Origin of the sequence: Rhizobium sp. FY34, assembly GCF_005222845.1 — a bacterium.
In the GTDB taxonomy this organism is placed as follows: Bacteria; Pseudomonadota; Alphaproteobacteria; order Rhizobiales; family Rhizobiaceae; genus Neorhizobium.
Genome location: NZ_STFZ01000031.1, coordinates 1 through 57,117, shown reverse-complemented (window position 1 = coordinate 57,117; position 57,117 = coordinate 1). Strand labels below are relative to the sequence as shown.

Below are 57,117 nucleotides of genomic sequence, written 5' to 3'. Positions count from 1 at the left end.
CAGCCAGCCAGCCTCGACATATTTCACAAGAAGCGGGCAGGGGCGATATTTGCTGTCAGCCAATCCGTCATGCAGCACCTGCATGATCGACAGACAGGTGTCGAGACCGATGAAATCGGCCAGTTGCAGCGGTCCCATTGGATGGTTGGCACCAAGCTTCATGGCCGTATCGATGGCTTCCACGGATCCAACGCCTTCATAAAGCGTATAGATCGCCTCGTTGATCATCGGCAGGAGAATGCGGTTGACGATGAAGGCGGGGAAATCCTCGGCAACCGTGACGGTCTTGTCGAGCGAGGCGACGAATTCTCTCGCGGTCTTGAAGGTCTGTTCGCCGGTCGCGATGCCGCGCACCAGTTCCACAAGCTTCATCACCGGCACCGGGTTCATGAAATGAATGCCCATGAACTGTTCCGGCCGGTCGGTGGAGGCGGCCAGCCGCGTGATGGAGAGCGAGGATGTGTTTGTCGCCAGCAGCGCCTCGGGCTTCAGGACCGGGCAGATCTGCCCAAAGATCTTGCGCTTGACGCTTTCATCCTCTGTGGCGGCCTCGATCACCAGATCCATTGGTGCCAGATCGTGAATATCGACAGTGCCGGAAATTCGCGACAGGGTGACCCGGCGTTCCTCGTCGGTCATCTTGCCATTGCTGACCTGGCGGGCGAGATTGCCATTGATCGTGGCAAGGCCAGCTTCGATCCGTTCGCTTGAAAGGTCGTAGATCGTGACCTTGTAGCCCGAGAGCGCCGAGACATGCGCGATACCGCAGCCCATCTGTCCGGCTCCGACAATTCCAACATTCGTGATCATAGCGCCCCATTTCCCATCAAGAGGTGGTCCAGCCGCGGCATCTGTGCCTGCAAGGCTGGCCGGAGAACCGCAGGCGGTGAGCCCGGCGCTTCCTCCAAAGTGATAATGCCCATCACCGTAATTTTCCAGTCCTTAATAGCCCGTGAGCGCCCTGTATGGCTTTTGGGGAGGAACCGGTTTTTGCGGCTTTAGATATATATTAAACGATTTCGGTAACCATCGGCGCGGAGTGAGGAGAGACAGGTCTTGGAGTTTGCCGAGAAGTTGTCACTTTCTGATCGAAGTGGAGTGATTGCTGTATGCGCATTGCAAGGAAACTGCCCGTCTTCGTCACCATCGTCGCCATTCTTTCCATTGGCGCTGCAAGTTTTGCCGGCCTTTATGAAAGTGCTTCGGTGGTGCGCAGCCAGGTCATGGAGAAACTTGAGGCGACTGCCGATGGGCGCCGCAACGAAGCGCAGCTCTACTTCGAAAACATGGTCACCAATCTTCGCGCCCTGGCCGGCGTGGCCTCTACGGGTGAGGCGCTGCACAAGTTTCGCCGTGACTGGCGCTATCTCGGCGACAATCCCAAGCAGACCCTGACCGACCGCTATATCACCAACAATCCGAACCCGGTGGGCAAGCGGCTCGATCTTGATACGGCGCGCGTCGATACCTATGACAGTAACCACAATCTCTACCATCCGGCTCTGCGAGCATCGCTGCAGCGCTACGGCTATTCCGATATCTTCCTGGTCGATGCCAAGGGTACGGTCATGTACTCGGTGCAGAAGAACGAAGAATATGGCGGCAACCTTCTGTCGGATGCGGGGCTGAAGGACAGCCCGCTTGCGGGCGCTTTCCGCCAGGTGGCCGAAAGCGAGAACCGCGAACTCTATGCCTTTTCTGATTTCGCGCTCTATGGCCCGGCCAAACAGGCGACGGCCTTCCTGGCATCGCCTTTGTTCATGGGGGATATCAAGGTTGGCGCCATTGTTGTCGCCGTTCCATCGGCGCGGCTTGATGCCATGTTCGGCAACCGCACTGGCCTTGGCCAGACGGGCGAGACGCTGCTCGTCAATGCATCCGGCTCGGTGGTGACCGATTCCGCGCTGACCGGTTCCAACGACGCCCTGACGGTGAAAATCGATGCACCGGTGGTCAAGGATGCGCTGGCCGGTGGTCAGACGGCGGGCATGCTGGAAGCCTATCACGACGCCGCGCACTATGCCGCCGCATCGCCGCTGAGCTTTGGAGGTCATCGCTGGGCCGTGGTTGCAGCTATGGCCGAGGATGAGGCGCTGGCAAGCCTTGTCGATTTGCGCAACACCATTCTTTTCATGGCGATCGCGATTGTCGTGGCCGCCATTGTCGCCGCCGTGTTGTTTTCGCGCAGCATTACCGGCCCGATCCGCGAACTTGTGGTGGCGATGAGCCGGCTTGCCGGCGGCGATACCACGATCGAGTTGAAGGGCGAGACGCGCAAGGACGAGATCGGCGACATGGTGCGCTCCGTTGCCGTGTTCCGGGATGCCGCGATTGAAAAGACCCGGCTGCAGACACAGGCGGAACGCGATCGTTCGCTGTCCGAATCCGAGCGCCAGGCCCGCGAATCTGCCCGTCTGGAAGAAACCCAGCGCCTGCAGCAGACAGTCGAAATTCTAGGCGCCGGCCTGCAACGGCTGGCCTCTGGCGATCTGACGGCCACGATCCATACGCCCTTCATGGAAGGGCTTGACCGGCTACGCACAGATTTCAACCAGTCCCTTCACAATCTGGCCAGCACCATGCAGCAGGTGTCCGGCAGCACGGCCTCGATCACCGATACGGCCACCGGCATGGTATCGGCGACCGATGACCTGTCGCGCCGTTCCGAACAGCAGGCGGCGGCCATCGAGCAGACGTCGGCCGTCATCACGCAGATCATGGATGCGATACGGCTGTCCACCGAACGGGCGGCCAATGCCCGCAAGATGGTGGCCGAGACGAAGACTTCCACGGATCGTTCCGGCAATATCGTCAGCTCGGCGGTCGATGCCATGAGCCGTATCGAGGCGGCATCCAAGGAAATCTCGCAGATCATCAACGTGATTGACGAGATCGCCTTCCAGACAAACCTTCTGGCGCTGAATGCCGGTGTCGAGGCAGCGCGTGCCGGCGAGGCGGGCAAGGGCTTTGCGGTCGTGGCTCAAGAAGTGCGTGAACTTGCACAACGTTCGGCACAGGCTGCGCGCGAAATCAAGGCACTGATTGCCAAATCCACCGAAGCGGTGAAGACCGGCGTCGATCTGGTGCAGAATACCGGTTCGGCTCTCGGTGAAATCGCTGGCCAAGTGTCACAGATCAACGACCAGATTTCCTCCATCGCGGACGCGGCCGGCGAGCAATCGGAAAGCGTCCGGGAAATTTCCACGGCCATCCGCCAGATGGAAAATACCACGCAGCAGAATTCGCAGATGGCGGAGCGCACCAATTCCGATATGTCGAAGCTGACACGCGATGCGCAGAGCTTGTCCGGTCTTGTCGGCCAGTTCCGGCTGGGCGAGGGTGCCCCGGTCGGTCAGCCTATGTCCAGCGACCGGCCTTTGCCGGTATCGGTTGCGCCACGCCCGGCTGCGCCGGTGGCCCGTAACGCGGCCCCGATCAAACCCGCAGACAAAAGCAGCCGTCAGGTTGCCTCACCTGCCCATGCTTTGTTGGGTAAGGTTGCCGCCGGTCTGCAGAAGGCGACAGGGACGGGCGGGGGCAAGCCCGGAGAGCAGAACTGGGAAGAGTTCTGAGCAGAGATTGTCTTTGGTAGATAAGCGAAAGGCCGCGTCAGATGCGACGCGGCCTTTGCTGTTGAAAGCGGTTTTTCGGCTCAGAGAGCCTTTTCAAGCTCCGGCAGGATCTGGAAGAGATCGCCCACCAGGCCATAATCGGCCACCTGGAAGATCGGCGCTTCCTCATCCTTGTTGATCGCCACGATGACTTTGGAATCCTTCATACCGGCAAGATGCTGGATGGCGCCGGAAATGCCGACGGCCACATAAAGATCCGGTGCGACGACCTTGCCGGTCTGGCCGACCTGCCAGTCGTTCGGCGCATAGCCGGCATCGACGGCGGCGCGCGATGCACCGACGGCAGCGCCGAGCTTGTCGGCGAGCGGCAGGATGACCTCCTGGAACTTTTCCGAGGAACCAAGTGCACGACCGCCCGATACGATGATCTTGGCAGAGGTGAGTTCCGGGCGGTCCGAAGACGACAGTGCATCGCCGACGAAGGCCGAAAGACCCGGATTCGCGACAGCGGAAATGCTCTCAACAGCGGCCGAGCCATTCGCTTCGGCAGCGGCAAAGGATGCCGTGCGCACGGTAATCACCTTTTTGGCGTCGGTAGACTGCACCGTCTGAAGGGCATTGCCGGCATAGATCGGGCGCTTGAACGTATCGGCGGAAATCACCTCGATGATTTCCGAGACCTGCATCACGTCGAGAAGTGCTGCGACGCGCGGCATGACATTCTTGGCCGAGGCGGTTGCCGGCGCGATCACCACATCATAGGCGCCTGACAGCGACACAATGAGATCGGCGAGCGGTTCGGCCAGATTATTGGCAAGCGAGGCATCCTCGGCCAATAGAACCTTGGCAACGCCCGAAAGCTTTGCGGCGGCCTCTGCTGCGGCCTGCGCGCTGGCGCCCGCCACCAGAACATGCACATCGCCGCCGATCTTTACAGCAGCTGTCAGCGCCTTGGCGGTCTGATCCGAGACGGTCGTGCCGTCATGTTCAGCAAGAAGAAGAATTGCCATTGTCATTATCTCCCTGTTCGTCCGCTCAAAGAACGCCAGCTTCGTTTTTCAGCTTGTCGACCAGTTCGGCCACGGATGCCACCTTGATGCCAGCCTTGCGGCCACCCGGCTCCTCGGTCTTCAGCACCTTGAGGCGCGGCGCGATATCGACGCCGAAATCGGCCGGGCTCTTCTTATCGAGCGGCTTCTTCTTGGCCTTCATGATATTGGGCAGCGAGGCATAGCGCGGCTCGTTCAAGCGCAGGTCCGTCGTCACGATCGCCGGCAGTTTCACGTCGATGGTCTGAAGACCGCCATCGACTTCGCGGGTGACCTTGGCTGTGGCATCGCCGAGCTCGATCTTCGATGCGAAAGTGGCCTGGCCCCATTTGAGAAGGGCGGCAAGCATCTGGCCGGTCTGGTTGCTGTCGTCGTCGATCGCCTGCTTGCCCAGAATGACAAGACCCGGATTTTCCGCATCGACCACGCCCTTCAACAGCTTGGCAACGGCCAGCGGTTCGACCTGCTCCTCGGTTTCGATGAGGATGCCGCGATCCGCGCCCATGGCAAGCGCCGTGCGGATCGTCTCTTCGGCCTTGGCTGGACCGATCGAAACGATGACGATCTCGTCTGCCTGGCCAGCTTCCTTGAGACGTAGCGCCTCCTCCACGGAAATCTCGTCGAACGGGTTCATCGACATTTTCACATTGGCGAGTTCCACGCCCGTGCCGTCCGCCTTGACGCGGATTTTCACGTTGTAATCAACTACCCGCTTAACAGGCACCAGAATTTTCATGACTTCCTTCCTCAGATGAAACCAATTGGGAAAATGCGGCGTCTCCCAATCCGCCGATTGTCAATGGGCGACATGGATACGCATTTTTAGACCGAACACAAAGAGTTTTCAGGTTTTTGCCGGTGCCATTTCGTCATGCCCCCATTCCTGAAAGGAGACAGGCGGGTGTCAGTCGGAAAGCTCGACGGCGCGTGGGGCAACCACTTTCCGGTCAAATAGCGGCACATCCTTGCGGCGCATGAAGACGACGAGGACAGCGCCAGCGAGAATTCCACCGACATGCGCGCCCCAGGAAATCATGCCCTGCATATCGAGAGCGAGCATGACGAACTGCTGACCGACCCACAGGATCAGCGGCACGAAGGCCGGCAGCGGCAGGGGAATGCGGAAGAACACCAGCGTCCACAGGCGCACGCGTGGATGCAGCAGAAGATAGGCGGCGACAATGCCGGATACGGCGCCGGATGCGCCGATCAGCGGGCCTTCCGAGACGGGGTCAATCAGGCCGTGAAACAGCGCTCCGGCTGCTGCACAGAGAAGATAGAAGACCAGAAACCGAAAATGACCCAGGGCATCTTCGACATTATCGCCGAACACCCAGAGGAATACCATGTTGGAGGCAAGGTGCCAGACATCGATATGCAGGAAGGCATAGGTGACGAAGGTTGCCTCCTGCGGCACGAAATCCAAGGCTGGCGGCAGTATGGCATGCTCGAAGGCCACTGCCGGAATGAAGCCCAGCATGATCGTGGCCAGGTCATCGGCCTGCGATGGCACAAGCCAAGTCAGCAGTCAGATGACAACATTGACCAGGATCAGCCCGATCGTCACATATTGCAGCTTGATATGCTTCAGATGGTTGACGTCGTAGAGCGGAATGAACATCGGGCTCTCGGATCGCTCCGCTCTCTCTGTTGTGTGGACTGGCTGCTATTACCTGTTCTTGCCCGGCACCCAGAGGATATCGGCCTTGCCACCGCCATTGGCATAGCGGGCCGCGACGAACAGGAAGTCCGACAGGCGGTTGATGTATTTCAGTGCCGGTGCGGCAACCACTTCGCCATCGACCTTGGAAAGTTCCACCATCAGGCGCTCAGCCCGGCGCGACACGGTGCGTGCCACATGCAGATGCGCGGCAGCCGGCGAGCCGCCCGGCAGGACAAATGAGGTCAGCGGATCAAGATGGGCGTTCAGTGTGTCTATCTCGCTTTCGAGCCGGTCGACCTGCGACTGGACGATGCGCAGTGGCTCCCATTCCACCTTTTCGCCTGTGTCCGGCGTTGCGAGATCCGCGCCGAGATCAAAGAGATCGTTCTGGATGCGAAACAGCATGCCATCGAGTTCGGCCATCGAACCGGTTGTCAGACGCGCCACGCCAATCACGGAATTGGTTTCGTCCACCGTGCCATAGCTATCGACGCGCAGATCGTGCTTCACGCGGCGCGGGCCTGTGACCAGCGCGGTCGTGCCATCATCGCCGGTGCGGGTGTAGATCTTGTTGAGTTTTACCATGGTCAGCGTCCTCCGCCGGTCAGCCAAAGGGTGAGCATGATCAGGCCGATCGCCACCGCCTGCAGCAGCAGGCGCAATTGCATGAGTTTGTTGGATTTGTTGCCGTCCGTGCCCTTCAGCATGTTGAAGAGGCCGCGGATCAGCACAAGAACCACGAGCCCCATCACGATGAGGGCCAAAAGGGTGGTGAAGCTGGACATGAAAGTACCTTTTTGGATGTGTCAGTCGATCTTACGCAGTAGGCGGTAGAACAGATCTGAGGGTAGCAGACGCTTCAGCAGCACGCCCTGTTTTGCCGGTTTCGTCACCAGGTAATGGGGTTTCGGCCGCTTGGCGTTCAGCGCATGGACCAGAACCTGATGCACGGCCTCTGGTCCCAGCTTGTGCTTGTTGATCGGCCCGGAACCATCAAGCCTTGCCAATTGGCGCTGGTATTGATGCGCATGCGCGGAATTATCGATATCAACATGCTCATGGAAGCTTTTGAGCGCATTGGCGGTAAAGCGGGTCTCGATGGGTCCGGGCTCGATAAGGCTGACAAAGATACCTGATCCGTCGAGTTCCATGCGAAGCGTGACGCTCAAACCCTCGATGGCGTGCTTGGAAGCATTGTAGGCGCCGCGATAGCGATAGGGTACGAGACCGAGGATCGACGAGCATTGCACGATGCGGCCATGGCCTTGAGCGCGCATCAGGGGGATGATCTGCCGCGTCAATTCATGCCAGCCGAAGAAATTCGTCTCGAATTGCAGGCGCAGCACGTCGGTCTTTAAGTCTTCCACCGCCCCCGGCTGTCCATAGGCGCCATTGTTAAACAGGGCGTGGATCCGTCCACCAGTGCGGCGTGTCACCTCGGCCACCAGCGCATCGATTGTGTCCTGCCTCGTATAGTCCAGGATGAGGGCCTCCAGCCCGTCGGCCTCGAGCGCTGCCAGATCTTCGGGCTTGCGCACTGTTGCAAACACCCGCCAGCCTTCCTTCTTCAGGGCGCGGGCGCTATAAGCGCCGATGCCGGAAGAGCAACCCGTGATGACAATGCTACGCTGTTCCGTCATGTCGCCTCCCTGTAAAACCCATTCGCGTGTCCCATATTTCAGGCGGAGTGACAACGGAGTTCCCATTGGCCGAAGCAAGACTGAAAATACGCTGGCACCGGCTCGCCTTCAAAGTCTTCTATGATGCTTACTGTCATTTCAACGATGACGATGGCTGGGCCTTGGCGAGCCATGTGGCGCTTTCGGGGCTCCTGGCGCTGTTTCCATTCCTCATCTTCGGCACGGCCCTTGCAAGCTTTCTTGGTGCCAGCAGCTTTTCCGCAACCACCGTGCATTTGCTGTTTGACACCTGGCCGTCGGAAATTGCCGAGCCGCTGGCCAATGAAGTGCGTCGGGTGCTGGAAATTCCGCGTGGCGGTCTGTTGACCGTCTCGGTGCTGGCGGCTGCCTATTTTGCCTCAAACGGTGTGGAGGCGCTGCGCATTTCGCTCAACCGGGCCTATCGGGTGCCTGAAACGCGCGCCTGGTATGTGACGCGTCTTGCCAGCCTTGGCTATGTCATTGCCGCCGTCGTCATCTTTGCGGCCATCAGCATCGTGCTGGTGGCGGTGCCGATTGCCGTGCGCTTTGCCGGTTCGCATCTGCCCTGGCTGCAGGATGAGCTGTCGAGCATTTCAAGCTTTGGTCTGCTCGGCACCGGTGTCGTTCTTTTCGTCGGTCTGATTGTGTGCCACAAATGGCTGCCGGCCGGAAACCGGCGCATCATCGATATCCTGCCCGGCATCTTCCTGACGCTGATCTGCTGGAGCGGATTTGCGCTGATCTTTGCCTTCTATCTGAGCACCTTTGCCACCTATGCGGCCACCTATGCGGGGCTGGCCTCGGTGATGATCGTGCTGGTGTTTCTGTATATGGTCGGGGTGATCTTCATGCTGGGTGCCGAAATCAATGCGGCATTGATGAAATATCGCGTGTTTTCCGTGGCTTCGCGATCCTATCGCGGTCGCCGCCGCGCTGATCGCGGCGAGCCCCCTATTGATCCAGCGCCATCAGAGCCCCAGCAGGCGGCCAATATCCGCCGGTGAGCGGCCCGCTGCCCGCAGGGCGGCAAGCCCGGTCGCGCCCTCGCTTTTGGACAGTTTGCGACCGTCGCTGCCGAGGATCAGGCGGTGGTGATGGTAGAGCGGCGCGGAAAGGCCCAAAAGCTCTTGCAGCAGACGGTGAACGGCGGTTGCATGATAGAGGTCGAGACCCCGCACCACATGCGTGACGCCCTGAGCCGCGTCATCCACGACGACGGACAGATGATAGCTGGAGGGCGCATCCGAGCGCGACAGGATGACATCGCCCCAGCTTGCGGCATCGGCGGCAATGGTTCCCGTCTCGCCATCGCCGGTCTCTTGCCAGGTAAGAGACTGGCCAACGAGCGTCAGCGCCTTTGCCATGTCGAGTCGCAGCGCATGGCGAAGGCCGCTGGAAAGAAGCTGCCGGCGCTCCTTCTCGCCGCGTTCGCGGTCATCGGCCGGATAAAGGGGTGCTCCATCCGGATCACGCGGCCAGGCTTGCCCATCACCTTCAGCTTCTGTGACACGCGCCTTCACTTCGCTGCGTGTCAGGAAGGCCGGGTAGATCAGACCCCTATCCTCTAACTGCCGAAGTGCCGCCGCATAATCTGCCAGATGCTCCGACTGGCGGCGCACCGGCTCTTCCCAGGCAAGGCCGATCCAGGCAAGGTCGCGGTAGAATTCCGCCTCGAAATCCGGCCGGCAGCGCGTCTGGTCAATATCCTCGATCCGCAGCAGCAACCGACCATCTGCCTGCTGCGCCATTTTCTGGTTGATCAGCGCCGATAGAGCATGGCCCAGATGCAGGAAACCATTCGGGCTGGGTGCAAAGCGAAAGACGGGTTTTTGACGCGGGCGTGAGGGCATGGTTTCTTTTGCCACGAAATGGGGATTTTTGCGATGCTGCTGATACGTGCGCAGGCCGATATTGTCGAAGGGCTTGGCGCACTCATCCGCCTCGATCCCAGCCTTGAGCCGATTGTCAAGGCGGCTGGTCCGGTGCCGCTGCGGCTTTCTCCACCCGGTTTTGCCGGCCTGTCGCAGATCATCGTGTCGCAGATGATCTCAAAGGCGAGTGCCAGCGCCATCTGGCAGCGCATCACCCAAGCTGGTCCGATGACGCCTGCCGACTATCTCGCCCACGGGCCGGAGGTCGTGGCGGGTTTTGGCCTGTCGCGCGCCAAGGCGGCAACGCTGGAAGGCCTGGCACGGGCAATCGTGGATGGAGAGCTTGATCTTGATGCCCTGGCCAGTCTCAGCCAGGAAGAGGCGCTCTCTCGGTTAAGGGCACTGAAAGGCATCGGTGCCTGGACGGCCGAAGTCTATCTGATGTTCTGTCTTGGTGCCCCGGATATCTTTCCCTCGGGCGACGTGGCGCTGAGGGCAGCCGTGGGTCATGCGCTGTGCCTCAACGAGCGACCGCCACCGGCACGGGTGGATGAGATTGCCCGGCGCTGGAGCCCCCGGCGTGCGGTCGCGGCGCGGCTGTTCTGGGCCTATTATGCCAATGTCATGCGACGCGATGCCCTGCCGGTCGATTGATTCGCTGCGTCATAATTTCGGCTTCACATTCCTGTAACAACAGACCTAATATAGAAGGGACATAAGCCGAATCGGTGAGGAGCGTCATTTGACGATTGCAGTCTCCCCGCAGGCCCTGCCGGCGCTCGTGTTGAACGCTGACTACCGGCCGCTGAGTTATTACCCCTTGTCGCTCTGGTCCTGGCAGGACGCGATCAAGGCCGTCTTCCTTGACCGTGTCAATATCATTGCCGAATACGATCACTCGGTCTCCTCGCCCACGTTTTCGATGCGATTACCGAGCGTTGTCAGCCTTAAGACCTACGTTCAGCCCACGCGAAATCCCGCCTTCACCCGCTTCAACGTTTTTCTCCGCGATAAATTCGAGTGCCAGTATTGCGGATCTCACGAGGATCTGACCTTCGATCACGTGATACCGCGCGCGCATGGCGGGGAAACGACCTGGCAAAACGTGGTGGCGGCCTGTTCGCCCTGCAATCTGCGCAAGGGCAGCAAACTGCCTAAGCAGGCGGGCATGCATCCGGCACAAAAGCCCTTCCAGCCGACGGTGCAGGACCTGCACAACAATGGCCGGCTGTTCCCGCCCAATTATTTGCATGAAAGCTGGATGGACTATCTCTACTGGGATACGGAACTGCAGCCTTGAACCTCTGGCGTGCCGCTTAGGCGCGCTTTGTAAACGCGGCCTTGAAAGCAATGGCGGCCAGTGCAAGGCTTGCCAGCACATTCCAGCCGGCAAAGGAAAGGCCAAGCACCCGAAGCGCTGCCTCGGTGCAGGAGGGCCCCTTGATCGTGTTGATGTCGCTCAACAGATTGCCGGCATTGGTGGTGAGCCCATTGGCGGAGGTCGAGCAGGTGGTCGGCCCTTCCCAGAAACCCCATTCGACGCCCGAATGATAGACGCCCATGCCAAGCCCGATCAGCATCATGATACCAACCAGTGCCAGCAGCCCGCGCGTGACGGCCGCCGGCAGGCGAAACACGGCGGTGACCACGGCGCCAAGCGCCACCGGCACGGCCCAGTAATAGGGTTCGCGCTGCAAGAGGCAGAGTGCGCAGGGGATATAGCCGCCGATATGCTGGAAGCCGAGCGCGGTGCCGACGGTTGCCGCCATGCCGAATGCCAGTCCGGCGGAATAGATCATCAGGGTTTCGCGTTGATCGGCAGCCATGGGTTCTTCCTTGCGCGAAGGGGTTCGCACGCAAGCTCTAGCCAGAGGGGGGTGGGTTTGTAAATCGCTTCCTGGCGCGCTGAGCCCATATGACCCGCCAAATTTTCGTGAGACGCAACAAGATCTTGCTGATCGCGATGGGTGCTTGCACGGGCCCTTTTGACTGTGCTAGAGGCTTCTTCGCCTGTTTCGTGCCCCGTTGGCGGAATTGGTAGACGCGCCTGACTCAAAATCAGGTTCCGAGAGGAGTGCTGGTTCGATTCCGGCACGGGGCACCATTACTTCAGGCCTGTTGCCTGTCGCGGCGCATTTAATTTCCAAAATGACTTTTGTGTCCGTGATGTCTGGCGTGAACGCTTGGCGATGCTACTGATCGCCAAATGTGGCAAAGGCGCAGAGATTCGCGGCTTGTAGACGTTGCTGTCAATAAATGGGCGGATGACAGACGCTGACCAGTTCGGTGCGGGGCTGGTACGGAGAACGATAGGTCACAAGCAACTGGTCGCAGTTTTCGTAATGGCTGATGGTGCTCACCGCGCGGCGCGCATGATGGGGCGTCGTCTTCTGCGCGCGATCCATCTGGTAATGCTGTCCACCCACAAGGTCCGCTGCGCCTGTGGAAAGCGGTAGAGCGAAGGAACAGGCCATGACGGATATCGTCAAGAGCGACCGGAAGGATGTCATTATAGTGTTCTCCACTTAAAGACAGCCAAACGTATTGATCGTGAAATGGTTGCATGCGGCGGAAATTATGCCAGGGCGAGGCTGGTTTCTACTGTCTCGCGCCCTCTGCCTTGCAATCCATCAGCTGGCAATGTTGTTCCAGAAGAGCGGATTGTCGCCCGACTGGATCATCACCCAGCTCAGATCCGTCTCGCGCCAGTTCAGAATGCTGTTGGTCCGGTTGTCGAGCACCAGATCACCGCTATCGGTGCGAACGATCAGGACGGCATGTCCGACATTGTCCGGCGTCATGGCAACGGCGATCCGCATTGCACTGGCCGGCCAGCCACGCTTAAGAAGTTCGCGGCGCTTGGTCAGGACATAGTCCTCGCAATCACCATTCGAGACCGAGGCTTGCCACTGGTCGGTGCCGGCTGCATCGTTGACCGGGCGGATCGAACGATTGACCTGATAGTTGACGCTGCGCAGTTCGCGCAGTTTGCCGTAGTTCCAGCCAATGGTGGTCGGACCGGTTGCCGGCTGGCAGTCTTCCTGATTCTTGACGCAGTAGGACACAAATCCAAAAGGCGCCAGCACTGGCTGAGCAACCTGAATATGGGTGTACTGACCTCTCAAGGGTGCGGCAAGTCCTGCAGGCCCCATGGCCATGGACGGCATTACACTTGAGACCAGCATGGCCATAGTCGTACCAGCAATGAGCAGCTTCTTAATCATGACTTACCCCGTTTCAGAGACGCTCGTCGGTGTTTCCTTCGATGAGCTTTGATACACGGGGGGCTGCCACCAGCCTTTTAAGTGGAAAGTTCGAATTTTATCGATGTGTCGTTTTTTTAGCCTGTCGCGCCAAAATCGGACAGATCGGGTCTGGGCCTGCACGCTTGTCCGTCGAGTCGATGCGCATGAAGGGCCGCAACAGGCCAAGCCGCCGGCATCAAAGCCATGATTTTCGTCCGAATTTTTTACAATGGGCTCTAAACTGCCGAGTGCTTCAAAAGAGTGCGATGGCGAACTTCTTTTACATCAAGACAAATATCCGTTTGACCTTGTGGCGTGTAATACGGGGATTGATTGCGCCTGTCGATTAGACGTATGGAAGATGCCGGTATTCGGGGGGAGCATTTCTTATGTTTTGGAGCCAGGTCTTCAGTGCTGTTGCTGTGGGTGAACGACCGTCGGCGATTGCGCGCATAGCAAGATTGGTCGCACTCTCTCTATTTGTGCTTTCAATCGCCGTTGCGCTTCTGACCCATGGCGCGGTTTATCCCGCAGCCATCTCGGTTTCCGTCCTGTTGATGGTCATCAGCCTCCTGACCGCGTTTTTTGGGCTTGGCATGTCGCGCAGCATTGAGATGGCGTTCTATACGGTATTGGGTCTCTGGTTCACGGTCCTCTTTTCCTGTCTTGTCCAGGCAATGCCGCTTCCCCCCATCATTCCAGCCCATCCTGCCTGGGCTGTGCTGACTGAAATCGGACTTGAGGGACCGCGTACTCTTTCTCCTGACCCCTCCAGCGTTCTGTCGGCCATCCTGCCGATTAGTCTTCCGTTTGCCACCTTGCTTGCTGCGCTTCTCTTGTTTCGCTCGGATGAGGAAGTCAGTCTAGCACTCTCCATCTTCGGCTTTGCCGGGGCGACGTTTGCGGCTATTGCAATCCTGCAGTTTGTGTTTTTTCCGGATGCTCTTTTGCTCGGAGACAAGCGTTTTTATCTGGGAAGCCTGACGGGGCCATTTGTGAACCGCAACACAGCGGCAACCTTTTATGGCGTTACTCTGCTCGCCATTCTGTGTCAGATCGGCAGGATCGATCTGCTGAAGCTTTTGCGCTCTGGCGTGCTTTCAGCCTCAAGCAATGCATCTCCGGCGCGCATCGGACTGCTTGTCGGTGCTGCTCTGGTCAGTTTCGTCGCGCTGATGCTGACAAATTCGAGAGCGGGTATCGCCTCAACTGTCATTGGTGTCGTAGTCTATGGGATTGGCATGGTGCTCTTTCCGCCAGCCACCGGCAGCAGTGCCCAGTTTCGAACCGTGGGATCAAGGCACAGCTCAAATATCTATCTGCAGGTTTTGATCGGCCTTGGCCTCTTGCTATGCTTGTTTTGGCTGTTTTCCGGCCGTGCAATGCTGCGTGCGGAAATACAGGGTCTTGACGATGGCCGTTTTTGTATCTTGCCCGGCATATTGTCAGCGATCAAAGACAATATCTGGACCGGAATCGGACCTGGAGCCTTTCCATCTTACTTTCCAGCCTATCGAGATCCATCCTGCGGTTTATCTGGATTTTGGGAGCTTGCACATAACTTCTATCTCGATGGACTTCTCGCTTTCGGATTGTTGTTTTTCGTTGCTTTGCTTTTGGTTGTGTCTTTTCTTTTCCGCATGTTTGGCGAAGGAATAAGACAGAGAAGGAAGCTGCGCGCCGTGGTCTGGGCTGGTATTGCCTCTTCTTTCATCGTTGCATTGCATGCAGGGCTGGATTTTTCGATCCAAATACCCGGATTCTCTGCCTGGTGGGCTCTTTTCGTTGCTTTTGTGCTCAGAATCTGCACGAATCGCCGCAAATATAAACCCGCTTCTGCCTAGGAACGCCGTGTTACCGTACTGCAACATGGCCTATGCAAACGTATTAGCAGAATCCGCTTTATCTGCGCGACACGGGTAGCAAGGTTATCGAAACTGTGTTTTAAGTCTTGTGAAAGCATGTTTCACATCATCAGAATCATGTTTATGGGGTAGGGGTTCATGAAGGTTTCATCACGTGGTGTATTGGGGATGCTTAGCGTCCTTTTGTTGTCCAGCTGTACCTCTTTGCCAAGGTCCGGGCCTGATCAGCAGGCTGTCGATTCCGGTGCGACGGTCAAGGTAGAGAGTGCTGATCGCAAGGTCGGCATTGATTATGCGCTGGTGGATATCAACAGTGCTGTGCTTGCTTACGCATCGGATACGACAACGTCTACTCTCAGTGGCAGCTTTGGTGGTGGCCGTGGCGGTCCTCCGCAGATCGTTCTGGGTGTGGGTGACATTGTCCAGGTTTCTATATTTGAATCGCAATCGGGCGGATTGTTCATTCCGGCGGATGCAGGGTCGCGTCCTGGCAATTATATCAGCCTGCCGAAGCAGACGATTGATCGCGCCGGCAACATTACTGTGCCTTACGCCGGTAAGATTGCTGCGGCCAATCGCCCGGTCGATGAAGTCCAGTTGGAAATCGCATCGCGCCTCGCCAATCGGGCGATCGAGCCTCAGGTTGTGGTGTCGATCGAAGAAAGCCGGTCCATGGAGGCCTCCGTTCTGGGTGATGTGAAGGATCCCAAGAAGATTGAGGTCAGCCCTGCTGGTGAGCGGATTCTTGACCTGATTTCCGAGGCTGGTGGTTTGAGCTCTCCGGGCGCTGAATCGACTGTGACGGTGCAGCGTCGTGGTCGCTCAGTTACGGTTCCTTATGATGTGATTTCCAAGAAATCCTCTGAAAACATCTATGTTCAGCCCGGCGATACTCTGATCGTCAATCGTGATCGGCGTACTTTCCTGGCATTCGGTGTAACGGGTGAAAGTGGTCGTTTTGACTTCGAAGATTCGGATTTGACCTTGGGTGAAGCGCTGGCGAAGGCGGGTGGCCTGCTGGACGACAAGGCAGAGCCGAGGGCTGTGCTGGTCTATCGTACGGTCAGCAAGGATTTTCTGCAGAAAATCGGTGTAGACACGCATGGTTTTGCGTCAAAGGAAGTGCCTGTGATCTTCAGGGCAAACCTCCGCGATCCGGCGGGCTTCTTCATGGCGCAGAAGTTCCCGATGCAGAACAAGGACACGATCTATGTATCGACGTCTGACTCGGTCGAACTGCTGAAGTTCCTGACCATCTTGAACTCGGCAACGTCCTCTGTGGCAAATGTTGCGGATACTCGAGACTCGATCAGAAACTAGTGGTGAATGTCTAGATGGCGGCTTCGGGCCGCCATTTAACCAAACATAAAGAAAATACTCCGGCCAGACGATGTCGTTGCGCTTTCGACTTGCTTAACGAGTGCTAATGCGACATGGTTATCCAAAGTTTACAATTGGAGCAGATGTTCATGAAAACTCAGTCTAAACTCTCAGTAATGCTTTTGACGAGCGTGACACTGTTCGTTGGAAGTCAGGCAATGGCGCAGCAGGCTGTTGCACCCGCAGCGCCTGGCGTTCAGGCCGTTGCGCCTTTGACGCTCGCTGCATTTCTTGCAAACCCGCAGTCTCTGCTGCAGTCGCCTGCGGCAGACGTTAGGGGCGTTGTCGAGAGGCTGTTGGCCGAAGCTGCTGCGGCAGGGCAGATGACCGAAGCAATGACGGCAATGCAGGTTGCGGCATCTGCCGCGAGTGAAGCTCAGGTTGCTGCGATGACGCAGGGTGCTTTGGCCGCCGCTGGGCAGTTGGCTGCCACCAATCCTGCTGCTGCGGCAAGCATTCAGGTCGGTATCGCTTCAAGCACGCAAATGGCGGCTGCAGCAAGTCAGCCAGGTACTGTGCAGACTGCTGCCATTGGTGCCGGTGCGCCTGCTGGTGCCGGTGCTGGTGCTGGTGCTGGTGCGCCGGCTGCTCCAGGTGCGGCCATTGCTGGGCCCGGTGTTGGGGCTGGTGCTGTTGGTACAACCTCTGGTGCCGCTGGTGCGGGTGCTGGTGGCGCGTCGAATGGCGGCACGTTGACGGCTGCCGGTGGTGCGACTGCGAGTGGTGGCGGCACTGGTGGTGGTACAACGGGCACATCGACAACGACAACGATCAACAACACAACGGTAACCGGTGGTACAACGACGCCGACGACGCCAACCAGCCCTGTCACCAACGGCTGATTTGCTTGACTAGACCTTTGATAATGGAATCCAATCGTGAATCAGATATCTTCGTTTACTCGTTCCCATGAACCGGACGAAGAGGATTTTCAGGCGGGTCAGATTGACATCGATAAGCTTATAGCAGCAGCACGCCGTCAATGGCGTGTTGTTGCTATTTGTATCTGCGTCGCAGTTGTTTTGGGTGTTGTTTATCTTTTGACGGCGGTGCCGCGTTACACGGCGTCTACCAGCATTCTGATTGACCGCAGCAATAGCGAAATTGCCCAACAGCTTTCATCATTCGGCGGTGTTCTCGATGATGAAGCCTCTGTACTGAGTCAAGTTGAGCTTCTGAAATCCGAGGCCATCGGGCTTGCGGCGGTGGACAAGCTGAAGCTGTATGACAACGCCGAATTCATGGCGTCTGGTCAATCCGTCCTGAACCCGGTGAAGGATGGTATTCAGGCGGTTCTCCAGACCATAGGCATGTCTGGCGGCGGTGCGGACCAGATTTTAGATCCCCAGGAACGGCTGCGACAATCTGCGCTGGGCATCGTTCAGGATAGTCTGACGGTCAGTAGAACTGGCCGCTCCTATGTGCTGGAAGTATCTGTTACGTCGACATCGCCGCGTCTGTCTGCATCGATCGTGTCTGCTTTGGCGGAAGCCTATTTGAACGACAAGCTCGATGCAAAGTATGATGCCACCCGCCGTGCCGGTACCTGGCTGCAGGAGCGTATTGAAGAACTGCGCCGGCAGTCGCTTGCCTCGGACATGGCGGTGCAGCGCTTCAGGGCCGAGAACGGACTTGTTCAAGCGGATGGAAAGCTCGTTTCAGACCAGCAACTTGCGGAATTGAACAGTGCGCTGATCGTGGCACGCGCCGATACGGCACGCGCCCAGGCCCGTTATGATCGCATTCAGCAGATCATCGCTTCGGGACAGAGCGATGCGATGGTCACCGATGCCCTCGACAGTTCGGTTATCAACACGCTGCGTGAGAAGTATCTGGACGCGTCAAAGCGCGAGTCGGAAATCGCCAAGCGTCTTGGCAGCGATCATATCCAGGCTATCCGCTTGCGCCAGGAAATGGCGGAATACCAGCGCTTGATGTTTGGCGAACTGCGCCGCATTGCAGAAAGCTACCAGAGCGAGCTCCAGGTTTCCTTGTCTCGTGAGCGCAACATTACCGAGGGTGTGGCGCGCGCAACCGACGTGAGCGTCGTTGCCAATGAGACGCAGGTGCAGCTGCGCGAGTTGGAAAGAACGTCCGAGACTTACAAGAATCTATACCAGACGTTTCTAACACGTTACCAGGAAGCAACGCAGGGCCAGTCCTTTCCAATTACGGAAGCGCGCGTGATCTCCAAGGCGGTGCCGCCCAGCGTGCCCAGCAGCCCACGCAAGGCTCTTGTGCTGGCGCTGTCCATTGTGCTTGGAGCAGCCGTTGGCGGTGGCATTGGTGCGTTCCGGGAGTTCCGCGATCGCTACTTCCGCACCGGAGAGCAGATTCGTGATGTGCTCGGCCTGGAATTTCTTGGTAGCCTACCGCTGATTACCGCGCTTGCAACGACGCGGAATGATGCGGTTTCAGCCAGTCAGATCGATTTCCGACGCAGCATTACCCGGCAAGCCGTCGATCATCCCTTGTCCTCCTTCGCGGAAAGCCTGCGGGCTGCGCGTCTGGCGATCGATGTGCGGGTGCCGAAGAAGGCCAAGATTATTGGCGTCATCTCGACCCTGCCGAGCGAAGGGAAATCGACGGTCTCGGTCAATATGGCACAAATGCTGGCGCAGAGCGGAAAGACCATTCTGATCGATGCCGATTTGCGCAATCCCGGTGCTACACGCTCTATCGCTCAACATGCTGAAGCGGGTTTCCTAGAAGTTCTGCTGGAAGGGCGTTCCTATAGCGAACTGGTGTTGAAGGATGATGTCACCGGCTTGCACTTCCTGCCGGCAGTTGTTCGTCGTCGTGTCACGCATTCTGCCGATCTTCTATCATCTGCGAAGATGGCTGAGCTTCTGCAGGCCTTGAGTGCCGAGTATGAATATGTCGTTCTCGATCTGCCGCCGATTGGGCCGGTGGTGGACGGGCGCGTGGTGGCTCGTCGGGTGGATGGTTTCTTGGTTGTCGTCGAATGGGGCAGGACAGCTCGAAAGGTCGTGCGTGATACGATCCTCAGCGACCCGCTTGTCGCCGACAAATGCCTGGGTGCCTTCCTCAACAAGGTGGATACCGAGCGCATGAAGTTCTACCGCGAATACGGTTCCTCGGAATATTATCAGGGTCGCTACAGCAGTTATTATGTCGATGACAAAGCGTAATATCGTCGGCTGTGCCGTTCTGGTTTCCCTGTGCGCGGTCTGTTCGGTCGTCGCTTTTCGTGAATTGAGAACCGCTGCGCAGGTGCAGGAACTGCGTCAGTTTCGCGCCTGGGCGGCGAGCCAGGCGTCTGTACCGCCCGCAACGATTGAGGCGCGCCGACAGATTGCGACTGCCGCTCTGTCTTCGTGCGCCACCGGTGGTATCGAAGCTGCTGTGGAACTGGGTGTGATGTATGCCGATGCATTTACACCGGCGACCAATCGCGACGCATGGATCGTCGCGCTCAACCAACTTTCGGATGATGCCCAAAAGGCTTTGAAGTGCGAGCCTACCAATGGCCTGCTCTGGTCACGGCTTGCCTTTGCCAACTGGTTTTTGGGGCGCTCGGCCGATGAGCAGATCCGACTGCTGGAATACGCGGAATTTTATGCGCCTGCAGAACTTGCATCCTTGCAGGCACGTTTTGCCCAATGGGGTAGAGTGTCTCCCTATGTGCTGAAGGGTGCAGCGACGAGCTTCGAGCGAGATCTCCAGACGCTGATGCTGTGGGCGCCGGTCAGGGATACTGCTTCCATCTGGAAAAAACTCAATCCCGCGCAGCAACAGGCTGCCTCTGCCTTTGCTGCGCTGATGCCGGATGAGCGTGTGAACCTTCTGGTGCGCGCCGGCGTCGCCTTTGATGCTAGCGCATCCAGAACAGGTGAGACTGGGGTCGCCCGCCCGTCATTGCCGTCAAAGCTGTAGCATATTTCGATCCGGTTGGGTTGGGCCAGTTTTCAGTCTTCATGCGGCTTTGTCATTTTGCCCAGAATTGAAGCAGCGGGACAGGCAAACACACCTATACCAAGTGTCGATGATTGAAACTTGGTATAGGTTCCCCAGTCATCAACCGCGTTCCTTTCAACTACGCACCGCCGGTATTGCCGTCGTGGAAGGCCAGATCCGCTCAAAATTGCACTGCCGGATGAACCTCTTCGGTACCACCCGACATGTTCCCGTCCTCGACATCTTGTATTGTGGCCTCTGTCATGGGGGCAAGATCGACGCAGATCCGTCGAGAAGCCGAAGGACCGTCAGTTCGCCGGTCGAATAGGCCTGGGTGTCAATGCCAATCCGTCCCGGACCGATCGAAGCTTTCACACTGGGTGTATGACCATGGATGACGGTGAGCGCCAATTCAGGTCCATTGGTGAGGAAAGGTTCGCGAATCCACATCATGTCTTCGTCGCTCTGTCGGTCAAGATCTATGCCGGGGCGCAATCCCGCATGAACAAACAGAAACTTGCCGATCTGAAGGCAGATCGGCATGTTTTGCAGGAAGGTGATGTGGCTTGTCGGCACGGCATCGCGGATGACTGCGCTCAGCGTTGCCGGATCAGTCTGCCTGCGATCGTGCAACTGGTCAAAATCGATGCCATAGGACATCAGCGTCTCTCGCCCGCCAAAGGAAATCCAATCCGGGATCTTTTCCGGCTGATCGAGAAGAGAGGCGAAAACGTCGTCATGATTGCCACAGAGCGCAACGCGCTTCAATCCAAACGCACTTGGCGCCATGAGATGCGAGATCACGCCAGCCGAATGTGGGCCGCGATCAACGTAGTCACCCAAAAGTACGACCAAGCCCTTTTTGCCCAGCCTATCGATGTCTGCGGCAATACGCTCCTCAGCGCCCTTGAGCAGGGAAAGGCAGCCATGCACGTCACCAATCGCGTAGACTGGATAAGACGGCTGCTCTTCACCAAGATGAATTCGGCGTCTTGGCGTTGACTGCGGCGCGAGCGTCCGGCCTGCAAACAAAGCTCTCAACTTTCTGAGCATTTTCACTTTCGATGTATGTGCCAACCGCACACGTGGACTGATTGGTCCTTGGCGGTTGATTTGGCCAGCATGAATTGGATCAAGCCGTTTGCTAAATCCTTGCTGCTGATCTTGCAACTCACAATGTGAATATAACGTTTGACTGACATGGTGTTGGTCCGGCAGCGACCACATTTTATCGGAAACCCGGAATGTGGATCGGTTCTTATGCTTGAGATTTCCGCCAGAGCCTCGCGCGGGATGATTTCTCGCATGGTCGAGCGCTTTCCATGTCAGTGTGAAGCCTGATCAGATTGGAGCGCGCGGCGAACTGACTTTTGTCTATCCTAGGAGTGGCTTTGCACCCCGAGCCTTTGGTCGGAAGGACAACACCCACAACTGTTGCCACGAAGCGGCATCCCGATGCTTCTCTGAGCCTTACGCTGGCCGGTATCGCGCTCTTCCAGTGCACCCATCGTTTTGTTGGATGGCGAGTTGCGCGTCGGTGCAGCCAGCAGATCATCGCCAGCATTCTCTTGCAAAGCGCGCGTAAGGTTCAGACTGAAGAGGCACGAGCGCATCTGAAGTCAGCCCATAGCCGGGTCATGTCGATAGCTGCTGTTCAGCTGCAGCTTGTTGCATCAAGCGTGGTTGATGTCGAACTGCGCAGCTACTTCGAGCAATTGCGCAACAGCCTGCGGGTTTCGTCTATCCACGATCCCGAACAAGTCGCGATCACCTTCAATGTCGACAAGACCGTGACGGATTCCAACATGTCCGTCAGTCTCCGCCTTGTCCTTAGCGAAATTGTTATCAATGCGCTGAAACATGCTTTTCCGAACCAGCGCAAGGGCAAAATTGCCGTTGCCTTTCACACCCAAGGTCTGGACTGGACTCAGCAGGTCAAGGGTGACGGTATAGGCATGCCGCCGAAGACCGATAGTGTGAAAGGCAACGGAACCGGGATCGTCGAGGCGCTCGGCAAACAGATGGATGCCAATATCGCCGTGACTGACGCTGGACCTGGAAACAGGGTTTCGATCTCCCACCGCAGCGCACATACCAATGGGTGATGCCCTCTGCGGGTCAAGGATCGACCAGTGCAAGTGAACGGCATTGGTATGGCTCGATCTCGCGCTCCGGGAGTTATACCGGGTGTCGAATTTCATTCTACGCGCAAAACCAAGTGCGAGAACGGTCCGGACGCTGAAGGGCAGGGCATCGGCGGAAACGGCTATAGGCTGGTCCACAATAGATTGAATGTTTTATGAGCAATCCACGCATCCCAATTCTTGTTGTCGAAGACGTGGCGTTGATCAGCATGAGGATTGTCGATGATCTGGAACAGGCCGGGTTTACTGTGTTCGAAGCCGCTAGCTCCGCGCAGGCGGTTGAAGCCCTTATCGCCAACGAAACCATCCAGTTGCTGTTCACCGATGTTGGCATGCCGGGCGGGATTGACGGGTTGAAATTGGTGGCAACCGTGCGCGATCGCTGGCCAGCGATCAAGATCATCGTGACGTCAGGGCATCGCAAGGTTGATGTTGCGCTCCTGCCCGTCGAGGCTCGCTTCATGGCCAAGCCCTATGATCCGGTCGCCGTCATCTTGTCCATCCGCGAAATGACGGCACTGTAACTTTATGCCGAGTATCGATGATCGAAACCCGCTCAACTACTCTATCCAACGGGGCGCATTGAGCTGAGCAGTGCATTGATCTGGATGGTGGTGAAATTGGAATAGCTATCCGATACGGCATAGGGAAGCGCGATCAGGTCGCCATGGCGCATGGCGCCGCAGGAATAGACGACATTGGGTACATAGCCCTCCCGCTCTGTAGGTTCCGGCTGGAGCAGCGGCTCTACTGTGCGCGATAGGATGATGCTGGGATCCTGCTTGTCGAGAAGCGTCACCCCGATCGAATAGCGGCGCATGGGACCAACACCATGAGTAAACAGCAGCCAGCCCTCGTCGATCTCCACGGGTGATCCACAATTGCCGATCTGGACGAACTGCCAGGCAAATTCCGGCTTCATCAGAAGATGACCCTCATCCCAGTGATGCAGGTCATCGGAATAGAGCAGAAAGAGATTTTCGCTGTCCTGGCGCGCGATCATGGCATATCGTCCGTTGATGCGCCGCGGAAACAGCGCCATGCCCTTGTTGCGAGCTGCAGGCCCGCGCAGCGGCGTCAGCGTAAAATTCAGGAAATCGCGGGTTTCCAGAAGTTCAGAGCGGATCGATGAGCCGCTATAGGCCGTATAGGTGGCGAAGTAGACCGTCTTTCCCTCATCCTCGAAGGCGACGAAACGGGCGTCCTCTATTCCATTGGACTGGGCCTCCGTCGCCGGAAAGATGACCCGTTCGCTTAGATCACTTTCGCTTTTGAAGCTTAACGCAATGCAGCCTGTCGCTGCCAGGCCATCATTGGCGTGAATGTCGGGCAGGCAGGCCAATTGCACCGGCGGATCAATGCTCACGGCACCGTCAGTGTTTATCATGCCGGAGCGAAAGGTCAGCGATGAGATGTGACCTTCTCCCACGGCTCTGAGACTGATGATCACCCGTCGGTTGCCGTCCGCAACGTCGCTCTGGTCAGGATGCGGCACGATGCTCGGGTTGAAGAGTGCGGCCGATTCGAATGAGTATTCGTTCATGAAATAGGCGCCGATCAATTGCCTTTCCTGCTGGCTGAAGCGCTGGTGGTGGCAAAATGCATCCTCCATACTATCGGCACGCAGTTCAAACTGGCGCAGGAGATTGCGGTGCCTGCCCTCGAAATTGTGCAGGATATCCCGCAGCTGGTTTGCCGTGGCGGTCTGGTCGAGCGTCAGGACCCGATCGACAATCTCGTTTGCTCGGGTTTTGTCGCGTGGTTTGAGGTGCCGCGGTTCGGTTGAGGGTTTGAAGGGTCGAACGATAACCCGTGTTGGATCGGGCCTTAAATAGAGGGCCTGCCGGTTGAGAATGCTCGAATGGGGCAAGGCTGATCCTTTTTGTTTGGACACTGCAGAATTCTGATCGTCTCAGGATAGCTGGCGAATTTCCGCCCGTTGCGGCGTCGCTTGCGCCAGGCGCTGCAGGCGGCCGACGTCGAGGCAGGAGATCAGGTAGCAAAGCACAGATTCCGCGCCACGGTTTTCATTCGCCCGGTCCGGGTGCAGTCCGTCGCGGCAGCTTCCGGTTTCCGGGTCGACCAGGGACAGCCCATGGTCATTGCTGCCGGTAAACCAGGTGAAGGTGCGGGCTGCTGCCTCTGCCCATGTCTTTTCCTGCGTGGCATCAAAAGCTGCCAGGCAGGCGGATATGGTAGCTGTTGCCTCCACCGGCTGCTGGTCGAAGATCTTGGGCGGCTCGCCCACATCGAAAAACCCTTCCGTGCCGATGGGCCGGAACTGACCACCTGGCGCCATCTGCTGCTGCATCAACCAGCGCAGGGATCGCAGCCCGGCTGTCACCATTTCGCTGGAGCCGGTTGCCATGCCGGTCGTGATCAATGCCTGGCAAAGCCGCGCATTCTCATAGGACAGGCCTTCTTCGAACCAGTGTCGATCACCGTTTGAAACCTGGTGCAGAAGTGCCATCAAGCACTCTGCCAGTTCGGTGCGCAGTTCGGCTGCCCGTTCATCCTGGTGGTTTGTCGTTGCATAGGCATCAAGCCCGATCAATGTGAAGGCCCAGGCTCTGGGTGACCGAAACTGCCGCGATGCAGACATGGCGCGCGCAAACAGGGCGCTTGCCCAGCGGCGGCGCGGCCGGTCACTGTCTGACGCAGCGCATACCCCGAGCGCCCAAAGGGTTCGACCGTGGCTGTCTTCGGACCCCTCTTCTTCCAGCCATCGACGGTCAAAGCTCATGAAGTTACGAAAGCGCTCGCGATCGGGGTTCCAGGCATGCTGGATAAAGCCCGCGAAGGATGCAGTCATACGGTCGGCAATGCCCGTTTCACCGGCAGCGGCCAGTTGGCAGGCAAGGATCAGCGCCCGCGCATTGTCGTCCACGCAATAGCCATGTGTGCGGTCTGGCACGGAATAGACTGCATGCTGGAAAATGCCGGTATCATCGCACATGACATGGAAGTGGCCGAGTTTTAGAGCAGTGGTCTGCGGCGCGCGCGCCATGCTGTGCGTCATCAGATCGCTGATGAGACGCGGTCGATAGGCTGCGCGTGCCGTCTCGATGCTCTTTAAATAGAGCGAGGCGATATGCGACCAGATCATGAGCCGGCCGGCTTCGAAGGCGGCCTGGCGCATGGCCAACCGCAAGGCGTCGTCATTCAGCAGACGGGAGATCGCGTCGCCTGCAGCCTGCGCATCGCCGAATGGCACCAGAATGCCGCGCTGATCTGCCAGCAGATCGCGTGCATGCCAATAGGGTGTCGAGACTACCGCGCTGCCCATGCCGAAACTGTAGGCCAGCGTGCCGGAGGTCATCTGTGCCTCATCGAGATAGGGTGTTACATAGACATCGCACAAGGCAATGAAATCGAGAAGCGTCGGCACATCGACGAATTGATTGAGGAAGATGACGGACTGTTCGACCCCCAGTTGCTCGGCCCGAGCCCGCAGGCTGTCGCGATAGGCCTCCTTCTCCTGCCGCAAGAGGTTGGGATGCGTGGCGCCCAGTACGATGTACAGCGCGTTCGGCTGCGCTTCCAGGATGGCCGGCATGGCGTCGATCACCACCTCGATGCCTTTGTTTGGCGAAAGAAGACCGAAGGTCAGAATGACCGGGTGGCCACTATAGCCCATCTTGCCTTTGGCACGCTCGGGGTCGTGAAAGGCTCTGTCTGGAATGCCATGGGCGATGATGTCGATCTTGCCGGGGTCCACGCCATAGACGCTTTCCAGAAACTCACGCCCCTTGTCGGCCATCACCACCACGCGGCTTGATGCAGCTGCCACCTTCTGCAGCACTTTCTTTTGCGAGGGTGTCGGTTCTGCCAGAATGGTGTGAAATGTCGTCACGACGGGAAGGCGCAGGTGCGACAGCAGGGTGAGGATGAACTCTCCGTCCGGGCCGCCGAAGATACCGAACTCATGTTGCAGTGACACGGCCCGGTAATCGCCGCTATTGAGGATGCGAGCTGCGGTGACATAGTCCTCGATCTCGCCATCGCGGATTTCAAACACTACATTCTGCGGATAGTCGTAGTTCAATTTGCGATCGGTCATCGCGACGATGCGCGTTTCCACCCCTTGTGCCGGGTTGGACATGGCTTGGCTGAGATCTGTCGTGAAGGTGGCGATACCACACTGTCGGGGAAGGGAATTGCCGATAAACGCGATGCGCTTGGTCTTTGTCATCAGAATTCCCCTTTAAGGACGGTCGCGCCCTTCAACGGCGGGATGCCGGTGGCCGGGCATAGCAGATCCGGTGTGAACCGGAGTTCAGATCAGATTGATCCGCTCGAGATCCTGCTCCAGCGCGACGCGCTCCTGGTTGGACTGCGCATCGCGCAGTCGGTACTGCGGTTGATCGCCCTGCCAGGGTAGTGGCGCCTGGATCGTATAGGTCTGGTTGGCCGGTCGCGAGAGCAGGCGATTTTTGGTGAGGCGGACAAGCTGGCCGATAGAGAACCGATGAGGAGGCATTAAAGTTCCTTTGCTTTGCCGACAGGCCTGTATTCAGGCACGGTTCGTGGAATGAATTTGACATCTGACGCCCGCTTGGCGATCGCTCTTCTATGAAATGCTGGAATAGAAGCGCTAGGTTACGCGGGTGAACGGTATGGCCCGATCCTTGTCGATCGCGGCCTGCAGATCGGCATTGTCTATCGCGACCCGGCTGATCGTTGGGCCGGAGATGATATCGATCAGGGTTGCCACGCGCCGATAGGCGAGCCAGGCAATGCCGGGGATCTGTTCTTCATCGTCCTGCACCTGGTAATCGCCCGGTGGCTGCATGCCGCCGAGGCCTGAAAGCGTGAACGGACGTTGGAAATGCACTGTGCGCGTCTTGGATCTGGTAAACATCGAGCAAACTTCCTTGATCTGGAGTGGCAGGAGCGCCGTAGCGGACGGGCGATGGCGTTTGCGGCCCGTGTCTGGGCATTCGGTGCATGCGCAATGGTGCGTCACGGCAGAAGGGCCGCGTTCCGGCTTTCAACCGATCCGTCAGCCAGCCAGTCCCCTTAAAATACCATGTCCTGGCCGCGCGAGGACCACGGACGAAGGTCCGCAGATCAGGCGGTGCGGCCAAAACTGCGCGGATCAAGTTCGATCATGTCTTTTTGCTTTGACGCATAGGTCTTCTGGGCAATTTCGAAGATGCGTTTGCGCATGCCATCAAACGCCGAGAGGTAGTCGGCCTCGGTGGGGGTGCGCGACGAAAGGTCCGCGGCGAGGATTTCCACCGGCAGGAAGAAGCGGATCTGCATTAATCCGTCATGGCCAAGGAACCGAACTCGGCGGCGGCTTTCATCATAGCTTCTGGCAGGATTGGGGAAGGAAAGGGTCAAGACTGAAACCCTCCGATGCCGGGATATTGCCGCACCATGACGGTCGAGCGTGGCCGCTGCTGGAAGCGTGTGGTTGCAAAACGCACAACGTTACGCTTGAGGCCAGGACCAGCTGTGACATGACGCAGGCATGCGCCATGCGGGGCGTTGCGTGTAAGATCGGGCCAGACAGGATAGATGGACTTTGAAGCTTCGCCGGAAGACATGATGTCCTCCTTCATTGGGGCCAGGGTGCGTGCCGCCCCGAAAATGGCAGTGCCCGTACAATGGCTGCCACTGAGTAGGAAATGGGATTCTCGTCCACGATTGCAAGACGCATGCACGGATTTATCGCGTTGCACTCGATTGCATCAATCCTGAGCAAAGCTGGGAGAGTTGTTCTGTTGCAGGAATGTGTTTGGAAGCCGACTGAACCGGTTGCAATGAAGGCGGCTGCTGGTTTGCAGCTGGCGTTTCGAGGTCGAATCAGAGCCCCGTGCCGCCGCTCATCTCATTCTTGATCGTTGCGATGACGATCTTCATATCCAGCAGGAAACTATAGTTTTTGATATAGTAAAGGTCGCTGACGATGCGTGCCCGAGCGTGAACCGGGTCGGTCGTTGGGCCGCGCCAACCACGCACCTGCGCAAGGCCCGTAATGCCCGGCCGCACGGTATGTCGCTGATGATACTCCGGAACGAGATCCTCGTAACGCTGACCACCGGCAAACATGCCTATGGCATGGCACCGTGGTCCAACGACAGACAAGTCACCTTTCAGCACATTGATGAACTGCGGCAGTTCATCAAGGCTGGTTTTCCGCAAAAATGCGCCCACACGCGTAATTCGCGGATCCTCGACCGTTGTCTGTGTGACCCCAGAATGATCGCAAAGGTCCTGACGCATGGATCGGAACTTGTAAATCACGATCAATTTCTGATCGCGCCCCCATCGCGTCTGGCGAAACAGCACCGGACCGCGGCTTTCCAGTTTGATTGAAAGCGCTATCAGCAGCAGCACGGGCAGCAAAAGAACCAATATAGCTGCGGAGAATACGATATCGAAGCTTCGCTTGGCTAAAGACGACAGGATCGCAGACTGTGCCGTGTCGGGGAATGTCAAAGGACTATATTCCGAGCTTGCTGCTTTTGAGCTCGTGTAGACTAAATTGTCAGCAGAATTTTGATTAGCAATTAGGCTCATTTTCCACCAACCCACACAAAACGCCTTAGTTTCCTGATCTTTACTCCAAAGCGACTTGCGAGTCATCCTTATAATGAATGAATAGTTAACACTGTCTCCAAATGTGGCATTTGTGCAATTGGGAGTTGGGGACGTGGGTTCTTGGGATGAGGAGGTCCGTTCGCGGCCCGATGTCACTTGATCGTGAATGGGTGGGCTTGCGCCAAATGCGCCATGAAAATGTCTCGAATTACCGGATCTTCGGCACAAAGGTCGTCGAAAGGTCTCTCATCGTCTTGCGGAGAAGGAATTCATCATGACGGGTCGCGGCAAAGTCTGGCTGGCAAGTGCCATTCTGTCTCTTGGAATCTGGGCAGTGTTCATCCACGTGGAAACAGCTGCCTTGAGGCCATCGACCGATGGCGGCAATCAGCTGTATGGCCAGCATTCATTGACCGATGGCACGCAACGCACGCATCACGGGTAGTCGTGGCATTTTGAAGTCAGACGCAAGCCAAGGAGACTTGCGATCCGTGTCGTGAAATCGGTCCTCTGCCGTGATATGGCCACGAACTTTGTGTTTCACAAAGGCGCGTTCCAATCGGAATTGCTGTAAATTGGCATAGGATTGTTCAGCTTTGATCGTCTGTGGGACCAAAGACTGGCCTGTTCTGGGTTATCCAGGTCTGATGACAAAGCGATTTCGATATCTTCTGGCAAGCATCGTCGTGTCGATCACGATATGGACGCTCGTGCTCTGGGGGCTCTCGCAGCTGCTGTGAGGAGACTTTTGCGCGCCGGCTTCCTGTCTTACCCCTCTCGTCCGGCCAGGCCCATGATCTTTTCGCGCAGGATGCGGGCCATGTTGCGGGTGTTGCGGTAGAGGTGGAGTTGTGCTGCCACCTGGCGCACGTCGCGATCGCCAGCTTCGGTAAGGCCGATGACGAGCGTTCCCATCTCCTCTCGTTCGCTCCAGAACCGGCTCATGATCGGATGATCCGGCACGGCGCAACTGTCGGAGCGCGTGATATTGGCGTCATCAAGATGCCAGTCAGTCAGCTTCATCATCAGCAGCTTGCCGGGCGAGAAGCGCGAGAACTCCTCATCATAGGCTGTCTTCCAAGTATAGGCTTCGCCGGCCATGACGAACACGACCAGTGAGGCGATCGCCTTGCCCTTGTAGTCGATTGTGTGGATGCGCACAGCATCGGCTTCCGCCAGATTGCCGATGGCCTCGCGGGCAAAGGCTGCTCGGTAACGGTCATTGATAAGCGCGGAACGCTTGCGACCCTTCCAGCCCTTGGCCTCAAGCGCCAGAAACTCTTCCGCGCGGCGCCTTATATCGGCCGGCTGGCGGGCAACCTCGTAAGTGAGTGGGCCATCGGCGGCAAGCCTGCGCCATTGACGGCCCATTTCCCGCAAATGGTGCGGGGAAACCGCCTGTTTCAGATAGGTGCCACCGTCGAGAGGGCTTTCCAGCATGGGGCGCTGATAGGTGCCGGTAATCGTGACCGGCAGATTGCGGGCAAGTGCCACAGCGCGCATCAACTGCGCGAAACGGCCGCCGAACCGCAGGTCAGGCATAACGAGCACCTTGGGCAGGCGCGCTTCACGACTTCCCAGAACCTCCAACAGATTGTCGAGAGTCTCAGCTGCATCTTCGGCATCGACCAGCGGCGTGCCGAGCGGACCGAAGGGATTGGCCCAGACCCGGATGATCGAGGCAGCCCCTATCGAGAAACCGGGTTTTTCCTGCGAGAACGGCATCAGCAACCGCATGCGGCCATAGCGATCGGACTGGTCGCGGATAAGGGCGAGTTGCACCTGCCGATCCTCGACGCGCGGCATGGCGGGCGCCAGCATTCGCCCGGTAAAGAAAATGTTCGGCTCCATCGCCCTGTTGGACAGGAAGTCGAGTTCCTCCTGCAGGTCATAGCCCATGCTAGCCGGATAGACCGACAGGCTGCGGCCCGGACGCCCGACGGCCAGTTTCAGCGGCGCGTCCGGGATCTCGACCGGCATCCGTTCGGCGGGCAGAGCGGGCGGTATCGCGGCCGGGTCCAGCAGCGAGGCTGCGCGTGGCGGAAGCTCAACCATGATCGTCCTGCCTTTCATGCGATGATGCCGGCATTGGCCGCGCAAAGGCAAAGATCACGATGCCCAGCGTGCGGCGCACGGCAATATGAAGAAGGATCGCTTCGATCATCATGGCGGCGGCGGTTGCCGTTGCGGCACCAAAGAGGCCGAAGCGTGGAATGAGCAGCATGTTGAGGGCAATGCTGGAAATGAGGATGAAACCGTAGAGGATGACGCAGAGCTTCTGCCGCCCTGCCATGTTGAGCAGGATCTCGCCGGGTCCAACAGAGGCCTTGGCCAGAATGCCGGCAAACAGGATCACCATCAGCGGGTAGCCCTCGGTGAAAGCTGAGCCAAACAGCGACAGCAGCAGATTGCCCGCTGCAAGCACGGTCAGGCCCACGACGAGGGCGGGCCAGAACGTCCACCGTGCCGCCTGGCCGGCAAATTCGGTCAATTCCTGGCGGTCGTCCTTGGCAATGATGGTCGAAAAGCGCGGCGCAGCCGCAGCCTTCACGGAAAAATAGACAAATTGCACAAGCGCTATGGTTTTGGCAGCAGCAAAATAGATGGCCACCTGATCCGGTGGCAGATAGAGGCCAACCACCACCACGTCGGAATTGGTCAGCAGAAAGCCGATACCGTCAACGAGAAAAAGCGGCAGGGCAAAGCGCGTCCACGGGCGAATATCGAAGGCAAGCCGGCCAGGCCCCAGATGCCGGCGCAGCCGCCAGGTCACTCGCAAGAATTGCAGGAGCGTGGTGATATAGGTGGCGACAAGGGCCGCCTCCATGGCGGTGCGGGCGCCGCGCGGTGCACCCCACCAGATGGCCAGCAGCATCAGCGCCAGGATCAGCAGCGGCCGCATGATATAGGTTGGGCTCATGGCGGTGACAGCCCAGCCATTGGCGCGCGCCGTGCCGTCCAGTACATCGCCCAGCGCAATCATCGGCAGGGTAATGAGGCCGAGGAAGACCGGCACCATCCAGTAGTCCGGCACGATATGGTCAAACACCTGCAGGAAGGCATAGCCCGAGACGGCCAGAATGCTGGCGCAAAGCAGGGCAAATACCCGTGCCGTCCAGTTCAACCCGCGCACCAGTTCATGTTCGCCGCGTGTTTCGTGCAAGGGCAGGAAGCGGATGACGGCGGTGTGGAAACCGAGGCAGGAGAGATTGCCGAAGACGACGACCAGCACCCAGACAAAGGCAAAAATGCCGTATTCGAATTCACCCATCAGGCGTGCCAGGACGATCTGCGAGATGAAGGCAATGGCGGCGCTGATGATTCGGATGGCAAAGGCGATCAGTGCCATGCGCTGCGCACGCGAGGTTTCGTCTGCACCCGACAAAACGGGCGCAAGCCTGCGGATCATCGGCGCAAGCCGAATCCGGAGGCTGAGCGGGAGAAATTTCTCCGCCGTTTCGATGACTGTCATGTCAGGCACGCCTTACTCGCAGTGACGCAAGAACAAGGCCGCCACTATGCGTTGGCTACGGTTAAGAAACGATTGCCTGTCGGTGGTCAGTTGCAAGTCAAACGGGCGGATCGGCCAAATGAAAAGACCGTACCCCTTTCGAGATACGGCCCTTGATGGCGTGAAAAACTTGGCGTCAGACGGCTTCGAATGCGCCGTGGCAGTGCTTGTACTTCTTTCCGGAACCGCAAGGGCACGGCTCGTTGCGGCCAACCTTGCCCCAGGTCTCCTGGTCTGCCGGATCGCGGTTTTCCGCAGCGGCGACCGGATAGCCGATCGGCTGGCCGAATTCATCTTCGCCGGTGGTTGCATCAATGTGATGGGCCTGCATGATCGGCGGCGGCTCAGGTGCCGGCGGCGCATCGCGCACAAGTTCGACGCGCATCAACTGGGCGGTGACCACTTCGCGCAGGTTGGCCAGAAGTGCCTGGAACAGCTCGAAAGCTTCCGCCTTGTATTCCTGAAGCGGATCGCGCTGGGCATAGCCGCGGAAACCGACAACGGAGCGCAGGTGATCGAGATTGACGATATGCTCGCGCCACAGATTGTCGAGCGTTTGCAGAAGGATGGAGCGTTCCACATAAGTCATGATCTCTGGCCCGAAGCGTTCGGCGCGATCCTTGGCGGCGGCATCGGCGACTTCGACGATCCGCTCGCGGATATCGTCCTCGGCAATGCCTTCTTCCTTGACCCAGTCCTCGACGGGCAGGTTGAGGTTCAGCAGGCGTTCGAGGCCTTCCTTCAGGCCAGCCGCATCCCATTGCTCGGCATAGGCGCGCTCAGGAATATGCTTGGTCACCAGCATGTCGATGACTTCATGGCGCATGTCGGTGACGGTTTCCGTCAGATCCGTCGCGTCCATAAGTTCGATGCGCTGTTCGAAGATCACCTTGCGCTGGTCATTGGTGACATCGTCATATTTCAGAAGGTTCTTGCGGGTGTCGAAATTGCGGGCTTCAACCTTCTTCTGCGCGCGTTCCAGAGCCTTGTTGATCCAGGGATGGACGATCGCTTCACCTTCCTTCAGGCCAAGCTTCTGCAGCATGCCGTCCATGCGGTCGGAGCCGAAGATCCGCATCAGGTCGTCCTGCAGCGACAGGTAGAATTTCGAGCGGCCAGGGTCGCCCTGACGGCCGGAGCGTCCACGCAGCTGGTTGTCGATGCGGCGGCTCTCATGGCGTTCGGTGGCGATGACAAAGAGGCCGCCGGCGGCCAGCGCCTTGGCCTTCAGTTCCTTCACGTCGGCGCGGATGGCCGCTTCCTTGGCGTCGCGTTCCGGGCCGGGCTCCATGCCCTCCAGTTCGCGCTCCAGGCGCATGTCGATATTGCCGCCGAGCTGGATGTCGGTGCCGCGGCCCGCCATGTTCGTGGCGATGGTGACGGCACCCGGCACGCCGGCCTGCGAAACGATATAGGCTTCCTGCTCGTGATAGCGGGCGTTCAGAACGCTGAAATTGGTAAAGCCGGACTGGCGCAGCATAGTGGCCAGCAGTTCGGACTTCTCGATCGATGTTGTGCCGACCAGCACCGGCTGGTTGCGCGCATGGGCAACCTTGATTTCTTCGATGATTGCCTTGAACTTCTCTTCGCCCGACCGATAGACCTCGTCGTCCTCGTCGATACGCTGGATCGGCAGGTTGGTCGGCACCTCGACAACATCGAGGCTATAGATGTTGGAGAATTCTTCCGCTTCGGTGGAGGCCGTACCGGTCATGCCGGCAAGCTTTGCATACATGCGGAAATAGTTCTGGAAGGTGATCGAGGAGAGCGTCTGGTTTTCCGGCTGGATCTGTACCTTTTCCTTGGCTTCCAGAGCCTGGTGCTGGCCTTCCGAATACCGGCGGCCGGGCATCATGCGGCCGGTAAACTCGTCGATGATGACAATCTCGTTGTTGCGGACGATGTAGTCCTTGTCACGCTGGAACAGCTTGTTGGCCTTCAGCGCGTTGTTGATGTGGTGAACGATCGCAACGTTTTCCACGTCGTAGAGCGATTCACCCTTCAACAGGCCGGCAGCCCGCAGCAGGTTTTCCAGCTTTTCCGTGCCGGTTTCCGAGAAGTTGGCCGAACGCTGCTTCTCGTCAATCTCGTAGTCGTCCGGCGTCAGAACCGGAATGAAGGCATCGATCGTATTGTACAATTCGGAGCGGTCGTCGAGCGGACCGGAAATGATCAGCGGCGTGCGCGCTTCATCGACGAGGATGGAATCCACTTCATCGACGATCGCGAAATTATGGCCGCGCTGCACCATCTGGCCGCGGTCATATTTCATGTTGTCGCGCAGGTAATCGAAGCCAAGCTCGTTGTTTGTCGCATAGGTGATGTCGCAGGCATAGGCCGCGCGGCGCTGCTCGTCGTCCAGGCCATGCACGATGACTCCAGTGGTCAGGCCGAGGAATCCGTACAGCCGGCTCATGGTGGCGGCGTCGCGCTGGGCGAGATAGTCGTTCACCGTCACGACATGCACGCCCTTGCCCGGCAGGGCGTTCAGATAGACGGGCAGGGTTCCCACCAGCGTCTTGCCTTCGCCGGTCTTCATTTCGGCGATCGCGCCATCGTTGAGGATCATGCCGCCGGTCAGCTGCACGTCGAAGGGGCGCATGCCGAGAACCCGCCTTGACGCCTCACGCACAACGGCGAATGCCGGGATCAACAGATCGTCCAGGCTCTTTCCATTGGCCAACTGCTGGCGGAATTCTACGGTCTTTGCCGCGAGCGCCTCGTCGGACAAAGACTTGATGCTCTCTTCCAGTGCACCGATCTTTTCGACATGCGTGCGGTAGCCACGCACGCGGCGGTCATTGGACGAACCGAAGATCTTGCGGGCTATCCCACCGAAGCTGACCATGAGAATGGTCCTTTCTGAACTGATGTACCATCACTTATGTGAGTCTTCGAGGTGGGTTCCTTGCTCCGGTTTTACACAGGCAATTTGGCAGACCCGCCCGGAAACTCTTCTGGACGCGAAGTAGCGTGACAGATAAGAGGGGGGTCGAATGATGTCAACGGTTCCGGCCGATACAGAATGGCCACAATCCGGTGTTTCTGAGAGTGTTCCGGCCGGGCTCGCTTGAACCGAGACTGGTGCCCAATTCGAAAGGTAGTTCCTGAATGTTTCGCCACAAACTCCTCGCAGCTGCCGCCCTTGCCGCAGCTGTTTCCTTCCAGGCACCCGTCTATGCCCAGGAAGATGCTGTGGTCGCCAAGGTTGGCGCGGTTGAAATCCGCCAGGCCGATCTTGATGTTGCCATCACCAATCTGAGCGCTCAGTACCAGCAGATGCCGGAGGAGCAGAAGAAGATTGCCGCCCTGTCGCAGATCATCGATATCAAGCTGGTGGCCAAGAAGGCTGAAGAGGCCGGTCTGCAGAACAGTGACGACTTCAAGAAGCGCATGGCGGCGCTCCAGGAGCGCGAGTTGCACAATGCCTATCTGCGCGACCAGTTCGACAAGCTGAAGCCGGAAGAAGTGAAGGCGCGCTACGACAAGGAAGTTGCAGCCCTGCCGAAGGAAGAGGAAGTGCGTGCCCGCCACATCCTGGTAAAGACTGAGGAAGAAGCCAAGGCCATCATCAAGCAGCTGGATGAAGGCAAGGACTTCGTTGAACTGGCCAAGGAAAAGTCGGAAGACACCAGCAAGTCTGAAGGCGGCGATCTTGGCTATTTCACCAAGGGCCGCATGGTTCCGGAATTCGAAGAAGCAGCCTTCTCGCTGGCCAAGGGCGCCTATACCAAGACCCCGGTCAAGTCGCAGTTCGGCTTCCATGTGATCAAGGTCGAAGACAAGCGTGACGCTCAGCCGCCGGCTTTCGAACAGGTCGAACCGCAGGTTCGTCAGATCGTCATGCAGGAGAAGTATTCTGCCATCATCGACGGCGCGAAGGCTGAGCAGAAGGTAGAGATCGTCGACGAGACCCTGCGCAAGGGCTATGACGAGCTGACCAAGAGCGAGTAAGCGCGCTTCATCCTCAATCTCAGGCCCGCATTTGCGGGCCTTTTTCTGTCCAGGGTCCAAGTCCATGTCCGCAACCGTTTCTCCCCTTGCCCCGAAGTCCTATCCCGACATGCCGGTCCTTCGCGGACTGCGCATGGCAACCGCTGCCGCCGGCATCAAGTACAAGAACCGCACCGATGTACTGTTGATGGTGTTTGATGAACCGGCATCTGTTGCCGGCGTCTTCACCCGTTCGAAATGCCCGTCGGCACCGGTGGATTTCTGCCGCGCCAATCTTGGCAATGGCCGCGCACGGGCGGTTGTGGTCAATTCCGGCAATGCCAATGCCTTTACCGGCGTCAAGGGTCGGGCGGCGACGGAACTGACGGCGAAATCTGCCTCTGAGGCTGTCGGCTGCGACATGGGCGAGATCTTCCTTGCCTCCACCGGTGTGATCGGCGAGCCGTTGGATGCGACGAAATTTGCCGGCGTGCTGGGCGAGATGCATGAGGGCGCCAAGGGCGATTTCTGGCTGGAGGCCGCCAAGGCCATCATGACCACCGATACCTATCCGAAGGTTGCGACCCGGACCGCCGAAATCGGCGGCGTAACGGTGACGATCAACGGTATCGCCAAGGGTGCAGGCATGATCGCGCCGGACATGGCGACCATGCTGTCCTTCGTGGCAACCGATGCCGATATTGCGCCCGCCGCGCTGCAGGCTCTCTTGTCGGCGGGCGTTGGCCCCACCTTCAATTCGGTCACTGTGGATAGCGATACGTCGACGTCCGACACGCTTCTTCTGTTTGCGACGGGCAAAGCCGAAGGCCAGGTTCGCGTCGAAACCGCCGAGGATCCGCGTCTTTCGTCTTTCAGGGCCGCACTCAACGATCTCCTCAAGGATCTGGCGCTGCAGGTGGTGCGTGACGGCGAAGGCGCGCGCAAAATGGTGGAAGTGACCGTGACCGGCGCCGAAACCGATTTGGCCGCCAAGCGCATCGCGCTGTCCATCGCCAATTCGCCGCTGGTCAAGACGGCAGTTGCCGGCGAAGATGCCAATTGGGGCCGTATCGTCATGGCTGTTGGCAAGTCCGGCGAAATGGCCGACCGCGACCTGCTGGCAATCTGGTTCGGCGATGTGCGCGTCGCCGTCAATGGTGAACGCGACGCGGGCTATTCGGAGGCGGCGGCCACGGCGGTCATGCAGCAGGAGGATATTCCTGTGCGTGTCGATATCGGTCTGGGCGAGGGCTGTGCTACAGTCTGGACATGCGACCTCACGAAGGAATATGTCGCCATCAATGGCGATTACCGGAGCTGATCTTTTGATGCAGGCATTTTCTTCCCACGGCGATCTGCCGCAGGTGCGGCGACTGGAAGCCGTGGGCTTTCGCGCCTGGCCGGCGGCCTCCGTGGTCTATGATGGCAGCTGGCAGATCCGGCTGACCGGTGGGCATCCGTCCAAGCGGCTGAACTGTGTCGTGCCACTCGATCCCTCAGACCACCGCGATATTGCGATCCGGATCGAAAAGGCCCGCAAGCGTTTCGAGCATTATGGCCGGGAGCTTTTGGTGCGCGAAACGCCTCTGGCACCAAAGCTGCTTCTGCAGGCTTTGGCCGGCGAGGGCTGGCAGGCGTTCGAGAGCGTCTCGGTGATGACGGCGGATCTGACCGGGCTGGAGCTTCCCGACACACTGGGGCATCTGCCGAGCCATGATATCGGCCGCTACATTGATGCCTCGCTTGCCGTGCATGAGGAAGATCCGGCGATCAAGCCGGCACTGGCCGAGATCCTCACGGCGATCAAGCCGGCAACCGGACTGTTCATTGCGGAAAATCCAGGCGAGGGCCCGCAGGCGGTAACGCTGTGCGTGCAGGACAATGATCTGGCCGGCATTCTCTCCTTTGCCGTGGCGCGCGAGCGTCGCAGGCAGGGAGCGGGCACCGAACTCCTGACGGCAGCGCTTCGCTGGGCCCGCATCAGCGGCGCACGCACAGCCTGGTTGCAGGTGCATGTGGAAAACGAGCCGGCGCTTTCGCTTTACCGCAAGTTCGGGTTTCGCGAAGCCTATCGTTATCACTATTGGCGTCAGGGGGATGCGGCATGAGTTCCGACCGGAAAATCCTGCTGGTCGCCGCCTGCGCGCTCATCGATACTGATGGGCGCATTCTTCTGGCGCAGCGTCCGGAGGGTAAGAGCCTGGCCGGGCTCTGGGAGTTTCCGGGCGGCAAGGTGGAGCCCGGCGAAACGCCGGAAGAAACGCTGGTGCGCGAGCTGGAAGAGGAGCTTGGCATTGCCACCAAAGTGGCCTGCCTTGCACCTCTGACCTTTGCCAGCCACACCTATGAGACCTTTCATCTGCTGATGCCGCTTTATGTATGCCGTCGCTATGAAGGTATCCCGAGGGGCCAGGAGGGCCAGGCGCTCAAATGGGTGCGGCCTTCGGCGCTGCGCGATTATCCCATGCCACCGGCCGATGAGCCGCTCATTCCCTTCCTGCAGGATCTTCTCTGAACAATTCACAGCCTCTCGGAGCGCAGCAGCTTCATGCGTTGGCGTTAACAGATCGTTTAAAAGATTGCTTCAATATGAGGCTTCGGAAATCTGTCTGCGTAACGAGGCTCCCATGGACGACGAATTCTGGAAGACTGTTCGTGCCCAGCAAAGGGCAACGGTCAGGTCGGGCAAGACCGGCGTTCTCAATATCGCACTTCTGTTTGGCACTGCCGCGATCGCGTTGTCGCTGATCGTCACGCCGATGCTGGCGGATCGTACCGATTCGCGCCATCTGGCCCATGTCCAGGAAGAGTTTGATACGCTCACCACCGGATCGATCAAATCGGACGATACAAAGGGCACCAAGCATTATACGATCCGCCGCAGCGTGCTGCAGGATAGCCCCGGCTCGATCTGCATCGTGCAGGGCTATGACGCGGACAGTCCCTGCTGATCAAAGAGGCACCGCTGCCGTTTGCAGACGAAGGAAGACAATGAAGAAGCTGCTTGATTTTCTTTCCGACTCGACCGGTGCGACGGCTGTAGAATACGGAATTCTGGCCGGACTGATCTCCGCTGCGCTGATCGTCGGCCTCGGTGGCTTCGGTGGAGCGCTGCAAAACACGTTCAATACGCTATCGGTCGCGATCGCTCCCAACTAACTCTGGTTATTGCGCATCGTCCGCTGTCGGCTCGACCCTCAGCGCATCGGCAAGCCGCATCTTGGCCGAACCGGGCTTCAGCGGCTTCTGCTGGCTTTCATGCGGTGCCCATCCAGACACATAGACGATCGAAAAGGTCGCGCGAATACGACCGTCTGGATCGCTGTAGCGTTCGGCATAGATTTCCGCCGCGCGCAGGAAAAACGCCCGTGTCAGCGGCTTGCGGCTGCGGCCCACCAGCGGGTTCGTCATGCCCATGGCGCGCAGGTCCCGCATCAGATCAAACAGGCTGTCATAGCGAACCGTGAAACTGTCGGCATCGACAACCGGCAGGGCAAAGCCCGCCCGTTGCAGCAGCGCCCCAATGTCGCGCACATCGGGAAAGGGGATAACCCGCGGGCTGGCGCCACCGAAAATCTCGGCTTCGGCAGACAGCAGTACATCGCGCAACTCACCGAGCGTTCCGGCACCCGGAATGGCTGCCAGAAACAGCCCGTCCGGCTTCAACGCCCGGCGGATGCGGATCAGCATGCCCGGCGTATCATTGGTGAGATGCAACGACAGCGGCGAGAGCACGAGATTGACCGACTGTTCTTCAAGCGGCACGTCTTCAAGGTGCGCCGAGATTACAGGCATGTCGGTGCTTTCGAAGGAGGGGCCGGTTTCCAAGCGGCGGATCTCGCCCACCCGGCCGGTCTCAAGCGCATGACGGGCGGTGGCGCCTGTACCGCCATGCAGTTCGACGCCCATTTCGAAATGCCGCTCCACCACCGAGAGCCGCTCGGCCAGTTCGCGTCCGGCAATCTCGATCAGAAAATCGGCGCCCGCCACAGCCCGGCGCATCGCGCGTTCGCGACGCTTGGTGATCAAGGGCAGGTCGAAAAGGATGTCCATGGCAGTTTCCAGTCAATTTTGCAGGTCGCATGGGCGCTGCCCTTCGCGTAATGTCAAGAGATGGGGGATACGGTGGAGAAAATCGAGAGGCAAGTATCATGGGCTAGCCTGTCTGGCTGGCTGCGGCCTGTGCTCGATTTCATCTATCCGCCCTGCTGCTGCGGCTGTGGGGTGCGCACGGCCAGCCATTCTGCACTCTGCCCCGTCTGCTGGTCGCAGATGCGCTTCATCGAGCGGCCTTTCTGCGAGGTGCTGGGCATTCCGTTTTCCTATGATCCCGGCGAGGGCATGGTCTGCGCCGAAGCTATCGCCTCACCGCCCAGCTTTGACCGTTTGCGCGCGGTTGCCCTGCATGAAGGGGCGGCACGTGGTCTTGTGCATGGGCTGAAATATCGCGACCGCACCGATCTGGCGCCAATGATGGCGGCCTGGATGCTGCGGGCGGCAACCGAGCCTCTGGCCGCCTGCGACGGGATCATTCCCGTGCCGCTGCACTGGACGCGGCTTTCCCTGCGGCGGTTCAACCAGGCGGCCGAACTGGCGCGGCATCTCGCCCGCCTCTCCAGCAAACCGCTTTTGGTTGGGCCCCTGCAGCGCACCAAGCGCACCCGCAGGCAGGTCGGGCTGACGGCGCGGGGCCGTGAGGACAACGTTCGCGCCGCTTTCCGGGTCGTGAAAGGCCGGGAGGATGCGGTGTTCGGCAAGCGGCTGGTGCTGATCGACGATGTCTATACCACAGGCGCTACCGTCTCTGCCGCTGCCCGCGTGCTGAAGCGCGCTGGCGCCAGCGAGGTCACGGTTTTGACCTTTGCAATGGCTTTGCGGGAGCCTATATGAACATCGATAGCAAGGCGGCTTTTCGACGCGAAGAGCTGCCGTTTTCGGAGTTCTTCATGGCAGATGTCGTTATCTATACGCGCCAGATGTGTGGTTACTGCGCGCGTGCAAAGTCTCTCCTCACGTCCAAGGGCGTGGAATATGTGGAACATGACGCGACCTTTTCACAGGAACTACGTCAGGAAATGATGGCCAAGGCCAATGGCCGCAGCACCTTTCCGCAGATCTTCATCGGCAACACCCATATTGGTGGTTGCGATGATCTTCATGCGCTTGACCGGGACGGCAAGCTTGACGGTCTACTGGCGAACTGAGGCTTTACCCCATGACCTTCAAGGCTGCTGCCATTCAGATGTGTTCGGGCGTTGATCCGCAAAGGAATGCGGATGACATGGAGCGTCTTGTGCGCGAAGCCGCCTTGCAAGGCGCCATCTATGTGCAGACGCCGGAGATGACCGGCGCCTTGCAGAAGAACCGCGCCGAACTGCGCGCCATGCTGCGTGATGAGGCCCACGATATCATCGTTGCGCGGGCCGCTTCCCTTGCCCGCGAATTGCAGATCCACGTGCATGTGGGCTCCACGGCCATTGGCCGCGAAGATGGCAAGATCGCCAACCGTGGTTTCCTGTTTGCGCCGGGCGGCGTGCGCATCTGCACCTATGACAAGATCCATATGTTCGATGTCGATCTCGACAATGGCGAGAGCTGGCGGGAAAGTGCGGCCTATGAGGCCGGTTCGCAGGCACGCATTGCCGAACTGCCCTTTGCTACGCTGGGCTTTGCCATCTGCTACGATGTGCGCTTTCCGCATCTGTTTCGCACGGAAGCCATGGCCGGTGCCGATATCCTGACAGTGCCGGCAGCCTTTACCCGCCAGACCGGCGAGGCGCATTGGGAAGTGCTCTTGCGGGCCCGTGCCATCGAAAATGGCGCCTTCCTGATCGCGGCAGCCCAGGGCGGCGTACATGAAGACGGGCGCGAGACCTATGGCCATTCGATGATCATCGATCCCTGGGGGAAAATTCTCGCCCGTGCCGGCGAAAGCGGCGAAGCCGTTCTGGTCGCCGATATCGATATCGATGCGGTGAAGGCCGCACGCGGCAAGATCCCCAACCTCAAGAATGGCCGCGATTTTTCGCTGGATCGTGTTCTTGCGACATCGGGAGGCACCAGCATTTGATCCGCTATGCGCTTATCTGCGACAATGCCCACGCATTTGAGGGATGGTTTTCTACAAGCGATGATTTCGATCGGCAGATCGAGAGCGGATTTCTGACCTGCCCGACCTGCGGCTCCTCGGCGATCTCCAAAGGGCTGATGGCGCCGTCTGTTTCCACCGCACGCCGCAAGGAAGAGCTGAACCAGGTGGCCATGGATGCGGCGCGCCAGGCGGCGATCGCCAAGCTGAAGGACGCCGTTGCCGAGATTAAGGCCAGTGCCGAGGATGTTGGCGAGCGTTTTCCGGAAGAGGCGCGCAAGATCCATTATGGAGAGGCGGACGCCCGCGGCATTTTCGGCAAGGCCAGTCTTGCCGAAGTGCACGACCTGATTGACGAAGGCATCGGCATTGCGCCGCTGCCGGTTCTGCCTGACGATACGAATTGATTGTCAGGCAGTGCCGGTCTTGCACAAGACCGGTGCACTTCTTGGACGTTATGCTGGCCGCTTGGCCAGCATCATGTAGTTGACGTCCATATCGCGCGACAGGTTCCAGCGGTCCTGCAGCACATTGTAGAAGACGCCGGTGCGGTGGGTGATCTCCAGCCCGCCGGCCTGAAGCGGCGTTTCCAATTCTTCCGGCCGCACCAGTTTGTCATAGCTGTGAGTGCCCTTGGGAAGCCACCGCAAGATCCGCTCTGCGGCTATGATAGCCAGAGCATTGGCCTTCAAGGTGCGGTTGATGGTGGCGACGAACATTAGCCCGCCCGGCCTGACCATCGAGGCGCAGGTGGACATGAACAGGTTCACATCCGCCACATGCTCGACCACTTCCATGTTGAGGATGACGTCGAAGGTCTCGCCCTCTGCGGCAAGCTGCTCAGCTGCGACGGCGCGGTAATCGACGGTAACGCCGCTTTCTGCCGCATGTGTCTGGGCAATGCGCACGTTCTTTTCAGAAGGGTCAGCGCCAACTACGGTTGCCCCCATGCGCGCCATGGGTTCCGATAGCAGGCCGCCGCCGCAGCCGATATCAAGGAAGCGAAGGCCCTCGAAGGTCCTGTTGCTTCTGGGGTCCCGGTCGAAGGTCTCGCAGACCCGGTCACGGATATAAGCGAGGCGCACGGGGTTGAATTTGTGCAGCGGCTTGAACTTGCCGGTCGGGCTCCACCACTCGGCAGCCATGGCGGAGAACCGGTCCACTTCGGCCTGGTCAATCGTTGTGGCGGATGCTTCGCTCATTGTCCAACTCCTTCGAAATCTGGCCTTGAAGTCGGCCCGCAGAAGCGACTTGTCAAGTCTCCAGGAATGTCGCACAGGCCGGCCTTGCCGCTTCCCATCGTGAAATACGGTCCGTGCCGGCTGTTGGCCCATCGCATACTGAAAAAGCAAGGTACTGGCTTTGTGATAGACATAAAAATACCTAAATCCCGCTGGCGATTGAAGTCCAGAAGGGACGTTGAGCAAATAACAATGAGTTCCCGAGGAGGAAGCTTGTGAAACGTCATATCTTGAAGATCCTGGCAGTCGGCATTCTGATGGCGCTGCCGTCGGTTGCCTCTGCCGCAACCAATGGCTTTGCCACGGCCAATGTTAACATGCGGTCAGGCCCCAGCACCCGCTATCCGGCTGTCGTGGTCGTTCCGGCCGGATCGCCACTCGTCGTCAACGGCTGCCTCGATAACGTCAACTGGTGCGACGTTTCGTTTGCGCGCGGCCGTGGCTGGGTATCGGGTTCTTATATCCAGGTATCCTACCGGCAGAGCCGCACATTCGTCTCGCCGCAATATTATCGCCCGATGGGCATCCCGACGATTACCTTCGATGTCGATACCTATTGGCAGCGCTACTACCGTGACCGGGATTTCTACAGCGAACGGGGTCGCTGGCGTGACTGGGACTACCGCCGTACGGATGCGCCGCCGCGTTACGATACCCGTCGGCCAGAGCCGGTTGAGCCCCGTTGGGACGATCGGCGCCCGGATCCTCGCTATGATCCGCGTTATTATGACAATCGCCGTCCGGTCGATCCGCGCTGGGATGACCGCTACCGCAATGATGACGGCTACCGCTATGACAATCGCCGGCCTGACCGTCCCAACTGGGACGATAACCAGAGCCGCGACCGCTACGACCAGAACCGTAACCGTTACGACCAAAACCGCGATCAACCCCGTCGCGAAGAACGGCGCCAGGAGGAGAACCGCAATCGCGATCAGCGGCCTCCAGAACAGGAACGTCCGCGTCGTGAAGAGCCGCAACAGGCCCAGCCGCCACAGCCGCAGCCCGAGCCCCAGCCCCAGCAGCAGGCGGCCCCGCCGCAAAATGATATCCAGCGGCGTTGTACGCGGTTGGAGCCTTGCCCCGGTCAGAACAATCGGGACCTTGGCAGCGATTAAGCACATCAACGCGGCGCAGGCGGACCGTGACTGTCTATCGGTCCGCCTGCGCCGCGTTTCTTGCTGTCGTCTGTTGTTTCGGCGCTCGGGCTTTGCCATTGCGCCGTTGACACCTTTTCGCTATGAGGACGCCGCAACCCTCCGGCCTTTCGGCAGGAGATGACGGAGTTCAAACCGCGATCCGATCTCCCTTCGGATATGCGATAAGGTGGTTTTGGTCGAAAATGGCTCGCATTGTCATGAAGTTCGGCGGCACATCGGTCGCCAATCTCGAACGCATTCATAATGTTGCGCGCCATGTGAAACGTGAAGTCGATGCCGGCCACGAAGTGGCGGTGGTCGTTTCTGCAATGTCCGGCAAGACCAATGAACTGGTTGGCTGGGTGCAGGATACGCCGAAGGTAAATGGGGCAAGCTCTCCCTTCTACGATGCGCGCGAATATGATGCCGTCGTTGCGTCCGGCGAACAGGTGACCTCCGGCCTCGTGGCTATTGCCCTGCAGTCGATGGGCATCAATGCCCGCTCCTGGCAGGGTTGGCAGATCCCGATCCGCACCGACAATACCCATGGCGCTGCCCGCATCATGGAAATCGATGGTACCGAAATCATTCGCCGCATGGGCGAGGGCCAGGTGGCCGTCGTTGCCGGTTTCCAGGGCATCGGCCCGGATAATCGCATTGCAACGCTTGGCCGTGGCGGCTCCGATACCTCCGCAGTGGCGATTGCTGCTGCCGTGAAGGCGGACCGCTGCGACATCTATACCGATGTCGATGGTGTCTATACGACCGATCCGCGCATCGTGCCGAAGGCGCGGCGGATGAAGAAGATTTCATTCGAGGAAATGCTGGAAATGGCCTCGCTCGGCGCCAAGGTGCTGCAGGTGCGCTCGGTGGAGCTGGCCATGGTACACAAGGTGCGCACCTTCGTGCGTTCCAGCTTCGAGGATCCCGATGCACCGGGCATGGGCGACCTTATCAATCCGCCCGGTACTTTGATTTGCGACGAGGAAGAGATCGTGGAACAGGAAGTCGTTACCGGCATCGCCTATGCCAAGGATGAAGCGCAAATTTCGCTGCGTCGCGTTGCCGACCGGCCGGGCGTTTCGGCCGCCATTTTCGGCCCGCTGGCGGACTCGCATATCAATGTCGATATGATTGTGCAAAATATTTCCGAGGATGGCTCGCGCACCGACATGACCTTCACTGTGCCTTTCGGCGATGTCGAGAAAGCCATGAAGGTTCTGGAAGACAACAAGGCCCAGATCGGTTTTGATGTCGTGCAGAACGAGACCGGCCTGTGCAAGGTGTCGGTTGTTGGCATTGGCATGCGCAGCCATGCGGGCGTAGCCGCGACCGCCTTCAAGGCACTTGCCGAAAAAAGCATCAACATCAAGGCCATCACCACCTCGGAAATCAAGATTTCCATCCTGATTGACGGCGCTTACTCCGAACTCGCAGTTCGGACTTTGCATTCTGCTTACGGTCTCGATAAGAGTTGATTCCAGAGCGGTTCGCTGCGTTGCGCTTCGGGCGGGATGCAGCGGCTGCCGGATAGACAGACCTGACTTCGGGAGCACACATGCCGATGAGAGACCTGTCGGCAGGCCCGCGCGTCCTGCTGAAGAGACTGCGGGAATTGATGGCAGAGCCGCTCGAGCCGCAAGAGCGGCTTGATCGTATCGTGCGTCAGATCGCCAGCAACATGGTTGCCGAGGTCTGCTCTGTCTATGTGTTGCGTTCCGATGGCATATTGGAGCTTTACGCGACAGAGGGCCTGAACAAGGATTCCGTCCATCTGGCGCAATTGAAGATGGGCCAGGGCCTTGTCGGCACCATCGCCGCCTCTGCCCAGCCGCTTAATCTTTCGGATGCCCAGTCGCATCCCGCCTTCCGTTATCTGCCGGAAACCGGCGAAGAGATCTATCATTCCTTCCTGGGCGTGCCGATCTTGCGCGCCGGTCGCACTTTGGGCGTTCTTGTTCTGCAGAACAAGGCGCAGCGCAACTACCGTGAAGACGAGGTGGAAGCGCTCGAGACCACCGCCATGGTGATTGCAGAGATGATCGCGACCGGAGAGCTGAAGAAGATTACCCAACCGGGTCTCGAACTGGATCTGACGCGAGCAATCAGTATCGAAGCCGACGGTTATAACGAAGGCATCGGGCTCGGCCATGTGGTGCTGCACGAGCCGCGCATCGTGGTGACCAATCTCCTCAACGAGGATTCCGACCAGGAAATCGCCCGGCTGGTCGAATCGATCGGCAGTCTGCGTCTGTCGATCGACGACATGCTGTCGCGCCGCGAAGTTTCCCAGGAAGGTGAGCACCGCGAGGTGCTGGAAACCTACCGCATGTTTGCCCATGACCAGGGCTGGGTGCGGCGCATGGAAGAGGCGATCCGCAACGGCCTGACGGCCGAAGCAGCCGTCGAAAAGGTGCAGAGCGATACCAAGGCGCGCATGATGCGTCTGACCGATCCTTACCTGCGCGAGCGCATGCATGATTTCGACGATCTTGCCAACCGGCTTTTGCGGCAGTTGACCGGCTTTTCCGGTCGCGCCTTCGGCGAGGATTTTCCAACGGATGCAATTGTCTTTGCCCGCGCCATGGGTGCGGCAGAGCTTCTGGACTATCCGCGTGCAAACCTGCGCGGCCTGGTGCTGGAAGATGGCGCCGTGACCAGCCATGTGGTGATCGTGGCGCGTGCCATGGGCATTCCGGTGGTGGGCCAGGCGGCGGGTGTTGTGGCGCTGGCGGAAAACGGCGATTCGGCAATCATCGACGGTGACGACGGCCAGGTGCATCTGCGCCCGGTGGCCGATCTGTTGAAGGCTTACGAAGAAAAGGTACGCCTGCGCGCAAAGCGTCAGGAACAGTTCCGGGCACTGCGCGATGTCGACCCGGTGACGCGGGATGGTCAGCGCATCAGCCTGATGATGAATGCCGGCCTGTTGGTGGATCTGCCGCAACTGGCGGAATCCGGCGCCGATGGCATTGGGCTGTTTCGCACCGAATTGCAGTTCATGATCGCCTCCACCATGCCGAAGCTTGAGGAGCAGGAAGCGTTCTATCGCAATGTCCTGCGCCAGGCCGCCGGCCAGCCGGTGACGTTTCGCACGCTCGATATCGGTGGCGACAAGGTGGTTTCCTATTTCCGCAGCCAGGAAGAAGAAAATCCGGCGCTTGGCTGGCGGGCGATCCGCTTGTCGCTAGACCGGCCCGGCCTGTTGCGAACGCAGTTGCGCGCGCTGTTGCGCGCCTCAGCTGGATCGCAGCTGAAGATGATGCTGCCGATGGTGACGGAAGTATCGGAAATTCGTGCGGTCCGCGAGCTGATGCAGAAGGAAGTCCAGCATCTGTCCAAGTTCGGCCACCAGCTGCCGCGCAAGCTGCAATTTGGTGCCATGCTGGAAGTGCCGGCGCTGATGTGGCAGCTCGACGAGCTGATGGCGGAGGTGGATTTCGTCTCCATTGGCTCCAACGATCTTTTCCAGTTTGCCATGGCTGTCGATCGCGGCAATGCGCGGGTCGCGGATCGTTTCGACAATCTCGGCAAGCCGTTCCTGCGCATCCTGCGCGATATCGTTCGGGCAGGCGAGCGTAACAAGACGGCGGTGACGTTGTGCGGTGAAATGGCCGGCAAGCCATTGGCTGCCATGGCTTTGATCGGCATCGGCTTTCGGTCTGTGTCCATGGCGCCGACGGCGATTGGTCCGGTCAAGGCGATGCTACTTGGACTGGATGCCCAGGCGCTGGCGGTTGAGCTGAACCAGGCGCTGGACGATCACACATCGACGGTATCAACGCGTGAATTGTTGGTTGCGTTTGCAAACACACACAACATCCCCGTCTAATCTATAACAAAATATCGAGGTTCTTGACGGTGGCGAAGCTTCCTGTCGACAAAATGCGCGAACTTGAGCGCCGCTTCGGCGAAATCGAGGCGCGCATGTCCGAAGGGCCGTCCGCGGATGTCTATGTGAAGCTGGCCTCGGAATATTCCGAGTTGCAGCCGGTCGTGGTCAAAATCCGCGAATACGAGAAGGCGGTGGCCGAAGAGGCTGATCTGCGCGCGCTTCTGGCGGACAAGGGCACGGATCGCGACATGCGGGATCTGGCGGAAATGGAGCTGCCGGAAACGCAGACGCGGATCGAAGGCCTCGAAAAGGACATGCAAATCCTGCTGCTTCCGAAGGACGCGGCGGATGAAAAGAGTGCCATCCTTGAAATTCGCGCAGGCACCGGCGGCTCGGAAGCTGCGCTGTTTGCCGGCGATCTGTTTCGCATGTATGAGCGCTTTGCTGCGGGCAAGGGCTGGAAGGTCGAGGTCCTGTCGTCCAGCGACGGGGAGGCGGGCGGTTTCAAGGAAATCATTGCCACCATTTCCGGGCGCGGCGTGTTTTCCAAGCTGAAGTTCGAGTCCGGCGTGCACCGCGTGCAGCGTGTGCCGGAAACCGAGGCGAGCGGGCGCATTCACACCTCTGCCGCAACGGTCGCGGTTCTGCCGGAGGCTGAGGAAATCGACATCGATATCCGCGCCGAAGATATCCGCATCGATACGATGCGCTCGTCCGGTGCCGGCGGCCAGCATGTCAACACGACGGATTCGGCCGTGCGAATCACCCATCTGCCGACGGGTCTGATCGTCACAAGCTCGGAAAAATCGCAGCATCAGAACCGCGCCAAGGCCATGCAAGTGCTGCGCTCGCGCCTGTACGATATCGAGCGTCAGAAGGTGGACAGCGAACGGTCTGCCGACCGCAAGAGCCAGGTCGGTTCGGGGGATCGCTCGGAGCGCATCCGCACCTATAACTTTCCGCAGGGACGGGTAACGGATCACCGTATCAACCTGACGCTCTACAAGCTCGACCGGATGATGATCGGCGAGATCGACGAAGTGGTGGATGCGCTGATCGCCGACTATCAGGCGGGTCAGTTGGCGCAACTGGGCGAGCCGCAGCCGTGACCATGACGCTTGCGGCCCTTGTTGCGCAAAGCCGCAACACGCTTTCGGATGCTGGTCTGGCGGATCCCGCAACGGATGCCAGAGCTCTGGTCTGTGGGCTGCTTGGCTTTTCCACAACTGATCTGGTGCTGAGCGCAGACCGGCCGATTTCTGATGAGGAGCAACAGACGGTGCAGCAGGCGCTTAGCCGTCGTCTTGCGCGTGAGCCCGTGCATCGCATTCTGGGCGAGCGGGAGTTTTACGGTGTGCGGCTGATGCTGTCGCCCCATACGCTGGAGCCCCGGCCGGATACGGAAGTGCTGGTGGATGCGATCCTGCCCTTTGCCCGGCAATGTGTTGTTGCCGATGGTCCTGCGCAGCTTCTTGATCTGGGAACCGGAACGGGTGCGATTGCCATCGCGCTGTTGAAGGAAGTGCCGCAGCTATCGGCGGTTGGCGCCGATATTGCGTCCGGCGCGCGTGACATGGCGGTGCGCAATGCCGCGCTCAACGGGGTCGCCGAACGCTTTACCGGTGTCGAAAGCCGCTGGTTCGATGCGATTACCGGACGCTTCGACATAATCGTGTCAAATCCGCCCTATATCAGGAGTGATGTCATCCGCGATCTTGAGCCGGATGTACGCAACCACGATCCTATTCTGGCACTGGACGGCGGCAGTGACGGGCTTGATGCCTATCATGCGATTGCACGAAACGCGCATGCCTATCTGAAAGAGGGCGGTATGATTGGCCTGGAGATCGGCTATGACCAGAAACAGCCGGTGACCGAGCTCTTTGCCGCGCGAGGATATACTTTGATCAAGGCAGTCCGCGACTACGGCGGGAACGATCGTGTTCTGCTTTTTACAAGCCAAAAAGCGTGACCCTGTCTGGCTTTAACCTGCTTTTGCAGTCGCGAAAGAAAAGGCTTGGATTTAGAGATGAAGCGAGATAGGTTGCGGCTACGCACTGGGCGGCTGGGAATGAACGGAGATTCGTTCAGGTTACGCCCAACCAAGAAGCGGCCTTCCTTGGAAGGCTTCGGGGGTTGGACATTACCCGGTGCGTGCATCAGGCAAACTGACTTCCACTAGCGGCAGGACGGATGGATTGCGCCTGTCCGCGGCACGTGAAGCCTTGTTCCGGCATGCGCCGGTTGGCCGCGTGGCCCTTAACCAGCAAAGCACACAGAATTCAGGTGAAAAATCTATGAGGCCAGGACAGCAGAACAAGCGTGGTCGGGGGCGCGGCAATAACAATAACAACAATAATGGCGGCGGCGGCGGCGGTAATAATTTCAACCGCAAGGGTTCCAACCCGCTGACCCGGACCTACGACAGTTCCGGCCCCGATGTTAAGATCCGCGGTACTGCCCAGCATATCGCCGAGAAATATTCCACTCTGGCACGCGACGCGCAAAGCGCTGGCGATCGTGTCATGGCCGAAAACTACCTTCAGCATGCTGAGCACTACAATCGCATCATTGCCTCTGCACAGGCGCAGATGCAGGAGCGTGGCCAGCGTGACGATCGCCAGGAATATAGCGATCGCGACAACGAGCGTGACAATGATCGTGACAGCGATGACATGGACGGCGGCGAAAACGACGACTACGGTTCGCCCCAGCCTGCGCCGCAGTATCAGCCTGCACCGCAGCCGCAACCTCAGCCGCAGCCGCAGCCGCAGCAACAGCCTGCTCCCCGCCAGCAGCCGGCGCCCCGTCAGCAGGCTCCACGCCAGCACGCACCGAAAGTGACCATTGTGGAAGCGCCGGTGATTGATGGCAGCGGTCCGCAGCCGGAAATTGTAGGTACGCCGGCAGAAGTTGCGATCGAAGAAGAAGGTGCCGGTGCGCGCCAGCCCCGTCGCCGCAATGCCAGCAACCGCCCGCGTCGTCCTCGTCGCACGGCAGAAGGCAGCGAAGGTGGTGAAGGTGAAGCAGCCGGTGGCGATGCTCCGGCGCTTGCGGATGCCGGTTCCGAGTGAACCGTGCCGGCCAGATTTGACAGACTGCAAGCCCCGGCGGTTTCCGCCGGGGTTTTTCGTTTGACCATCTTTAAACGGAAAAATCCGGGCACCATATTGCGTCGAGGATGCTTTGCCGGCCATCAAAGGCAAAGCGGGGCTCGCCTTCAAAAGCGTGTTTCGGCCTGATCGGATCGGTTCTGTTGGCCTAAACCGGCGTTCTCAGGGAGCTCAATCTCAAACATCGTCTTGTGCCGCATAAGGGCGAGACGATCCATGGAGGTCAGTCATGAATATCGAAAAATACTCCGAGCGGGTGCGTGGTTTCCTGCAATCGGCCCAGACACATGCCCTTTCGGAAGGGCACCAGCAATTCACCGCCGAGCATGTCTTGAAAGTTCTGCTCGATGACGAGCAGGGCATGGCATCCTCGCTGATTGAGCGGGCCGGCGGCAATGCCAAGGAAGCCCGTCTTGCCAATGATGTGGCGCTTGCAAAACTTCCCAAGGTTTCCGGCGGTAATGGCCAGGTCTATCTGGCGCAGCCGCTGGCCAAGGTGTTTTCCACTGCCGAAGAGGCTGCAAAGAAGGCTGGCGACAGTTTCGTCACTGTTGAGCGGCTCCTTTTGGCGCTGGCAATTGAAATATCCGCATCGACATCGGCAACGCTGAAAAAGGCCGGCCTTTCGGCGCAGGCGCTCAACCAGGTCATCAATGACATCCGCAAGGGACGCACGGCCGATAGCGCCACGGCCGAACAGGGCTTTGAGGCCTTGAAGAAGTTCGCGCGCGACCTGACGGCCGAGGCCCGCGATGGGCGGCTTGATCCGGTGATCGGTCGCGACGACGAAATTCGTCGCACGATCCAGGTCCTGTCGCGCCGCACCAAGAACAATCCGGTGCTGATCGGTGAGCCGGGCGTCGGCAAGACGGCGATTGCCGAGGGCTTGGCGCTGCGCATCATCAATGGTGACGTGCCCGAAAGTCTCAAGGACAAGAAGCTGATGGCGCTGGATATGGGCGCGCTGATTGCCGGCGCGAAATATCGCGGCGAATTCGAGGAGCGCCTGAAGAGCGTGCTCAACGAGGTGCAGTCGGAAAACGGCGAAATCATCCTGTTCATCGATGAGATGCATACGCTGGTGGGTGCCGGCAAGGGCGATGGCGCCATGGATGCCTCCAACCTGTTGAAGCCGGCTTTGGCACGCGGCGAGTTGCATTGCGTGGGCGCCACGACACTCGATGAATACCGCAAGCATGTGGAAAAGGACCCGGCGCTTGCCCGGCGTTTCCAGCCGGTGATGGTGGAGGAGCCGACGGTGGAGGACACGATCTCCATCCTGCGCGGCTTGAAGGAAAAATATGAGCAGCACCACAAGGTGCGGATCTCCGATTCCGCCCTGGTGGCGGCGGCAACGCTCTCCAACCGTTATATCACCGACCGGTTCCTGCCCGATAAAGCCATCGACCTGATGGACGAGGCCGCATCGCGGCTGCGTATGCAGGTGGATTCCAAGCCAGAAGAGCTCGACGAGCTCGATCGCCGCATCATGCAGTTGAAGATCGAGCGTGAAGCCCTGAAGAGGGAAACCGACCAGTCCTCCATCGACCGGCTGCGCAGGCTGGAGACGGAGCTGACCTCACTGGAAGAGGAAGCCGATGCGCTGACGGCGCGCTGGCAGGCCGAAAAGCAGAAGCTTGGCCTTGCCGCAGACTTGAAGCGGCAGCTGGATGAGGCTCGCAACGAGTTGGCAACCGCCCAGCGCAAGGGTGAATTCCAGCGCGCCGGCGAGTTGACCTATGGCGTCATTCCAGGGCTTGAAAAGCAGCTGACCGAGGCGGAAGCGCAGGACAGTTCCGTCCATGCCATGGTCCAGGAAGTGGTCAATCCCGATGCGATTGCACATGTCGTGTCGCGCTGGACGGGCATTCCGATCGACAAAATGCTGGAAGGCCAGCGCGAAAAGCTGCTGCGCATGGAAGATGATCTGGCGAAATCCGTCGTCGGGCAGGGGGATGCAGTGCAGGCGGTGTCTCGTGCAGTTCGTCGCTCGCGGGCCGGCCTGCAGGATCCCAACCGGCCGATCGGCTCGTTCATCTTTCTCGGGCCAACCGGTGTCGGCAAGACGGAACTGACGAAGTCGCTTGCCCGCTTCCTCTTCGATGATGATACGGCTATGGTACGTATCGACATGTCGGAATATATGGAGAAGCACTCGGTGGCACGCCTGATCGGCGCACCTCCGGGCTATGTCGGCTACGATGAAGGCGGTGCCTTGACCGAGGCCATTCGGCGCAAGCCCTATCAGGTCGTGCTGTTCGATGAGATCGAGAAGGCGCATCCGGATGTCTTCAATGTGCTCTTGCAGGTTCTGGATGATGGTCGCCTGACGGATGGCCAGGGTCGCACGGTTGATTTCAAGAACACGATCATCATCATGACTTCTAACCTTGGCGCAGAATATCTGACGGCATTGGGCGAAAACGAAGATGTCGATAGCGTTCGCGGCCAGGTGATGGATGTGGTGAAGGCATCGTTCCGGCCGGAATTCCTCAATCGTGTGGATGAGATCATCCTGTTCCACCGCCTCAAGCGGGCTGAAATGGGTGCGATCGTCGACATCCAGATGAAGCGGCTTCTGTCGCTTCTGTCGGAACGCAAGATCGCCATCGAACTTGGCGATGATGCTCGGCAATGGCTGGCCGACAAGGGCTATGATCCGGTCTATGGCGCGCGTCCGCTGAAGCGGGTGATCCAGAAACAACTGCAGGATCCGCTGGCCGAACAGATCCTGGGTGGAACCGTTGCCGATGGCTCGACCGTCAAGGTATCGGCCGGCTCCGACCGCCTGCTCTTCTATGTCAAGAAAGACGTGGCGGAAGCCGCATGATCGACATTTGGGCCATCCTTCGGGGTGGCCCTTTTCGTTTGGCGGAAAGATTTTTATTGGGCGCCTGCCACTGATTCATTTATGCCGCTCCGGCCGACAACCTTATCGGGCGGCGACCTTATCGGGCGGCGACCTGATCGGCCTGGCCATTCGGCGCCAGAAGGGCATCGATACGGGTGCGTTCCTCTTCGAAACGGGCCAGCGCCGTACCGCTCAGCGACTTGCCGCCGGGCAGGCGCACCTTCATCGCATCGACCTTGGTGTCGTTGACGATCAATTCGTAATGCAAGTGTGAACCGGTCGATGAACCGGTGGAACCGACATAGCCGATCACCTGGCCCTGGGTGATGCGGGCGCCTTCGCGCACGCCATTGGCAATGGCACTCTGGTGGTTGTAGGAGGATTCGTAGCCATTGGTATGGCGGATAATAGTCTGGTTGCCATAGCCAGAGGCCCAGCCGGCTCTTTCCACAATGCCATTGCCGGTGGCAATGATCGGCGTCCCGCGCGGGGCTGCCCAGTCAGTGCCGGTATGCATGCGCGAGAAACCGAGGATCGGGTGACGGCGCATGCCGAAACCGGATGTCATGCGACCGTTCGGAACCGGGTTGCGCAGCAGGAACTGGCGGATGCTCTTGCCGTCCTGATCGAAATAATCGACCGAATTGTCTTCAAGGCTCTGGTAGCGATAAAAACGCGTGATGGTGTCACCGAAGCGGGCGTTCACATAGAGAAGTTCGGAATTGGGACCGGCATTGCCCTGCTCATCACCGGCCGAGAAAAATGCCTCGATCGTATCGGAAGGGCGCAGCTGCGCCTGCAGATCCACCGAGCTTGCCAACAGCTTGACGATCAGGCTCGTCATCTCGGCACTCATGCCATAGGACAGTGCTGCCCGGTAAATCCCATCATAGACGCTTGGCAGGTCGCGGCCGGTCAGGATCGTCGGTGTTTCGCCGGAAAAGGCACTGTTGACGGCATCCAGCCAGATCGGCTCCGAGCCGTTGATATAGTGTCCCTTGTCGTCGAGTGCGATCGTTGTCTGGTGCGCGCCCTTTCGGTAGAGGCTGGCGCGGATGATGGACACGAGATCGCCTTCCTGGATCAGGCCGATGCGCAGTACATCGCCCGTCTGCAGGTCGCGCGTTCCCAGGCGGTTGGCCATCTGTTCCGAAATCTGGTCAGCCTGCGCCTTGGGATAGCCGACCCCGATCATGGCCTCGCCGATGGATAGCGGCCGGCGCACGGGGATGACATCATCGGCATAGTCGCGCGTATTGGCGTTGACCGGTTCCGGCGACGAAACCGACATGTTTTCCTCGATGATTCGGGCCGACAGCGGCGAGGTGATCGAAAGGCCGTTGTCGTCACCCTCGAAACGCTGCGGATCGACATAGTAGAGTGCGGAAATCTGGGTATTGCCGTCCGTCAGAACCGAGCCGTTGGAGCGAACATTTTCCTCCACCTCATCGAGTGTCATGCCCGGCGCATAGGACTGCTTTGCGGCAGTGATGGGGAAGGGGACCATCTGAAGGCTGACATCCGATTGCACCTGCGCGCCATAAATGGTGCCGGTGTGCGGCGCATCTGCGCCGCCATGCTCGATCTCGCCATTGGAAAAGATCGTCAGGGGATCGAAGGGCGGGTATTTTTCCTGGGTTACATGGTTTGCCGCAAGCGTCATCTTGACATGCGAAAAGGGCTGGCGGCGCACGACCTCGCGATTGCCCTCCTTCACCATGGTCGCCACTTCCAGCACCTTGCGGTCGGTCGGCATGGCAATCACATTGCCGCCGAGAAGCCGTTTGCCGCGGCTGACACTGTCATTGTCATGCTTGGGAATGGCGGCGAAGGCTTCCGCCGGAATGGCCAGCTGCTGGCGCCCATCCAGGGCTGCAAACAGAGCGACGCCCATCAGAATGGATGAGGTGATGCCGGTGAGGAACGTGCCCGAAAGCCAGCGCAGCGAAATCTCTCGCCGGTCGGGCGCGCGCCGGCCATCCGCGAGGATTGGCGCATCATTGCCCAGCGATGCCAGCATGTTGCGAGGCGTCGTCATTCCTGTCGTGCCATCCCCTGTTTCTAAGCCGGTCTTGCGGCGGCTTGGCGAATCATGTGCCGAATAAGACCGCGAGAGTCAAACCCGCAGTCGGTGGACGGGCTGAACCCGAAGCGATTCGTATGGTCTCACACTGCGACCGCTAGGCCAGGAATGTGGAGAACTGGCGGCAATTGCCAAAGCCGGTCTCCTTCTCCACAGGTGCGGCGGCCCCTTTGACCTTGAATAGGGCAGAGTTCTGTCTCCCCACATCATGCGTTAAAGGCGCCGCCTATAGGGATTACACGCGCAACGCGCGCGCGCAGTCATTCGATGAAACTACCATGCATGATGAGGCCAGGCCCTGCACCCAACCTGCGGGACTGATGGCTTAGGCTTTGCGGGTGATTTGGGGTTGTTGGGGATGGGGTGTTGGGTGTTGATTGGAATTCGTGTTTAGAAACAGAGACTT

52 protein-coding genes, 1 tRNA gene and 1 pseudogene (1 of these 54 only partly in view) are annotated in these 57,117 nt (G+C 58.9%); 30 read left to right on the top strand and 24 right to left on the bottom strand.

Features of this window, described 5'->3' with window-relative positions; translation table 11 throughout:
- Positions 1–810 carry the 5' portion of a 3-hydroxybutyryl-CoA dehydrogenase gene (locus tag E8M77_RS18815; RefSeq protein ID WP_137132163.1) on the bottom strand. It extends 63 nt beyond the left edge of the window, so 810 of the gene's 873 nt are visible here — the first part of the coding sequence; the start codon lies at positions 808–810; the stop codon falls past the left edge of the window.
- A 299-nt stretch (positions 811–1,109) separates the two neighbouring features.
- Here E8M77_RS18815 and E8M77_RS18810 point away from each other — a divergent pair, with 299 nt between their 5' ends.
- The gene (locus E8M77_RS18810) at positions 1,110–3,572 is read left to right on the top strand and encodes a methyl-accepting chemotaxis protein (protein ID WP_137132162.1); all 2,463 of its coding nucleotides are present in this window, start codon (positions 1,110–1,112) and stop codon (positions 3,570–3,572) included.
- 80 nt (positions 3,573–3,652) lie between these two features.
- Here E8M77_RS18810 and E8M77_RS18805 read toward each other — a convergent pair whose 3' ends face one another.
- From E8M77_RS18805 to E8M77_RS18780, 6 genes and pseudogenes are all read right to left on the bottom strand, one after another.
- Positions 3,653–4,582 (bottom strand): electron transfer flavoprotein subunit alpha/FixB family protein, encoded by a 930-nt coding sequence (locus E8M77_RS18805; RefSeq protein WP_137132161.1) that lies wholly within the window; start codon positions 4,580–4,582, stop codon positions 3,653–3,655.
- 25 nt (positions 4,583–4,607) lie between these two features.
- Entirely contained in the window at positions 4,608–5,357 is a 750-nt protein-coding gene (locus E8M77_RS18800) for an electron transfer flavoprotein subunit beta/FixA family protein (RefSeq protein ID WP_137132160.1), read from the bottom strand.
- A gap of 168 nt (positions 5,358–5,525) precedes the next feature.
- Positions 5,526–6,242: pseudogene (locus tag E8M77_RS18795) on the bottom strand (rhomboid family intramembrane serine protease).
- Positions 6,243–6,290: 48 nt separating this feature from the next.
- Positions 6,291–6,869, bottom strand: a complete 579-nt coding sequence (locus E8M77_RS18790) for a cob(I)yrinic acid a,c-diamide adenosyltransferase (RefSeq protein WP_137132159.1) — start codon at positions 6,867–6,869, stop codon at positions 6,291–6,293.
- A gap of 2 nt (positions 6,870–6,871) precedes the next feature.
- The gene (locus E8M77_RS18785; protein ID WP_137132158.1) at positions 6,872–7,069 is read right to left on the bottom strand and encodes a twin transmembrane helix small protein; all 198 of its coding nucleotides are present in this window, start codon (positions 7,067–7,069) and stop codon (positions 6,872–6,874) included.
- Between the two features lie 21 nt (positions 7,070–7,090).
- Positions 7,091–7,924 (bottom strand): SDR family oxidoreductase, encoded by an 834-nt coding sequence (locus E8M77_RS18780; protein WP_137132157.1) that lies wholly within the window; start codon positions 7,922–7,924, stop codon positions 7,091–7,093.
- An 86-nt stretch (positions 7,925–8,010) separates the two neighbouring features.
- Here E8M77_RS18780 and E8M77_RS18775 point away from each other — a divergent pair, with 86 nt between their 5' ends.
- Complete coding sequence (locus E8M77_RS18775; RefSeq protein ID WP_137132193.1) at positions 8,011–8,949, top strand: YihY/virulence factor BrkB family protein; 939 nt, start codon at positions 8,011–8,013, stop codon at positions 8,947–8,949.
- Here the strand turns inward: E8M77_RS18775 and gluQRS are convergent.
- Positions 8,914–9,795 (bottom strand): tRNA glutamyl-Q(34) synthetase GluQRS, encoded by an 882-nt coding sequence (gene gluQRS / locus E8M77_RS18770; protein WP_137132156.1) that lies wholly within the window; start codon positions 9,793–9,795, stop codon positions 8,914–8,916. The two genes, E8M77_RS18775 and gluQRS, sit on opposite strands and share 36 nt — an antisense overlap.
- 33 nt (positions 9,796–9,828) lie before the next feature.
- Between gluQRS and E8M77_RS18765 the strand changes: the two genes are divergently transcribed.
- Positions 9,829–10,470, top strand: coding sequence for a DNA-3-methyladenine glycosylase (locus tag E8M77_RS18765; protein WP_137132155.1), 642 nt, complete (start codon positions 9,829–9,831; stop codon positions 10,468–10,470).
- 88 nt (positions 10,471–10,558) lie between these two features.
- Positions 10,559–11,116 (top strand): HNH endonuclease, encoded by a 558-nt coding sequence (locus E8M77_RS18760; protein WP_137132154.1) that lies wholly within the window; start codon positions 10,559–10,561, stop codon positions 11,114–11,116.
- A gap of 16 nt (positions 11,117–11,132) precedes the next feature.
- Here E8M77_RS18760 and E8M77_RS18755 read toward each other — a convergent pair whose 3' ends face one another.
- Positions 11,133–11,642 carry a disulfide bond formation protein B gene (locus E8M77_RS18755; RefSeq protein ID WP_137132153.1) on the bottom strand — a complete coding sequence of 170 codons (510 nt, stop codon included), beginning with the start codon at positions 11,640–11,642 and terminating at the stop codon, positions 11,133–11,135.
- Positions 11,643–11,835: 193 nt separating this feature from the next.
- Between E8M77_RS18755 and E8M77_RS18750 the strand changes: the two genes are divergently transcribed.
- A tRNA-Leu gene (locus tag E8M77_RS18750) sits at positions 11,836–11,920 on the top strand.
- 145 nt (positions 11,921–12,065) lie between these two features.
- Here E8M77_RS18750 and E8M77_RS18745 read toward each other — a convergent pair.
- Complete coding sequence (locus E8M77_RS18745) at positions 12,066–12,326, bottom strand: hypothetical protein (RefSeq protein WP_137132152.1); 261 nt, start codon at positions 12,324–12,326, stop codon at positions 12,066–12,068.
- Between the two features lie 120 nt (positions 12,327–12,446).
- Positions 12,447–13,040, bottom strand: a complete 594-nt coding sequence (locus E8M77_RS18740) for a transglutaminase-like cysteine peptidase (RefSeq protein WP_137132151.1) — start codon at positions 13,038–13,040, stop codon at positions 12,447–12,449.
- Positions 13,041–13,450: 410 nt separating this feature from the next.
- Between E8M77_RS18740 and E8M77_RS18735 the strand changes: the two genes are divergently transcribed.
- The 5 genes from E8M77_RS18735 (at position 13,451) to E8M77_RS18715 (ending at position 20,203) form a co-directional block, all read left to right on the top strand.
- Positions 13,451–14,905, top strand: coding sequence for an O-antigen ligase family protein (locus tag E8M77_RS18735; RefSeq protein WP_137132150.1), 1,455 nt, complete (start codon positions 13,451–13,453; stop codon positions 14,903–14,905).
- Between the two features lie 159 nt (positions 14,906–15,064).
- Positions 15,065–16,246, top strand: a complete 1,182-nt coding sequence (locus E8M77_RS18730) for a polysaccharide biosynthesis/export family protein (RefSeq protein ID WP_137132149.1) — start codon at positions 15,065–15,067, stop codon at positions 16,244–16,246.
- 149 nt (positions 16,247–16,395) lie between these two features.
- Positions 16,396–17,148 carry a hypothetical protein gene (locus E8M77_RS23960; RefSeq protein ID WP_170975933.1) on the top strand — a complete coding sequence of 251 codons (753 nt, stop codon included), beginning with the start codon at positions 16,396–16,398 and terminating at the stop codon, positions 17,146–17,148.
- Positions 17,149–17,193: 45 nt separating this feature from the next.
- On the top strand, positions 17,194–19,458 hold the full coding sequence (locus E8M77_RS18720) for a polysaccharide biosynthesis tyrosine autokinase (protein ID WP_246659324.1): 2,265 nt from the start codon (positions 17,194–17,196) through the stop codon (positions 19,456–19,458).
- Positions 19,439–20,203, top strand: a complete 765-nt coding sequence (locus tag E8M77_RS18715; RefSeq protein WP_137132147.1) for a hypothetical protein — start codon at positions 19,439–19,441, stop codon at positions 20,201–20,203. Before E8M77_RS18720 ends, E8M77_RS18715 begins: the two co-directional genes overlap by 20 nt.
- Before the next feature lie 282 nt (positions 20,204–20,485).
- Here the strand turns inward: E8M77_RS18715 and E8M77_RS18710 are convergent, their stop codons facing one another.
- Complete coding sequence (locus tag E8M77_RS18710; RefSeq protein WP_137132146.1) at positions 20,486–21,451, bottom strand: metallophosphoesterase family protein; 966 nt, start codon at positions 21,449–21,451, stop codon at positions 20,486–20,488.
- A 164-nt stretch (positions 21,452–21,615) separates the two neighbouring features.
- On the opposite strand from E8M77_RS18710, the gene E8M77_RS18705 reads away from it, so the two are divergent.
- Positions 21,616–22,329, top strand: coding sequence for a sensor histidine kinase (locus E8M77_RS18705; protein ID WP_170975932.1), 714 nt, complete (start codon positions 21,616–21,618; stop codon positions 22,327–22,329).
- Positions 22,330–22,523: 194 nt separating this feature from the next.
- Positions 22,524–22,892, top strand: coding sequence for a response regulator (locus E8M77_RS18700; protein ID WP_137132144.1), 369 nt, complete (start codon positions 22,524–22,526; stop codon positions 22,890–22,892).
- A gap of 41 nt (positions 22,893–22,933) precedes the next feature.
- Here E8M77_RS18700 and E8M77_RS18695 read toward each other — a convergent pair whose 3' ends face one another.
- The 6 genes from E8M77_RS18695 to E8M77_RS18670 all read right to left on the bottom strand — a co-directional run bounded on the left by E8M77_RS18695 (position 22,934) and on the right by E8M77_RS18670 (position 28,896).
- Positions 22,934–24,238, bottom strand: coding sequence for a glycoside hydrolase family 130 protein (locus E8M77_RS18695; protein ID WP_137132143.1), 1,305 nt, complete (start codon positions 24,236–24,238; stop codon positions 22,934–22,936).
- A 42-nt stretch (positions 24,239–24,280) separates the two neighbouring features.
- Complete coding sequence (locus tag E8M77_RS18690) at positions 24,281–26,560, bottom strand: glycosyltransferase family 4 protein (protein WP_137132142.1); 2,280 nt, start codon at positions 26,558–26,560, stop codon at positions 24,281–24,283.
- Positions 26,561–26,644: 84 nt separating this feature from the next.
- Positions 26,645–26,848, bottom strand: a complete 204-nt coding sequence (locus E8M77_RS18685) for a hypothetical protein (protein WP_137132141.1) — start codon at positions 26,846–26,848, stop codon at positions 26,645–26,647.
- 114 nt (positions 26,849–26,962) lie between these two features.
- On the bottom strand, positions 26,963–27,229 hold the full coding sequence (locus E8M77_RS18680; protein WP_137132140.1) for a hypothetical protein: 267 nt from the start codon (positions 27,227–27,229) through the stop codon (positions 26,963–26,965).
- A 209-nt stretch (positions 27,230–27,438) separates the two neighbouring features.
- Positions 27,439–27,714: a DUF1488 domain-containing protein gene (locus tag E8M77_RS18675; protein ID WP_137132139.1), complete on the bottom strand. Its 276-nt coding sequence runs from the start codon at positions 27,712–27,714 to the stop codon at positions 27,439–27,441.
- 465 nt (positions 27,715–28,179) lie between these two features.
- A complete protein-coding gene (locus E8M77_RS18670) occupies positions 28,180–28,896 on the bottom strand; it encodes a sugar transferase (RefSeq protein ID WP_137132138.1) in 717 nt (238 codons plus the stop codon).
- 295 nt (positions 28,897–29,191) lie between these two features.
- Here E8M77_RS18670 and E8M77_RS23955 point away from each other — a divergent pair, with 295 nt between their 5' ends.
- Positions 29,192–29,362 (top strand): hypothetical protein, encoded by a 171-nt coding sequence (locus E8M77_RS23955; protein WP_170975931.1) that lies wholly within the window; start codon positions 29,192–29,194, stop codon positions 29,360–29,362.
- Between the two features lie 323 nt (positions 29,363–29,685).
- Here the strand turns inward: E8M77_RS23955 and E8M77_RS18665 are convergent, their stop codons facing one another.
- From E8M77_RS18665 to secA, 3 genes are all read right to left on the bottom strand, one after another.
- Positions 29,686–30,972: a GNAT family N-acetyltransferase gene (locus E8M77_RS18665; protein ID WP_246659323.1), complete on the bottom strand. Its 1,287-nt coding sequence runs from the start codon at positions 30,970–30,972 to the stop codon at positions 29,686–29,688.
- Positions 30,965–32,389 carry a lipopolysaccharide biosynthesis protein gene (locus E8M77_RS18660; RefSeq protein ID WP_137132137.1) on the bottom strand — a complete coding sequence of 475 codons (1,425 nt, stop codon included), beginning with the start codon at positions 32,387–32,389 and terminating at the stop codon, positions 30,965–30,967. Before E8M77_RS18660 ends, E8M77_RS18665 begins: the two co-directional genes overlap by 8 nt.
- 175 nt (positions 32,390–32,564) lie before the next feature.
- On the bottom strand, positions 32,565–35,276 hold the full coding sequence (gene secA / locus E8M77_RS18655) for a preprotein translocase subunit SecA (RefSeq protein WP_137132136.1): 2,712 nt from the start codon (positions 35,274–35,276) through the stop codon (positions 32,565–32,567).
- 263 nt (positions 35,277–35,539) lie between these two features.
- Here secA and E8M77_RS18650 point away from each other — a divergent pair, with 263 nt between their 5' ends.
- From E8M77_RS18650 to E8M77_RS18625, 6 genes are all read left to right on the top strand, one after another.
- Positions 35,540–36,382: a peptidylprolyl isomerase gene (locus tag E8M77_RS18650; RefSeq protein ID WP_137132135.1), complete on the top strand. Its 843-nt coding sequence runs from the start codon at positions 35,540–35,542 to the stop codon at positions 36,380–36,382.
- Positions 36,383–36,446: 64 nt separating this feature from the next.
- Positions 36,447–37,682: a bifunctional glutamate N-acetyltransferase/amino-acid acetyltransferase ArgJ gene (argJ, locus tag E8M77_RS18645; RefSeq protein WP_137132134.1), complete on the top strand. Its 1,236-nt coding sequence runs from the start codon at positions 36,447–36,449 to the stop codon at positions 37,680–37,682.
- Positions 37,663–38,469: a GNAT family N-acetyltransferase gene (locus E8M77_RS18640; protein ID WP_137132190.1), complete on the top strand. Its 807-nt coding sequence runs from the start codon at positions 37,663–37,665 to the stop codon at positions 38,467–38,469. Before argJ ends, E8M77_RS18640 begins: the two co-directional genes overlap by 20 nt.
- Positions 38,466–38,876, top strand: a complete 411-nt coding sequence (mutT, locus tag E8M77_RS18635) for an 8-oxo-dGTP diphosphatase MutT (RefSeq protein ID WP_137132133.1) — start codon at positions 38,466–38,468, stop codon at positions 38,874–38,876. The genes E8M77_RS18640 and mutT overlap by 4 nt, the downstream gene beginning before the upstream one ends.
- Positions 38,877–38,988: 112 nt before the next feature.
- Entirely contained in the window at positions 38,989–39,312 is a 324-nt protein-coding gene (locus E8M77_RS18630) for a hypothetical protein (protein ID WP_137132132.1), read from the top strand.
- 40 nt (positions 39,313–39,352) lie between these two features.
- Positions 39,353–39,520, top strand: coding sequence for a Flp family type IVb pilin (locus E8M77_RS18625; RefSeq protein ID WP_137132131.1), 168 nt, complete (start codon positions 39,353–39,355; stop codon positions 39,518–39,520).
- A gap of 6 nt (positions 39,521–39,526) precedes the next feature.
- Here E8M77_RS18625 and E8M77_RS18620 read toward each other — a convergent pair whose 3' ends face one another.
- Positions 39,527–40,414, bottom strand: coding sequence for a methyltransferase domain-containing protein (locus tag E8M77_RS18620; RefSeq protein ID WP_137132130.1), 888 nt, complete (start codon positions 40,412–40,414; stop codon positions 39,527–39,529).
- A gap of 60 nt (positions 40,415–40,474) precedes the next feature.
- On the opposite strand from E8M77_RS18620, the gene E8M77_RS18615 reads away from it, so the two are divergent.
- The 4 genes from E8M77_RS18615 to E8M77_RS18600 are packed head-to-tail and all read left to right on the top strand — an operon-like array spanning position 40,475 to position 42,856.
- Positions 40,475–41,251 (top strand): ComF family protein, encoded by a 777-nt coding sequence (locus E8M77_RS18615; RefSeq protein ID WP_137132129.1) that lies wholly within the window; start codon positions 40,475–40,477, stop codon positions 41,249–41,251.
- A gap of 56 nt (positions 41,252–41,307) precedes the next feature.
- The gene (grxC, locus tag E8M77_RS18610) at positions 41,308–41,565 is read left to right on the top strand and encodes a glutaredoxin 3 (RefSeq protein WP_137132189.1); all 258 of its coding nucleotides are present in this window, start codon (positions 41,308–41,310) and stop codon (positions 41,563–41,565) included.
- An 11-nt stretch (positions 41,566–41,576) separates the two neighbouring features.
- Positions 41,577–42,431 (top strand): carbon-nitrogen hydrolase family protein, encoded by an 855-nt coding sequence (locus E8M77_RS18605; RefSeq protein ID WP_137132128.1) that lies wholly within the window; start codon positions 41,577–41,579, stop codon positions 42,429–42,431.
- A complete protein-coding gene (locus tag E8M77_RS18600; RefSeq protein WP_137132127.1) occupies positions 42,428–42,856 on the top strand; it encodes a DUF1178 family protein in 429 nt (142 codons plus the stop codon). Before E8M77_RS18605 ends, E8M77_RS18600 begins: the two co-directional genes overlap by 4 nt.
- A gap of 48 nt (positions 42,857–42,904) precedes the next feature.
- Here E8M77_RS18600 and ubiG read toward each other — a convergent pair whose 3' ends face one another.
- A complete protein-coding gene (ubiG, locus tag E8M77_RS18595; RefSeq protein ID WP_137132126.1) occupies positions 42,905–43,651 on the bottom strand; it encodes a bifunctional 2-polyprenyl-6-hydroxyphenol methylase/3-demethylubiquinol 3-O-methyltransferase UbiG in 747 nt (248 codons plus the stop codon).
- A 254-nt stretch (positions 43,652–43,905) separates the two neighbouring features.
- On the opposite strand from ubiG, the gene E8M77_RS18590 reads away from it, so the two are divergent.
- The 7 genes from E8M77_RS18590 to clpB all read left to right on the top strand — a co-directional run bounded on the left by E8M77_RS18590 (position 43,906) and on the right by clpB (position 54,607).
- On the top strand, positions 43,906–44,808 hold the full coding sequence (locus tag E8M77_RS18590; protein ID WP_246659322.1) for an SH3 domain-containing protein: 903 nt from the start codon (positions 43,906–43,908) through the stop codon (positions 44,806–44,808).
- 224 nt (positions 44,809–45,032) lie between these two features.
- A complete protein-coding gene (locus E8M77_RS18585) occupies positions 45,033–46,307 on the top strand; it encodes an aspartate kinase (protein WP_137132125.1) in 1,275 nt (424 codons plus the stop codon).
- A gap of 86 nt (positions 46,308–46,393) precedes the next feature.
- Complete coding sequence (gene ptsP / locus E8M77_RS18580) at positions 46,394–48,661, top strand: phosphoenolpyruvate--protein phosphotransferase (RefSeq protein ID WP_137132187.1); 2,268 nt, start codon at positions 46,394–46,396, stop codon at positions 48,659–48,661.
- 29 nt (positions 48,662–48,690) lie between these two features.
- Positions 48,691–49,773, top strand: a complete 1,083-nt coding sequence (gene prfA / locus E8M77_RS18575; protein WP_137132124.1) for a peptide chain release factor 1 — start codon at positions 48,691–48,693, stop codon at positions 49,771–49,773.
- On the top strand, positions 49,770–50,636 hold the full coding sequence (gene prmC / locus E8M77_RS18570; RefSeq protein WP_170975930.1) for a peptide chain release factor N(5)-glutamine methyltransferase: 867 nt from the start codon (positions 49,770–49,772) through the stop codon (positions 50,634–50,636). Before prfA ends, prmC begins: the two co-directional genes overlap by 4 nt.
- 325 nt (positions 50,637–50,961) lie before the next feature.
- Positions 50,962–51,738 carry a DUF4167 domain-containing protein gene (locus E8M77_RS18565; protein WP_137132123.1) on the top strand — a complete coding sequence of 259 codons (777 nt, stop codon included), beginning with the start codon at positions 50,962–50,964 and terminating at the stop codon, positions 51,736–51,738.
- Between the two features lie 268 nt (positions 51,739–52,006).
- Positions 52,007–54,607 carry an ATP-dependent chaperone ClpB gene (gene clpB, locus E8M77_RS18560; RefSeq protein ID WP_137132122.1) on the top strand — a complete coding sequence of 867 codons (2,601 nt, stop codon included), beginning with the start codon at positions 52,007–52,009 and terminating at the stop codon, positions 54,605–54,607.
- Positions 54,608–54,725: 118 nt separating this feature from the next.
- Here clpB and E8M77_RS18555 read toward each other — a convergent pair whose 3' ends face one another.
- The gene (locus tag E8M77_RS18555) at positions 54,726–56,666 is read right to left on the bottom strand and encodes a M23 family metallopeptidase (RefSeq protein WP_137132121.1); all 1,941 of its coding nucleotides are present in this window, start codon (positions 56,664–56,666) and stop codon (positions 54,726–54,728) included.
- Positions 56,667–57,117: the final 451 nt, after the last annotated feature.

Excerpts from the sequence above, each read along its gene's own strand:
- E8M77_RS18810 (WP_137132162.1), top strand. The coding sequence starts at position 1,110 with ATGCGCATTGCAAGGAAACTGCCCGTCTTCGTCACCATCGTCGCCATT.
- E8M77_RS18805 (WP_137132161.1), bottom strand. The coding sequence starts at position 4,582 with ATGGCAATTCTTCTTCTTGCTGAACATGACGGCACGACCGTCTCGGAT.
- E8M77_RS18800 (WP_137132160.1), bottom strand. The coding sequence starts at position 5,357 with ATGAAAATTCTGGTGCCTGTTAAGCGGGTAGTTGATTACAACGTGAAA.
- E8M77_RS18790 (WP_137132159.1), bottom strand. The coding sequence starts at position 6,869 with ATGGTAAAACTCAACAAGATCTACACCCGCACCGGCGATGATGGCACG.
- E8M77_RS18785 (WP_137132158.1), bottom strand. The coding sequence starts at position 7,069 with ATGTCCAGCTTCACCACCCTTTTGGCCCTCATCGTGATGGGGCTCGTG.
- E8M77_RS18780 (WP_137132157.1), bottom strand. The coding sequence starts at position 7,924 with ATGACGGAACAGCGTAGCATTGTCATCACGGGTTGCTCTTCCGGCATC.
- gluQRS (WP_137132156.1), bottom strand. The coding sequence starts at position 9,795 with ATGCCCTCACGCCCGCGTCAAAAACCCGTCTTTCGCTTTGCACCCAGC.
- E8M77_RS18765 (WP_137132155.1), top strand. The coding sequence starts at position 9,829 with ATGCTGCTGATACGTGCGCAGGCCGATATTGTCGAAGGGCTTGGCGCA.
- E8M77_RS18755 (WP_137132153.1), bottom strand. The coding sequence starts at position 11,642 with ATGGCTGCCGATCAACGCGAAACCCTGATGATCTATTCCGCCGGACTG.
- E8M77_RS18745 (WP_137132152.1), bottom strand. The coding sequence starts at position 12,326 with ATGACATCCTTCCGGTCGCTCTTGACGATATCCGTCATGGCCTGTTCC.
- E8M77_RS18740 (WP_137132151.1), bottom strand. The coding sequence starts at position 13,040 with ATGATTAAGAAGCTGCTCATTGCTGGTACGACTATGGCCATGCTGGTC.
- E8M77_RS18735 (WP_137132150.1), top strand. The coding sequence starts at position 13,451 with ATGTTTTGGAGCCAGGTCTTCAGTGCTGTTGCTGTGGGTGAACGACCG.
- E8M77_RS18730 (WP_137132149.1), top strand. The coding sequence starts at position 15,065 with ATGAAGGTTTCATCACGTGGTGTATTGGGGATGCTTAGCGTCCTTTTG.
- E8M77_RS23960 (WP_170975933.1), top strand. The coding sequence starts at position 16,396 with ATGAAAACTCAGTCTAAACTCTCAGTAATGCTTTTGACGAGCGTGACA.
- E8M77_RS18715 (WP_137132147.1), top strand. The coding sequence starts at position 19,439 with ATGTCGATGACAAAGCGTAATATCGTCGGCTGTGCCGTTCTGGTTTCC.
- E8M77_RS18710 (WP_137132146.1), bottom strand. The coding sequence starts at position 21,451 with ATGTGGTCGCTGCCGGACCAACACCATGTCAGTCAAACGTTATATTCA.
- E8M77_RS18700 (WP_137132144.1), top strand. The coding sequence starts at position 22,524 with ATGAGCAATCCACGCATCCCAATTCTTGTTGTCGAAGACGTGGCGTTG.
- E8M77_RS18690 (WP_137132142.1), bottom strand. The coding sequence starts at position 26,560 with ATGACAAAGACCAAGCGCATCGCGTTTATCGGCAATTCCCTTCCCCGA.
- E8M77_RS18685 (WP_137132141.1), bottom strand. The coding sequence starts at position 26,848 with ATGCCTCCTCATCGGTTCTCTATCGGCCAGCTTGTCCGCCTCACCAAA.
- E8M77_RS18680 (WP_137132140.1), bottom strand. The coding sequence starts at position 27,229 with ATGTTTACCAGATCCAAGACGCGCACAGTGCATTTCCAACGTCCGTTC.
- E8M77_RS18670 (WP_137132138.1), bottom strand. The coding sequence starts at position 28,896 with ATGAGCCTAATTGCTAATCAAAATTCTGCTGACAATTTAGTCTACACG.
- E8M77_RS23955 (WP_170975931.1), top strand. The coding sequence starts at position 29,192 with ATGACGGGTCGCGGCAAAGTCTGGCTGGCAAGTGCCATTCTGTCTCTT.
- E8M77_RS18665 (WP_246659323.1), bottom strand. The coding sequence starts at position 30,972 with ATGGTTGAGCTTCCGCCACGCGCAGCCTCGCTGCTGGACCCGGCCGCG.
- E8M77_RS18660 (WP_137132137.1), bottom strand. The coding sequence starts at position 32,389 with ATGACAGTCATCGAAACGGCGGAGAAATTTCTCCCGCTCAGCCTCCGG.
- secA (WP_137132136.1), bottom strand. The coding sequence starts at position 35,276 with ATGGTCAGCTTCGGTGGGATAGCCCGCAAGATCTTCGGTTCGTCCAAT.
- E8M77_RS18650 (WP_137132135.1), top strand. The coding sequence starts at position 35,540 with ATGTTTCGCCACAAACTCCTCGCAGCTGCCGCCCTTGCCGCAGCTGTT.
- argJ (WP_137132134.1), top strand. The coding sequence starts at position 36,447 with ATGTCCGCAACCGTTTCTCCCCTTGCCCCGAAGTCCTATCCCGACATG.
- E8M77_RS18640 (WP_137132190.1), top strand. The coding sequence starts at position 37,663 with ATGGCGATTACCGGAGCTGATCTTTTGATGCAGGCATTTTCTTCCCAC.
- mutT (WP_137132133.1), top strand. The coding sequence starts at position 38,466 with ATGAGTTCCGACCGGAAAATCCTGCTGGTCGCCGCCTGCGCGCTCATC.
- E8M77_RS18630 (WP_137132132.1), top strand. The coding sequence starts at position 38,989 with ATGGACGACGAATTCTGGAAGACTGTTCGTGCCCAGCAAAGGGCAACG.
- E8M77_RS18625 (WP_137132131.1), top strand. The coding sequence starts at position 39,353 with ATGAAGAAGCTGCTTGATTTTCTTTCCGACTCGACCGGTGCGACGGCT.
- E8M77_RS18620 (WP_137132130.1), bottom strand. The coding sequence starts at position 40,414 with ATGGACATCCTTTTCGACCTGCCCTTGATCACCAAGCGTCGCGAACGC.
- E8M77_RS18615 (WP_137132129.1), top strand. The coding sequence starts at position 40,475 with ATGGGGGATACGGTGGAGAAAATCGAGAGGCAAGTATCATGGGCTAGC.
- grxC (WP_137132189.1), top strand. The coding sequence starts at position 41,308 with ATGGCAGATGTCGTTATCTATACGCGCCAGATGTGTGGTTACTGCGCG.
- E8M77_RS18605 (WP_137132128.1), top strand. The coding sequence starts at position 41,577 with ATGACCTTCAAGGCTGCTGCCATTCAGATGTGTTCGGGCGTTGATCCG.
- ubiG (WP_137132126.1), bottom strand. The coding sequence starts at position 43,651 with ATGAGCGAAGCATCCGCCACAACGATTGACCAGGCCGAAGTGGACCGG.
- E8M77_RS18585 (WP_137132125.1), top strand. The coding sequence starts at position 45,033 with ATGGCTCGCATTGTCATGAAGTTCGGCGGCACATCGGTCGCCAATCTC.
- ptsP (WP_137132187.1), top strand. The coding sequence starts at position 46,394 with ATGAGAGACCTGTCGGCAGGCCCGCGCGTCCTGCTGAAGAGACTGCGG.
- E8M77_RS18565 (WP_137132123.1), top strand. The coding sequence starts at position 50,962 with ATGAGGCCAGGACAGCAGAACAAGCGTGGTCGGGGGCGCGGCAATAAC.
- clpB (WP_137132122.1), top strand. The coding sequence starts at position 52,007 with ATGAATATCGAAAAATACTCCGAGCGGGTGCGTGGTTTCCTGCAATCG.
- E8M77_RS18555 (WP_137132121.1), bottom strand. The coding sequence starts at position 56,666 with ATGACGACGCCTCGCAACATGCTGGCATCGCTGGGCAATGATGCGCCA.